A 57,671-nucleotide genomic window follows, 5' to 3' on the forward strand; every position below is an offset into this window, starting at 1 on the left:
GTTCGGCGGATTGCTCTAGTCGACGGCCACCGGTAGTCGGTCTCCGAGCCTCCGCAGCGCCCGCTCGGACGGGGAGCCCGGTTCGGCGGCGAACAGGTCGAGGCCGCAGCACGACGGCGCGTCGGGTAGTGAGACCAGTTCGCGGTGCAGCGTGAGTTCACCCGCGATCGGATGGTGCAGCACGTATATCCCCGACCGAAACCGTGCGACCTGGTGTTCGGCCCACATGCGCGCGAAATCGGTACTGAGATCACGCATTCGGTCGATGTGTGCCGCGAGTTCGCGGTCGCCGCGATGCCGTCCGAGCAGCACGCGCAGGTGAGCCACGTGCTCGCGTGCCGCCCGCGTCCACTCGGCGCGGTGCAGGTCGCGTAGATAGGGCTCGGTGAACAGCAGGTGCGACAGTGTGCGGCGGTCGTCGGGCAGTGCGGGAAAGTCTCCGAACACCGCTACGGCGAGGTCGTTCCAGCCGACGATCTGGGTGTGCTTGCCGATCAGCAGCGCCGGTGTCATCACGAACGACTTCAACAGGTAGCGCAAGCCGGCGAGCGCGTCCGGCGATGCCGTGTCCTGCGCACACGGCGTGGGACGCCGTGCGATCCGGTGCAGGTAGGCCAACTCGTCGGTGTCCAGGCGCAGTGCCGCGCCGATCGCGTTCAATGCCTCGTTCGAGACACTCTCGCTTCTGCCCTGTTCCAGTCGCGTGTAGTGCGCGATGCTGACGCCCGCGACGCGCGCCAACTCCTCACGCCGCAAACCGGCGACCCGGCGCACTCCCCCGTAGTCGCGCAGCCTGACGTCCTCCGGGCGCAGGCGCGCGCGGCGCGACTTGAGGAACTCGCTCAGCTCTGTCCGGTCGTCCACGTGACAACGCTACGCCCGAGCGCGGTGGGTGATCACGCCGTGAGTATGCAAAGTACTGGCCTGGTTCGGTGATCGCGGCGGTTCCATGCTGATGGACGCGCGTCCCTGCGCTCGCCGGTTCCGGCATCCACACGAACGAACGGAGAAATCTGTGCCGCACACACTCGGATTGATCGGCAGCGGAATGATCGGGTCTTCCGTTGCCCGCCTTGCCGTTTCGGCAGGGCTCGAAATTGTCCTGAGTAATTCGCGAGGCCCCGAGACCCTCGCCGACCTGGTCGCCGAACTCGGCGGGCGCGCCCGAGCGGCCACCCCGGCAGAAGCGGCGCGCGCCGCGGACCTGGTGGTCGCCGCGATCCCGCTCACCGCCTTCGCGCAGCTCCCCGCCGACGCACTGTCGGGCAAAACGGTGCTGGACACCGCCAACTACTACCCCGAGCGCGACGGCCACCTGACCGAACTCGACACGGGCACACTGACTTCCAGCGCCCTCCTGCAACGCCACCTCCCAGAAGCGCAGGTGGTCAAGGCATTCAACAACATCACCCCGCACCAGCTGCTCTCCCTCGCCCGCCCCGCGAACGCACCGGACCGCAGCGCCCTACCCATCGCAGGCGACCACGCCGAGTCCAAAACCGAGGCCACCCGGTTGCTGGACATGCTCGGCTACGACGCCGTGGACATCGGCCCCCTCGCCACCAGCTGGCGCAGCGAACCCAACACCCCGGTCTACATCGAGCCCTACCTCGGCGCCCGCCCCGCCATGAACCTCGACGAGTTCTTCCGCTGGACCCTGCAAACCCCCGGCGTCCCCGTCCCCGCAGCACGAATCTCCGAACTCATCGAAACCGCGGACCGCCAAAAGCCGGGCGAGGCCAGGCTTCCCAGCGCCGACTAACCCGTCGAGCGCTCGAGCGTCGGGCGGAAACCGGTCAGTCTACGTCCGGGATTCCCGCGCGACGGTTCGTCCCGTCGTCGCAGCCTGAGGTTGGTCGCTGAGGTCGGTAATGTCTGTCCGGTGACCGACGCTACCGACCTGATGAGGATGTATCTGGTCGATCCAGACCAGCCTTTCCCACCTGTCGAGTTCGCGGATCCGTCCGGACTGGTCGCTCTCGGCGGGGATCTGTCGCCAGAACGGCTGTTGGGCGCCTATTCCGCGGGCATCTTTCCCTGGTACAACCCCGGCGAAACGATCCACTGGTACTGCCCGGACCCGCGGAGCATTCTGGTGCCGACCGACCTGCGGGTGAGCAAGTCCTATCGCCGATCTGTCGCCAATGCCGATTACGGGGTGACCATGGATCGCGCCTTCGCCGAGGTGATGTCGAAATGCGCCGAACCGCGTGGCAAAGAGGACGGAACCTGGATCGGCTCGGACATGCTGGCGGCCTACCTGCGGCTGCACCACCTCGGTCATGCGCACTCGGTCGAGGTATGGCGCGACGGCGACCTTGTCGGCGGCCTCTACGGCGTCGCGTGCGGCCGCTCCTTCGCCGGTGAGTCCATGTTCTCCCGCGCCCGTGATACCTCCAAGGTCGCGCTGTATTGGCTCTGCGCCCAACTGGCCGCCTGGAATTTCGCCCTCATCGACTGCCAAGTCACCTCCAGCCACCTCACCTCCCTCGGCGCCATCGACGTCCCCCGTGCGGACTACCTGCACCTACACACCCAGGCCGCCGCCCGCCCCGGCCTCCCCGGCCCCTGGCAGTTCGAAATCCCGGTTCCCAACTCCCCCAACCACCTACCGACGTGAACGATCACCGTAGATGCCGCGAAGATTTCGTCGGGAAATTCGGGACATGTACCATCCCTATTCATGATGATGGGTGAAGGGGTGGAGTGGGGATTGCACTGTTGCATGGTGCTGGCCTGGCTCGACGACCATGCGCCGATCGCCACCTCTCGGCTCGCGGAGATGTTCGAGTTGCCGCCGGAGTATCTGAAGAAGCGGCTGCAACCGCTGGTGCGGGAAGGGATTCTCGAGTCCGCTCCTGGCGCGCGCGGCGGATACCGGCTGGCGAAGGCGCCAGGGCGCATCACGTTGATGGACGTCGTCGCCGCGGTCGAAGGCCGCACGGGCGCGTTCCGCTGCACCGAGATCCGTCGGCGCGGAGCCGGCGAGACCGCGGCCAAGTCCGAATTCGCCGAACCGTGCGGGATCGCTACCGCGATGCGCCGCGCCGAGCTGGCGTGGCGGCGCGAGCTGACGAGTCAGACCATCGCGGATCTGATCGCCGATGCCCCGCCGAACGCGCCCAGGCGGGCGCGGCGGTTCTATGAGCAGCTGACCGCCTGAAGCACACCCGAGGAACACCTGCCCGGCCACCGGCCGGGCTTCTTTCGAAAGGAATTCGGGATGTCGGATGTCCTGATTACATCTCGCGAGACCCGGTCGAATGGGTTGCGCCGCACTCTGATTCTGGCGTTGGGCACCTTCGCCGTCGGCACCGACGCGTTCGTTCTGGCCGGATTCCTTCCGGACTTGGCCGCCGATCTGGAGGTGTCCACCGCGACGGCCGGTTCGGCGGTGACGGTCTTCGCCGCCGGATACGCGCTGGGCTCGCCGGTGCTGGCCACGGTCACCGCGCGGGCGCCGCGGCGGGGGTTGTTGGTCACCGCCTTGCTGGTGCTCGCTGTCGCCAACCTCGGATCGGCTCTCGCACCGACCTTTTCGATCCTGCTGCTGACCCGGGTCCTGGCCGCTGTCGGGGCGGCGGCGTTCACCCCGAACGCGGGCGCGGTGGCCGCGGCACTGGTGCGCCCCGACGCGCGAGCGCGGGCGCTGGCGGTGGTCGTGGGCGGACTGACCGTCGCGACCGCGCTCGGCGTCCCCTTGGGCAACGCGCTCGGGCAGTGGCTGGGCTGGCGCACGGCCTTGGCCGGTGCCGCCGCGCTGTGCCTGCTGGCGGCGGCGGGGGTGGCGGCATGGGTGCCGTTCGTGCCCGGCAGTCCTGGCGTGCCGCTGACCACGCGATTGTCGGTGTTGCGCGACCGGACCGTCGCGAAGGTCCTACCGCTGACCGTACTGGGCATGGCCGCGGCCTACGTCGCCTACGCCTACGCTGTGCCCGCGCTCGGCGCACTGGGTATCGGCGCTTCGAGCATCGCGTGGATGCTGTGCCTCTACGGAATCGGCGCGGTCACGGGCAATCTGGTGTCCGGCTACGCCACCGACCGCTGGGGCTCGACGCGCGTGCTCACCATCGGTTACTCGACCATGGCCGCGGCCTTGGGCGGCATGGGCGTCCTCGCGGCCACCGGCACGCGCGCACCGATGCTGGTGGGGGCGCTCGCGATGGCGTGGGGTGCGGCCAGTTGGTGCCAGACCCCTGCCCAGCAGCATCGGCTTATCGACGCTGCCCCGCAGGAGTCCGGACTCGTGGTGGCGCTCAACGCCTCCGGCATCTACCTCGGCATCGGGGTCGGCACCCTGCTCGGTGGTCTCACCACCGGTCACGGCGCGACCACCATGTTCGCCACCGGCACCGTCCTGGCCGCGAGCGCCCTTGTCTACCTTCGGTTCACCGCGACAGCGACCCGACCTGTGTAGGTGTCGAGTTCGGCGATCGTGCCCCGGAGCACCTTCATGCCGCGAGCGCATTCGCCGACATCTCCATTCGGTTGCCGCCGAAGCGGTTTCGCATGGCGCGGTCGTGGGTCACCACCACGACCGCGCCGGGGTAGTCGGCCAGCGCGTCCTCCAGTTCCTCCACCAGGGCCGGAGCGAGGTGGTTGGTCGGCTCGTCGAGCAGCAGCAGGTCGGCGGGTTCGGCGACGAGCCGAGCCAGTTCGAGCCTGCGACGCATCCCGTAGGACAGTTCGTCGAGGCGCAGCCGCAGTTCCGCGGGACGGAACAGGCCCATGGACAGCAGTGTGTGGGCGTGTTCGTCCGGGTGTCCGAGGCGACCCAGCGCGAAGGCCTCCAGCACCGTCAGCCGCGGCGGCCACGGCAGTTCCTCCTGCCGAAGGAAACCGACGCGCCCCTCGACCCGCACCGACCCTCGGTCGGGAGCGAGCTCACCGGCGAGGACCCGAAGCAGAGTGCTCTTGCCCGCCCCGTTGGGTCCGGTGATGAGCAGCCGTTCCCCGTCGGCGATGCGCAGCCCGTCCAGCCGCAGCCTGCCCGCGACGACGATGTCGGCGAGTTCCGCTACCGCACCGGACATTTCGGGCTCGCTCGCCCTGGCGAGGTCGGCGCCGAACCGCAACGGGTCCGGCGGCGCGCAGACCGGGTTGTCGGTCAGCCGCGCCACCCGCTCCTTGGCGTTGCGGATCCGCGACATCGCCCCGTGTTCGCGCCCCCGCGCGCGAAACGGTCCCGCGGCGAACACCGCGAGCGGCAGCTTCCGCGGAATCGCCTCGAGGCGAACGACATTGGACTGCGCCAGGCGACGGTTCCTGGCCAGCTCGGCCTTCCAGTCGGCGTACTCCTGCTCGCGACGACGACGCTGCGCGGCCTTGGCGGCGAGGTAACCCGCGTAGCCGTCACCGTGCCGGGTCACCGCGCCTTCGGCCACCTCCAGGATGGTGGAGGTGATGCGCTGCAGGAACACCCGGTCGTGGGTCACCGCGACGACGGTGCCGCGATGCCCGCGCAGGTGTTGTTCGAGCCAGGCCACGGCCCGGTCGTCCAGGTCGTTGGTCGGCTCGTCGAGCAGCAGCAGTTCCGGCGCCGCCGCGAGGGTCGCGGCCAACGCCAGCCGGGATCGCTCACCGCCGGACAGGGTGTCCAGCCGTCGCGAGCGATCCAATCCGGGCAGGCCGAGGCCGGTGAGCGCGATGTCGACCCGGGTATCGGCGTGGTAGCCGCCGCGCGCCTCGAAACGAGCGAGCAACTCGCCGTAGGCGTCCAGCTGTTCCTCGACGGGCCCGGGTAGCGCGAGCGCCGCCTCCGCGGCACGCAAGCGGTTCTCGAGCTCGCGCAGGTTGGCCAGCGCCAGGTCGATCGCGTCGGCCACCGTCGCCGATCCCGGGAGCCCGAGAGTCTGTGCGAGATAACCGATTCCGCCGGGAGCGGTGACGGTCACCGTCCCGTTGTCCGGGCGTTCGCGCCCGGCGATGACCTGCAACAGTGTCGATTTGCCCGACCCGTTGTCGCCGATGATGCCGACGGTCTCGCCGGGCTTGACGGTCAGCGAGACGCGGTCGAGCACGATTCGGTCGTCGTAGCGTTTGGTGACGTCGGAGAGGGTGAGTTGAGCGGTAAGCATGGGCGATCTCCTGTTCTCGGCCGACCGGCCGGATCGATGGGGAACCCGCACACGAGAAGACGACCGCGGCAGCGGCGTGAAGGGTGCGGGGATTACCGACGCGGAGCGAGGCTCGACGCGTGCGGCGCGATCAGGAGAACAGGAAAATCAAACCCATGAGGTCTGCCAAGTTAGCCGCCCAATCCCGCTGGCGTCAACCCTCTTTCGCCGGGACGTGATCCGGATTACGCCACGCCGCTACGCGCAGGTAGGTGACCGAGCGCAACAGCCATTCCACCGGACCGTACCGGTGCTCGCGCAGCCACCACGCGCTGAGCGCGAGCTGAGCCGCGTAGGTCAGCAGCGCTAGCCCGATCACTGCGGCGGGCGGCACCTTGCCGGCGAGCGCGAGTCCGTACCCGGTGTAGAGCGCCATCAACACGATCGACTGGCCGATGTAGTTCGAGGCCGCCATCCGTCCTGCGGGCGCGAGCCGGGCGATCGCCCGCCCCGTGCGTGGTGCGCGGGCGAGCAGCACGATGCCCGCGATGTAGGCGAAGGTCATCACCGGATTCACCAACTCCTGCACCCCGATCCACCACCACGGCCCATCCCAACCGACCGAGATCGCGAACGTCACCGCAGAGATAGGCACACCGATCCCCAGCCCGATCGCCAGCACGCGCGGCGCCCATCTATCCAGTGTCTCGCCGTCCTCGAACAAACCCCGTTTGCCCGCCGCCATGCCGATCAGGAACAGCCCGAGGCTGGTCATTCCTTGCGTGAGCCAGGTGAGCAGCAGAAAGAGCGGCGCGTAGGACAGCTGGGTGTCCAGGGTGTCGGCGAAACCGCCGGTGTAGCCCTCGCGCATCGCGGGCAGGTCGATGAACTGGGCCAGCGCCTGGTACGGGTCGGCGCCGCCCCCCGGCACGAACGCCCACAGGCACCACAGCGCGTACAGCACGCCACCGGTGATCAGCGCGGTGCGCGGCCGCAGCTTGCGCAACAGGATCAGGACCAGGCACAGCATCGCGTACAGGGTCAGGATGTCGCCGATCCAGAGCAGAAAGACGTGCGCGAGCCCGATCGCCATGAGCGCCGCGCACCGCCGCAGCAGCCGCGCGTTGGCCGACGCGCCCGCCCGCTGCGCCGCCGCGATCTGCAAGGTGAACGAGTAGCCGAACAGGAACGCGAACAGCAGGTAGAACCGTCCGGCGAACAGCGCGTCCACGACGCCGGTGACCAGGTGGTCGACGGCGCCCTGGTAGTGCTCGCGCGGTCGGTCGCGGGTTCCGTCGAACGACCACAGCGCCGTGGCTACGGTGACGTTGGTGATCAGGATTCCGAACAGCGCGAAACCGCGCAGGATGTCGAGTTCCGCGATCCGCCGTCCGGTGGTCGCGGCGGGCAGCACGGATTCGGTGGCACCGGACATGTTTCGACGCTAGCGGCCGCACCGGCCCGAACGCGTCCTCCGTCGGAGCGATTCGCGAACCGGGCGAAGTCGGGGCGGTTCGCGACCTCCGGCGTATTGACCACGCGGGATCGGCGGGCGTCAGCCCAGATCCGCGACCTCCAGGTAGATCTGGCGTTCGACCGCGAGTTCGGCGAGGAAACCCTGCGCACCGCCTGCCGACGGGGTTGCGCGGAACGCCGCCACCGCGATCTCCCCGGTCCGCAGCCGCTGACCGTGGAACTCGCGCTGCCCCAGAATGATCGGCTGCGCGGTGTCGAAACCGCGCTCGTGCACGTCGTCGGACAGCGGCCTGCCGAGCATGTCGGTGACCGTGCCGGGGATCAGGCGCACGGCCACGATCTGATCGAAGCTTGGCCGCCGCGCGATCCGGTGCGCGAGATACAGCCGGCCGGGACGGCCGAAGCACAGGTGCGTCAGCAGCTCGTCATCGCCGTACGGCTGGAGTTCGGCGAAGTAGACGACATTGCGAACCGTGGCCACGACATCGCGTGCGACGATCGGCCCGCCGCGTTCCAGGTGCCCCCGGTACAGCGTGCCGCGCAGCTCGGTGCGCGGCCGATCGCCGTGCGGATCCAGCTCGGTGAGCGGGAAGAACTCGGGTTCGAAGGTGTGGAATCCCTCGTAACCGATCCTGCGGTCGGCGCCGAGCGCACGGCAACCGTGCTCGTCGAGGTCGACGGCGAGCAGCACCTGGAAATTGTGCCGCGCCTCGAACGTCGGCAGATACGAAAGGTAGCAGTCCACGCCCGTGCCGAACACCAGCATGGCGTGCGTGCCGGTGGCGCCCTCCGTGGCGCTCGATCGCTCGATCGCGTGGGTGTGTATGCCGAACATCGTTGGGGCTCCTCTCTCTCCAACCCCTATAGCTAGGGAGAGTGGCACCAAACCCGGTCACAGCCACGAGTGCCGGGCTACTCGATTCCTCGCGTTCCGGCTACTCGCCGGGGCCGATCCGTGCGCTGCGCGCTCGGGCCCTCGGTCACACTTCCGTTTACACTTGGATCATCGTCACGATACGCCCGAACGCAACACTTCAGTTATACGACTGAGTGACCCCGTCGAGCAGGTGCTCCATGGTCTCGAACGTCGGCGCGTCGACCACATCGATCAGATTCGCGGGCACCGGCACCTTGTTCTCCGCGGTGACCTGCGCGAACTGTGCCGCGTCTCCGGTGCGGAAGCCGTGTTCGGCGGCGAGCCGCTGCAACTCCGGATCGGTGGACAGCAGGCGGCCGAGCCGATCGCCGGATTCGTCCAGCGGCACCAGCGTGTGGGTGGACAGCACCGTCGGCGACGGGTAGGTCAGCACCATGTCCGGCTTCAGCTGTCCCTGCACGGCGGCCTCGACGAACTGGGCTTCGTAGATCATCACCAGCGGCGTCGGGCCCATCCCCGCGGTGAGGTACTCCTGGAACGGGCCCGCGCTCGAGTTCTCCGCGTAACCCTGGCCGGTGAACAGTCGCGAGACGATCGGCAGCACCCGCTTCTCGGCCTCCGCGCCCTGCACGACCGCGCGGTCGTTGGCCACGAACCCGGCGATGGCCAGGTACATCGCCGCGGAGTTGGAGGTCCGCGGGTCGGTGGTGGAGACCAGGATGTTCTTGCGCACCGGATAGGTGATGTTGTCGGGCAGGTGCGCCCACTCGGTGTTGCGGCCGACCAGCTCGAGGTAGCGGGCCATGTCGAAGGTCGGCACCGGACCCGGCCGGACCACGCCCGCCGCGGTGAGCAGGTCGGCGATCGGACGGAAGGTGGCGATCGCCATCGGCGAGGCGAACGGCGTGTACTTGGTGGCGACGTTGCGGGCGCGCTGGATCCGCTCGGCGGCGGGTGCGCTGGAGGGGAACGCGAAGCTGTGGTTCGCCAGGTCGATCGAGGCGATCTGGCGGGAACCGGCGGGCTCCACCTCGGCCTTCAGCCCGTGCCCGGCGAGGGCTTCGACGACGCGGGGGTCTTCGAAGAACGCCATCTTCTCCGAGCCGACGACGCCGTGCACGGTGGTCAGCGCCGGAGTCGACGCCGCGGACGGGGCGGGATCGGGCTGACGCATCACCAGCACGACGACCAGCAGTGCGACGACGGCCAGCGCGCCGCCGAGCAGCGCGAGCTTGCCGTTGCGCGGGAACTGGCGTAGCCGAGCGGTGAGATCCGGACGCTCGCTCGTCGCCGGGGCGACCGCGACGCGCTCGGTCGGGGCTTCCGCCGATTCGGGTTCGAGCTCTCTGCGCACGATCCGTTCGACGAGGATCGGCACGAACTCCCGCACGGGACGCCCGTCGAAACGTTGCCGAGCCGAGCCGATCGCGGTCTGGATCTGTTCGGCGGAGTGGGTCTCGGTGTAGTTCTCGACCAGGCTGTCGGTCAACCGGCGGATCGCTTGTTCTTCGCGGACGGTGTCGACAGCCACCAGCTCTCCTCGATGTGCTCGGTCGGATCTCGCGACAGCATTCAGGCACCTGCGCGCGCCGAAACCATACCGGCATTTCGGCGCCGCCGACACTCCGCGCAAACCCGGCGAGGCGGCAATTCGGCTGCGGGTGAAGGCATCTCGGCGGTGCGGCTCTGACCAGAAGTCCGACCGTTGCGGTGCAGGTCAACGGGTATGTCCTCGTCTCGCAAGTCTCTTGCGCACCCAATGATGTACCGCCACAGTGCATGCCATGCCGCGGTCACGGCAAACACAGAGTTCAACCCGACATCGGCTGCACGCCATCGAATGTTGTGCCGCGGTTCACCGACCGACCGCGGCGTGCACCCGGCCGTGATGCCCCTTCCCACACACCGTCTGTACGCCTCACATAGTCGGTGCCTATGCGAGGCGTACAGAACCTATGTGGGACAGGGCCGTATGCGTGGGGTCTGCGGATGGTGGGGTCACGCGCTCAGCTGCGTCGGTCGGCCGTCGCGGGTGGCTAGGGCTCGCCCACCATGGCGCGGATATCGGGCAGGTTGCCGATGCGTTGGGCGACGGTGCGGCCGGGGGCGTCGGTCTGCGGGGAGCCGGTCGCGCGCAGCAGTTCGCGCAGTCCCGCAGGGTCGCGTCGCCCGGACTCGGCGGTGATGCCCAGGTAGCAGGCGAGCGCGCCGACGACGATCGGTGACGCGCTCGAGGTGCCGCTGAATTCGTCGGTGTACCAGTAGTCTTCGTCGCCGCCGCCCTGCAGGTCGCCGTATCCGGTGGTGGTCACCTCGCGTCCCCAGCCTTGCGCGTCCACGCGGGAGCCGTAGTTGGAGAACGCCAATCGGGACCGGGCCGGGCCGTGGTCGCGGTCGTGCGTGCCTGGCGGCGGAGCGCCCGCGCCCACCAGCACCGCGCCGGAATCGGCGGCGCCGCCGCGGAAGGGGTTGCGCCACGTCTCCGGGAAACCGCTCGGGCGGGTGTCGTAGAGCGCGGCGTCGAGGTCCTCGCCGCCGTTGCCCGCCGCTTCCACCACGATGACGCCGCGTGCGGTGGCGTAGCGGATGGCGGCGAGGTCGTCGGGCCACCATTCGATGGCGATGTAGCCCAGCTGGTCGGGGCGGCCCTGGTAGTTGCGGCGCGGTCCGGGGCGGTGCAGTTCGATGAGGATGATGTCGCCGGGGTGCAACGCGTCGGCGGCGGTGCGGATCGCCGCGGCCGATCCGGGGCCGAACACCGAGACCGCCCGGATGGTGGCCTCGGGCGCGATGCCGGTGATGCCGAAAGCGTTGACGTCGCCGCTGATTTCCCCCGCGACCGCGGTGCCGTGGTTGCGCCAGCCTTCGTCGGCGGAGGGTTCGCCGCCGATGACGCCGCCCTGATTCTGGGTCAGGTCCTCGTGGGTGAACCGCCACGCGCCTTCGATGTCGATCACCCGCACGCCCGTTCCGCGCCCGCCGGGCCTGCTCCACGCCCAGCGCGCGTCGATACCGGTCGGCGCGGCATCCAGATATCCTTGCCTGCCTTGGAAATCCGGCGTCACCGCTGGGGCCGCGGCCATCGAAGCGGACACCGCGGACAGCGGCGCGATGGGCGGTTCCGCCGGTGGTTTGACGTAGGCGCCGGCCACCGCATCGTCATCCCGCAACTGTTCGGCAACCGCTTCGAGGTCGTCGGCGACGCCGAGCACGGCGAAGTAGTTCAGGTACTGCGCGCCGATCGATTCCTGGTCGGTGCCGCGCAACCGCCCCGGCAGCCGGTCGGCCGGACCGAAGATCGGGGACAGCCGGGCGCCGCCGGGCAGCGTCGCCTGCAGATGGGATCGCCCGGCGGCGCTGTCCCGCAAGGCGATCGGGCCGATGGGACGCGCCGCCCCATGGGTGACGACGATGAGTTCCGCGGGCGATCGCGTCGAACCCGGTACCGGTGGCCGTGCCGAACTACGCCGCTGATCCGTGGGTGCCATAAGAGACAGTGAACCGGTTGCGCGGGCGTCCCGCCAGTTCAGCTGCGTGGCATGGGCACTCGCGTCAGGCCGGGGACCCGCACCGTGGCGCCGCGACCGACGCCGGACAGTGCGATCTCGAGCCCGCCGAGCACCGCGAGGCACCCGCCGACGAGCACTCCGAGGGTGTCGAGTTCCTCGAGCGGCAGGACGAGCACGACGATGCCGATGATCATCGTGAACACCCCGAACAGTTCGTGCCGTCCGCTGTCGGAGAGCTGCTCGTCGTCCCAGGCCGCGACGGTGGCCTGGGTAATGCCGCGGATGGTCCAGCTCAGTCCGATCCACATGGCCAGCAGCAGCACGGAATTGCCTCCGCGCAGGCATGATACGGCCATCAGCACCGAGAGCAGTCCGCTGACGAACACCAGCGTCCGCAGCGGTAGCGCGAAGCGTGCGCCGACCGCGAGCCACAGCTGCGCGGCTCCGGAGGCCAGCAGATACAGGCCGAACAGCAGCTCCAGGGTCGGCACGGACTTCTCCGGCCAGACCGCGACAAGCACGCCGAGGGCGACGGAGCACACACCCACGACCAGAATCGCCTCCCGTCCCCCGCGGACCCGCGACTCCACACGCCCCTCACCATCGTTTCCGGGCATAGCTCCATGATATGACCGCAGAACACGGTTAGCCTGAAGTTTGCTATTTGTGGTTCAGCCTGCAACGACTTACCCGAATCAGCCGGTGAAGGACTCGGGGCCGAAACGTCCCCAGGCCACGAAGGCGGCCAGCGCGAGGTAGACGAAATTCAGTGCGACATATTTGTACTGGCCGTAGCGGGCGTGGGTGATCATCGCGCCGATCATCAGCAGGACCCAGCAGACGGCCGTCACCGGCACCAGCACCGGCGCGATGTCGAGCACAGCCGGCAAGATGAAGCCGGCCGCGGCCAGGATCTCCAGGGCTCCGAGAGTTCTGACGAAACCGGCGCTCGCGTGCTCGGTCCATCCCCCGCCGGACTTCCTGCCCAATTCGTCCAGCTTGGCTTTGGGCATGAACGCTTTGGTGGCGCCACCGAAGAGGGCCAGGGCGGCAAGCAGTCCGGTGACGATCCAGAGGGCGAGGTTCATTTGCTTCTCCTGAGGTGCACGCGACTCGGGCTCGTCCGGGATCCGGTCGAGCCGTTCGTCGTCGTCGGACTGCCGGATGCCGTTCGCGGGCATCACCGGTCGGCTTCCCGATGGTGTAACTGGTCGAGCATCAGACACCGCCGACCCTGGACGTGTGACACCCCCGCCGGCGTGACCTCCGCCACCGCATGGACCGCCCTTCCGGCCGAGCATCGACACGCCTGGCCATTGTGTGGCGATCATCGACGCACCAGACGTCTGGTCACCTGCGTCGGCGCGTCGGACGAGCTCGCGCAGCCCTTCGTCAGATCGGGCACCTGACCGACCGGCACGTCGAGGCACGTCGCCCCGAAGCCGAGTTCGAGACCCGCTGAGTCTGGGCTGAATTCCGGCGGAGTGCCAGTCACCCGGCGACAAGCTGGATCGCCACTCACGCCGCGAATTCCGTCAGGGGCTTTGGACCGGTTCCGTAGTGGCTCCGATGCGGGAGGCGGCGAGCAATTCGTCGAGTTGGCGTTCGGCGCGTTCGGCGCGGGCGAGGGTTTGGCTGCGGGCGTCGTCCAGGGCGGCGATCCGTTGGGCGGCCTCGGCGCGGGCCCGTTCCAGGGATGCGGCCGCTTCGGCGCGGTAGGCGGCGGCTTCGGCGGCGGCGGTGCGGCGCAGGTCGGCGAGTTCGGTTCGGGTGGCGTCGAGTTCGGCGCGCAGGCGGGTGAGTTCCTCGCGGGCCTCGGCGAGGGCTTGGGCGCGTTCGGCGGTGGCCTGTTCGGCGCGGTCGATGGCGCGGTCGGCGTCGGCGGCGCGTTGCACGGCGAGGTCTCGTTCGGCGCACGCCGCGGTGATCCGCTGGGCGGATTCCCTGCGCACCTGTTCGATCTCGGCGGCGGCTTTGCCTCGCGCCTTCTCCACGTCCTCGCTCGCCTGCTGACGCGCGCGTTCGACGTCGTCGACGGCTTCGCGGCGCACCGCGCGGATCTCGGCCTCGGCTTCGGTGCGCGCGGCGAAGACGTCGTCGGCGGCCTGCTTGGTGACCCGTTCGACCTCGCGGAGCGCGTCGTCGCGGGCGGCATTCGCCTCGGCGACCAGTGTTTCCGCCCGTTCGGCGGCAGCGGCGGCATCGTCGGCGGCCGACTCCGCGATCCGTCGCGCCTCCTCGGCCTCGCGCCGCGCCTGCTCGGCGGCGACCGTCGCGACCTCGGCCTCCGCGATGCGCCGGGCGGCGTCGGCTTGCACAGCCTGCACCTGTGCTTCGGCGATCGAGGGATCAGCAAGGGTGGAGAGTTCGACGACGGCCGCGTTGAGGTTGTTGCTCAGCTGTTCGGCCAGGCCACGGAACTGGGCGAGCAGCTCGTCGGCGCGCGCCCGCGCCGCGGTCACCGGACCCTGTGGCGTCACAGTGACGGAAGCGGCGGGAGCCTCCGACTCCTGTTGCAGCCGTTGCCTTTCCCGCCACGCCCGCCATCGCGTGTGGTCGGGGTGTTCGCAGTATTCCGACGGTCGCCCGGGGCCGCCGCCGCGCGTGATGGGCCGGGTGCATCCCGGATAGCTACAGGTGCTGGACACCGGAGAATCGTAGCGTTGTTTTCGTCGTGTCCAACGTATTCACACGAAACGAAATCCGTGTCGGCACAAGGGAAGACATCGGCCCAGTTCGGCTCGCTGACCGCCGATAAGTGAACATTATCGGCGGTCAGGATCTGCAACTCCCCCGGTCGACGCCAGATTCGATTCGTTTACGTTTGGTCGCAACAAACGCAACGTAACGGCTACGAAACCCTTTGAAAACTAGGACCGCTGGCACACACGTACCACTCCCGCCTGAGCGAGCTGCTGGATGGGCGAGGGTGCCCACGCACTCCCCTGTGCGGCGGCCCCGTCGATCGCAGGCGAGCCCAACAAGCCGAACCACCACTGTGATCTGCCTCATAAAGTGTCAGATTTTTCGTCGCTGCGGTGTCTTGTGATCGACCCACTCGGATCGAAGGAGACACCATGGGCAAGAACATCGAGGTAGTAGTGGTCGGCGGCGGATACGCCGGAGTGATGGCGGCCAATCGGGTGCGGCAGCGCGACGACGTGGCGGTGACCCTGATCAATCCGCGGCAGGTCTTCGTACCACGGCTGCGGCTGCACCAGCTGGTGGGTGGCACCCACGATGCGGTGGTCGACTACCAAGAGGTGCTCGCCGAGGGCGTCGAGCTGGTGGTCGACAACGCGACGCGCATCAACGCGACCGGGCGCACCGTGACCCTCGCCGAGGGCGGCAGCATCGGCTACGACTACCTGATCTACGCGGTAGGCAGCTTCACCGGCGGACCACGCGTGCCGGGTGCGGCCGAATTCGCTTATCCCGTCGCGACTTTGGAGGCCGCTCAACGGCTGCGGTCGGTGCTCTTCGACACGCCTGCGACGGCAACGGTGACGGTCGTCGGCGGCGGGCCGGTGGGTATCGAGACCGCCGCGGAACTCGCGGAACAAGGTCGCAGTGTCAGGCTGGTCTGCGGCGCTGTCGTCGGCCCGTACCTGCATCCCAGCGCGCGGCGCACAGCACGCAAATACCTCACCGAACTCGGCGTCGAGGTGATCGAAGGCCCGGATACGTCGGTCGCCGCGGTGGGATCGGGAACCGTGGAACTCCGCGACGGCCGCACCCTGGCGAGTGGGGTCACCATTTGGGCCGCGGGTTTCGATGTGCCCGATCTGGCCGAACGCAGCGGGTTGCGTACCGATGCCGCCGGGCGGCTGCTCACCGACGAAACGCTGACCAGCATCGACAGCGATCGCATCATCGCGGCGGGCGACGCGTCGGCGCCCTCGGACCTGCCGTTCCGGATGAGTGCCTACGTCGCAGGCTGCATGGGCGCCCACGCCGCCGACACGCTGCTGGCCAGGATCGCGGACGAGCAACCGGCACCGATCGACTTGGCATTCCAGGCCATGTGCTTCAGCTTCGGCCGCGGCGCCGGGATCTTCCAATTCCTCAACAAGGACGACACGGCGAAGCGGTTGTACTTCACCGGGTTCATGGGCCGCAAGCTCAAGGAATTCTCCTGCGCCGCCAGCGTCAAGCACCTGGTGACCGAAGCCAACAAGCCCGGCTCCCATCACTGGCCGAAGGACGGTGCACACCGCCCCGCCCTGCTGCGAGCCCGGAACGAGAACGTGACGACACCGAGCGCGTAGCCGCCGCTGCTCTCAGTGGCACGGTGTGCGGCAGTCGGCACCCCGACGGTTCGAGGGGTAGACATGACCGAGTGACTATCGAATCTCGAGTCCGCACGGCAGCCGGAGTCGTTCGTGGCAGGTGGGAGGACGGCGTCGCGGTATTCCGCGGAATCCCCTACGCCGCCCCACCATTCGGCCCACGACGATTCGCGGCACCCGTGGCGGCCGAGCGCTGGGATGGCGTTCATGACGCGGTAATGTTCGGTCCGGCGGTTCCCCAAGCGACGAACAGGGGTTCGGTGATGTCTTCGGTGTCCGGCCGCACCGAGGACGGTTCCGAGGACTGCCTGACCCTCAACGTCTGGTCCCCCGACCCCGGCGCCGCGCACCTACCGGTGATGGTGTGGATCCAGGGCGGCACGTACCTGGAAAACAACTGCGCCAACCCGCATTACGACGGTGCGAAGCTCGCCGCGTCCGGTGTGGTGTTGGTGAGCATGAACTATCGCGTCGGCGCAGAAGGTTTCGCCCACATCGCAGGAGCCCCGGACAACCGAGGCATTCTCGACCAAATCGCCGCGCTGCGGTGGGTCCGGGACAATATCGCCGTCTTCGGCGGCGATCCGGACAACGTCACCGTCTTCGGTCAGTCCGCCGGTGGCGCGTGTATCGCCGCGCTGCTCGTCATGCCGTCGGCGGCGGGACTGTTTCGTCGTGCGATCAGTCAGAGCATGCCGGGCACCTACTTCTCCGCACGGCTCGCCGCCGCGATCTCCACGACTATCGCCGCGCAACTCGGCGCCGAGGCCACCGTCGACGAGCTCGCCCGAATCCCGCCACGGGCACTGACCGACGCGACGGCGGCGGTGATCCGGAAGATGCCGGACTTCGTCGAATCGTGGGGCCCCATGGCGTTGACACCGACGCCGTTCTCCCCCGTCGTCGACGGCATCCTGCTCCCTGAGGCACCGTGGCGCGCACTCGCCCGCGGCGCCGCGCGTGACATCGACCTGCTCGTGGGGCACACCCGTGACGAATTCCGGCTCTACACTTCCCGTCCCGGCGGCGCGCCGACCGATGCGCGAATGACCGCAGCCTTCGACCATCTCGCGCCGACCGCGGACCGCGACTACCGCACCGCCTATCCCGACGCCACCCCGAGCCAACGGTATGAACTCCTCAACACCGACTGGCTGTTTCGCATGCCCAGCCTGCACCTCGCCGACGCCGCCCACGCCGGCGGCGGACCCGTGTGGCTCTACGAACTCCACTGGAGCTTCAACCGGGAGCAGGGCGCCTCGCACTGCCTCGACTTCCTGCTCGTGTTCGGCACACTCGGCGCCGACGAGGTGCGCGCCCACCGGTCCGCCCACCCGAACGCCGTGAAGGAGATCACCCACGTCTCCGCCGACATGCGCACCGACTGGGTGACCTTCGCGACCACCGGCGAACCCGGCTGGGCACCCTACGATCCGCACGCCCGAACCACCCGCGTCTACGACGCCACACCGACTACTCGGCCCTATCCCGAGCAACGCTCCCGACGCATCTGGTCCAGCCATGAGTTCGGCACCCTGGACCTGCGTACCGGGTAACCGCGTCAACAGACATCTCCGTATTCCGCTGCGGTGCACGCGATTTCGCACGCTTCGCCGATCGGACACACGGCCATGAGGGATGCTGCGAAGCGGCGATCGCGGGGTCGCGAGGAGCGGACCGGCGACGACTCCGCGACGGATGTACTGGTCGCGCGGTCGACCGAGGTCTGCGCACCCGCCAGTTCGGCCGCGCACGCTGCGCGCGAGTTCGCCGCGATCATCCAGGATGCAGCGCGCGAGCTGACCTCGATTCCCGAACAGCCCTGCGGCGCAGTCTGTTCGACGTAGGGTGCGCACGAATGCGATTGCGGGTTCGGCTCCGCGCGCCTCTCGGCTATTGGCTATTGGCTATTGGCTATTGGCTATTGGCGCGAGCAACGCAATGGCGGCGAGCCGTGTCGCAGGGCTACGACGGGTGGTCAGCGGTTCGCCGGCGCGACAAGGGAGCGCGTGCCCATGACCACCTCGGTCGCGGCGGCCAGGTCGAAGTGGAGTTCGAGGTCCGGCGCCTCGGCGGGGCCGTCGTGGTGGCTGATGCCCGCGCTGGTCACCACGTAGTGGAAGGTGGTCTCGCCGATGTGGACGGTGACGACTCCTTCGGCGATCAGCTCGGCGACGGCGCGTCCCAGCGGCAGGGCGAACCAGTGCGCGCGCACGGCGTCGGTGGCGCCACGTTCACCGAGCAGCGGTGCGCCCCAAGCAGAGAGCGCGGCGAGTACGGGGCGCAGGCCGCGGCCGGACTCGGTGAGTTCGTAGACGGCGGTGGCCGCGCGGGGGCCGACGCGGCGGCGGGTGAGGATGCCGTCGCGCTCGAGGTCCTTGAGCCGGGCGGCCAGCACGTCGGTGCTGATCCCGGGCAGGTCCGCGAACAGATCGCTGTAGCGGCGCGGGCCCGAGGACAGTTCGCGGACCACCAGCAGACTCCACCGGTCGCCCACGACGTCGAGTGCGCGGCTCACGGCGCAGAAGTGGTCATAGCTTCGGCGTGGCACCATCCCACTGTAACGAATCACTTGGAAAATCCAAGTGCATACTTGGAAAAACCAAGTAGAGTGTGCGGCAATCGCACTGAAAGGGATGTTCATGCAGGTCAAGCAGTCGAGCAAGCTCTCTGGCGTGTCGTACGAGATCCGCGGCCCGGTGGCCGAGCACGCCGCGCGGCTGGAAGCCGAGGGCCATCACGTCGTGAAGCTCAACACCGGCAACCCGCTGCCGTTCGGTTTCGAGGCGCCCGCCGAACTCCTGCAGGACATCGTCCGCACGCTGCCCGCCTCGAGCGGCTACTCCGCCTCCAAGGGTTTGCTTTCGGCGCGGCGCGCGGTGGTGCAGTACTACCAGACCCTCGGTGTCGACGACGTCGATGTCGAGGAGGTGTTCCTCGGCAACGGCGTCTCCGAACTGATCATGATGGCACTGACGGCGTTGCTGGAGAACGGCGACGAGGTGCTCGTTCCCGCGCCGGACTTCCCGCTGTGGACGGCGGCGACCACGCTCAACGGCGGGCGTCCGGTGCACTACGTCTGCGACGAGTCCGCCGACTGGTTCCCCGACGTGGACGACATCGCCGCCAAGGTCACCGACCGCACCCGGGCGATCGTGATCATCAACCCGAACAACCCGACCGGCGCGGTCTATTCGCCGGAGGTGCTGCGCGAGATCCTCGAGATCGCCCGCCGCCACAATCTGGTGGTCTTCTCCGACGAGATCTACGACAAGATCCACTACGACGAGTTGACCCACACCGCGACCGCCGCGCTGGCCCCCGACCTGCTGTGCCTGACGTTCTCGGGCCTGTCCAAGGCGTATCGGGCCGCCGGATTCCGGTCCGGCTGGCTGGTGGTGTCGGGTCCCACCCACCACGCGGAGAACTACCTGGAGGGTTTGACGATGCTGGCCGGGCTGCGCCTGTGCGCGAATGTGCCCGCGCAGCAAGCGATTCAGGCCGCGCTCGGCGGACACCAGAGCATCAACGATCTCGTCCTGCCCGGCGGACGGCTGCGCGAGCAACGCGACCGCGCCTGGGAAGCGCTCAACGCGATTCCCGGCGTCTCCTGCGTCAAGCCCAAGGGCGCGATCTACGCGTTCCCGCGCATCGACCTGGACATGTATCCGATCCACAACGACGAAAAATTCGTGCTGGATCTGCTACTCCAGGAGAAGTTGCACATCGTGCAGGGCACCGGGTTCAACTGGCACCGGCCCGATCACTTCCGCATCGTCACCCTGCCGCACGCCGACGACCTCGAAGCGATCATCGAACGCATCGGGCGATTCCTGGCGACTTATCGGCAGTGATCGCCGGGGGCGCCAAGGCGCCTGGGTCAGCTTCGCGCGGCGATGAATCGTTCGGCGAAGCGCGACAGTTCGTCGAGTTGTTCGGCGGGGTCCGGTGCGGTGGCGCTGATGACCACCCGGGTGACGCCCTGTGCGGCGAAGGCGGCGAGGCGTTCGTCGGTCATGTCGATGCCGCTCCACCGGGTGTATTCGAGTGCGTCGGGGTCGCGTCCGGCTTCTTCGGCGGTCGAGCGTGCGAGCTCCCATTGCGTCATGCGTTCCTGTGGGACCAGCGCGCCACCGGCGAAGTAGCCGTCGCCGCGCAGGCCCACCCGGCGGGCGGCCGCCTTGCTCGATCCGCCGACGTGGATGGGAAGGGTCGTCGCCTGGTAGGGCTTGGGGTACTGCACGAGGTTGTCGAAGGTGAAGAACTCTCCGTGGAAGCTGACGCCCTCTTCACCGCCCGCCCACAGCAGACGCAACACGTCGATCGCTTCGTCGGCGCGTCGCCCGCGGGCGCGGTAGTCGACGCCCGTCGCCGCGGCCTCCTCGGGTACGACACCCAATCCCACTGTCAGCAAACGCATTCGGCCTTTGGACAGCACGTCGATGGTCGCCAGCTGCTTGGCGAGCACCACCGGATGCCGGTAGGGCAGCAGCAGCACACCGGTGCCGAGCAGCAGCCGATCGGTCGCCGCGGCGACGTAGGCGAGGGTGTCGAGCGGGTCGAGGAACGGCAGCGTCGGCGGGACCTCGACGTCGTGCAGTCGCGCGCCGGGAAACAGCACCAGGTGTTCGGGCAGGTAGAGGCCCTCGAATCCACATGCCTCCGCGTGGCGGGCGTAGGCGACGATCCGATCCGGATCGGTCCCGAAGTGGGCGCTGCTGTAACTGACGGCGAACTTCATACCCGTTCCCTTCCGGCCCGAAATCCGTTCGGGCGGCTGCGCGGTTGTCCGCGTGGACAGAACCTCTGATCGCGCCCGACAATTCCCGGGGCCGGCGTTCGCCGAATGCTTTGCGCCACGATGCATCGGGTGTGTCACGGAGCCGGTCGCAGCGCATAGGCTGGAACGATGAATTTCGGTCGGCGGCAGTCTGTTCTGCGTGGTGGCGCGTGAACGAGGACAGTGTCGTCGCGCTGCCGGAGGTGGTGCGCAGCGAGTTGCGGCGCGGTGTGCGCAGCGTGCTCGTCGACGCGGCGGCGTTGCGGTTGGTGCGCGAACGTTTCGACGACGTCCAAGCCGGTTCGCTGCGCCGTTACCTGGAGGCGTCGCAGTCGGAGAACACCGTGCGCGCCTACCGCACCGACTGGATCTCGTGGGCCGGATGGTGTGCGACCGAGGGGCGCCAGGCACTTCCGGCCGACGCGCTCGATGTCGCGGTCTATTTGGCGGCCGCCGCCGACGCGCGACGCCCGAACGGCGAGTGGGCCTTCGGTCCGGCCACGCTGGAGCGCAAGTCGGCCGCGATCGCCGCGGTGCACGCCGCCAACGGGCTGCCCTCCCCCACCCGCTCCGACGTGGTTCGCCTGACACTGCGTGGCATTCGGCGCACCCGGCGCACCCCGCCGTCGCGCAAGCGTCCGATCCTGCTGCACACCCTCGATCAGTTGCTCGCCGGTCTGCCCGAGCCCGGCTGGCCTACCGAACCCGCCCGCCGCCGCGACGCGCTGGCCTTGCTGATCGGATTCGCGGGCGCGTTGCGCCGCAGCGAACTGGCCGGATTGTGTGTTGCCGATGTCCGGGTGAGCGTGGATCACGTGACCGGTGAACCGGTCCTGCTCGTGCACCTGCCGACCACCAAGACCGATCCGACCGGCGCCGCCGAACAGCGCGTCGCCCTGCCGCGCGGGCAACGCCCGCACACCTGCCCGGTCTGCGCCTACGCCGCCTGGGTCCGGCTCCTCGAAATCCACACGGCCGCAGGCCCACTCGCCTTGCGCGACCATTGCGCCGCACCCGCACCGGACACCGCCGTCCACCGCTGCCACAGCTTCACCGGCACTCCCCTCGCCCAGCGCCCCGATCTACCGTTGTTTCCCACCATCACCCGCCATGGCGGCATCGGCGACCGCCCGATGTCGGGTCGGGCCGTCGCCGAACTGGTGAAACGCTATGCCGCCCGCGCCGGTCTCGACCCGAACCTCTTCTCCGGACACTCCTTACGCGCGGGTTTCGCCACCCAGGCCGCCCTCGGCGGCGCCAGCGACCGCGAAATCATGCGCCAGGGACGCTGGTCCAACCCACGCACCGTGCACGGCTACATCCGCACGGCAAACCCGTTGGAAGACAACGCCGTAACCAAACTCGGTCTGTGAGTGTCGGCCCCGAACGCGCGCAATGTCGGCCGGTTGGGAGCGTCCGTATCGTACGCCTTCGGGCTACGTCGCCGGGAAGCCCCGCGTCTGGACCTGACGTCGGTGGCTGATGAACGAAAGAACTGGAAGTGGCTTAGGCGAAGGTGAGAGCGTGGTCCCATGAACACGATCAATGACGTCATCGCTCTGGCCGTCACCCACGGCCCGCGCCTGTCCGCGCAGGACGCCACCGTGAACGAGGCGGGCCTGGACTACCGCGTCGTCATGGCCTCCGACGCGACCGGCCAGAGGTGGGTGCTGCGGGTACCGCGTCGCGCCGATGTCTCCGAGGGCATGGCCGCCGAGGCGCGCGTTCTCGACCTGGTCGCCCCCGTCCTGGCCGAGGATGGCGTCGCGGTTCCCGACTGGCAGGTCCGCTCTCCCGAGCTGATCGCCTACCCGGCGCTGCCCGGCGCACCGGGCCTGACCCTGACCGACGCCGGGGAGCCCACCTGGCACATGGACCCTGCCAGCCCGGACTACGCCGATCGCCTGGGGCGCCTGCTGGCCCGTCTGCACTCCATCACCCCGGAGCAGGCCGAAGCCGCGGGCGTCGAGGTCCGTACCTCGGATCGGGTACGTCAGGCGTGGCGGGACGACATCGCCCGCGTGAGCGAGGCGTTCACTGTCTCACCCGCCCTGACCGAGGCGTGGCAGGCATGGCTCGAAGACGAAACCTGCTGGCCCGAGCGGACTGTGCTGACCCACGGCGAGATCTACCCCGCGCACGTGCTGTTCGACGAGGCGGGCGCGATCACCGGAGTCCTGGACTGGAGCACCGCTCGCGTGGACGATCCCGCCCGTGACCTGTCCGCCCAGTACGGCGCCGCGGGCGAGGAGATGTTGCAGGTCACCCTCGCCGCGTACGAGCAGGCGGGCGGGCACGTCCACCCTGGCCTGGCGGCCCAGGCGGCGCACCTGTGGGACGCCTCCCCGATCGGGTACGCCCTGTACGCGCTGACCACCGGCGCCGAGATCGACCTGGCCACCGCGGCGGCGATGCTGAATCCCGATGCTGGGGCGCGCCGCGATTAATTCCCTCGCGCCCGCTCGGTGCCTACTCGTAGACTCTCGGCCGTGTCTTTCTGTATGAAGCCCTGGTTCCGCCGCTGACGGCGGCCGAACCCGACTGATCTCGCCCGCCGTCCTGGCCTTGTGCTGGGCGGCCTCGCGTGCTGCCCGGCTCCATGACGAGCTGAGAGAACACGCATGCTTCGTACTACTTCCCCTGTTTCTGTCCTGCCTCGAGATCTTCCTGCCGGCGCTGCTGCGCATGTGCGCGCCGAGGGCGTCGTGGTCCGTCTGGGAGAGCGCATGGTCCTGTCCGGCGCCGACGTGACGGTCTCGGCCGGTTCTCGCCTGGCCATCGTCGGCGAGAACGGACGGGGCAAGACGACACTGCTGCACGTGCTGGCAGGCACTCTGACGCCCGACGCGGGCACGGTCTCGCGCACCGGGACCCGCACGCTGGTCGAGCAGACCCTGCATGTCGCGGACGAGCGCACCGTCGGTGATCTGGTCGAGGAAGCCGTCGGGGACTCCCTGACCGCCCTGGACCTGCTCGAGAGCGCCACAGAGGCCCTTGCCCAGGGCAAGCCCGGTGCAGCGGACGCGTACGCCCAGGCGTTGGAGGCCGCCACCGCGCTGGATGCCTGGGACGCCGAGCGGCGCGTCGACGTCGCCCTGGAAGGTCTGGGGGCCTGCACCGACCGCGGCCGGCGCCTGGCGACCTTGTCGGTCGGGCAGCGCTACCGGGTGCGCCTTGCGGTCGTGCTCGGCTCGAGCACCGATCTGCTCCTGCTGGACGAGCCAACCAATCACTTGGACGCCGCCGCCCTGGACTTCCTGGCACGCAGGCTGCGTGAGCACCCCGGAGGTGTGGCCGTGGTCAGCCACGACCGAGCGCTACTGCGCGAGGTCGCCACGGCTTTCCTGGACCTGGACCCGAGTCGGGACGGTCTGCCTCGCCTGTACACGGGCGGCTACGACGGCTGGGTCGAGGGCCGTCGCCGTGAGCGGGAGCGGTGGGAGCAGGAGCACGCCGCCCAGCAGGCCGAGCACGCCCAGCTGACCAGGACCGCCGAGGAGGCTCGCGGGCGCCTGCAGACGGGCTGGCGCCCGGACAAAGGCACCGGCAAGCACCAGCGCGCCACCCGCGCCGCCGGGGTCGTCCAGGCCTTCAACCGGCGCGTGGAAGACCTCGAGCGGCACCGCATCACCGTGCCCGAGCCGCCCCGGAGCCTGTCGTGGCCCGACCTGCGAACCCGGGCCGGACGTCCGGTCCTGCACGGGCAGGACCTCACTGTCTCCGGACGGCTGTGCCAGCCGGTCGAGGTGAGGATCAACGGTGGCGACCGACTGCTGCTGACCGGCCCGAACGGGGCGGGCAAGTCCACCCTCTTGGGCGTGCTGGCCGGGCAGGTGCGACTCACCGGGGGCACCCTGCGGATCCACCACGACGCGCGGGTGGTCCTGCTGTCGCAGGAGGTTCCCGCCTGGAACCCGGAGCACACCGCCTACCGGGCCTACCAGGCGCACGTGGACCGGCTCCAGTCCCGAGGCATGAAGGGGTATGCGCCCTCGCTCAGCAGGCTGGGCCTGCTGGACGCGACCGCGCTGCACACCCCGGTGACACGCATGTCCCAAGGCCAGCAGCGGCGCCTGCACCTCGCGATGTGCTTGGCCGAGCAGCCCGACCTGATCATGCTCGACGAGCTCACCAACCACCTGTCCGCCTCCTTGGTCGACGAGCTCACCCAGGCACCGAACTCCACGGCATGCGCAGTCGTCGTCGCCACCCACGACCGGCAGATGCTCACCGACCTAGCCGGCTGGCCCCGCCTGGAGCTGGCCGGGTCGGAGCAGAAGTGAACGCTCCTGCCCAGGCGCCCTTGTCATTCGATGGAGGGTCAGCAAGCTGGTGACCTCGGCGTGGGCACGTCTCCGTAATTTCCGGGCCGGCGCCGATCTCACCGCACGTCGCCATGACCGGTAGCCGGTCGAAAAGTCTGCGGCCGAAGCGGAACACGGTAGCGGTTGTGAGATCTATCCCGTTGTGCGAAACAGCATTTCATGGCCTGCGCCAATCGAGTCGACTGCCGACACCGCAACCTGGGATATGCCAAAACGAGTGCGTTGATTTGCGCTGTAGGTCACCCGTTCTAATTTCCCGTTTGCGCGAAGCGGCATTTTATGTCCGCTGCGGCGGAGCAATAGCGTCGAATTCATGGAGTGGAGTTTTCGGTCGGCCGAAGAGCTCGCGGCCGCATTGCGTGCCGGTGACGTGACCTCGGTGGAACTGACCGACGAAGCGATCGCCCGTATCGAGCGCGACGACAAGGTGATCAACGCGATCTGTGTGCGGACCTTCGACCGTGCGCGGGCCGCCGCACACCGTGCCGACCAGGCGCGCGCCCGCGGCGAGGACCGGCCGCTGCTCGGCATACCGGTGACGGTCAAAGAGTCCTACGACATCGCCGGGCTGCCCACGACCTGGGGCATGCCGATGCATCGGAACCATGTGCCTGCCGAGGACGCGCTACAGGTGTCGCGGCTCGAGGCCGCGGGCGCGGTTGTGCTCGGTAAGACGAATGTGCCGTTGATGCTGCGAGATATCCAGAGCTTCAACGAGATCTACGGCACCACCACCAATCCGTGGGATCACAGCCGCACGTCGGGTGGTTCCTCCGGCGGATCGGCGGCGGCCCTTGCGGCCGGGTTCGGCGCGCTGTCCATCGGCTCCGACCTCGCCGGTTCGCTGCGCACTCCCGCGCATTTCTGCGGTGTCTACGCGCACAAGCCGACACTCGGGCTGGCGCCGACCCGCGGCATGGTCGCGCCACCCGCGCCGGCCTTGCCGATCGATCTCGACCTCGCCGTCGTCGGCCCGATGGCGCGCACCGCCCGCGACCTCGCGCTGCTGCTCGACGTGATGGCCGGACCGGACCCGCTGACCCACGGCGTCGCCTACGACGTCGCACTGCCGCCCGCGCGCCATGAGCGGCTGTCCGATTTCCGGGTTCTGATCATCGAGGACCATCCGCTCATTCCGACCGGATCGGCGGTGCGGGCGGGTGTGAACCGGGTCGCCGAGGCGCTCGTCGACGAGGGCGCCCGCGTCGAACGGCGCAGTCCGCTGCTGCCCGATCCGGCCGAAGCGGCGACGATCTACATGCTGCTGATGCTGTCGAACGCCGCCGCAGGTCTTTCCGTCGACGTCTACGAACAGCTACGGACCCGCGCCGCCGCCCTGAGCGCGGAGGACCGGAGTCTCGACGCGGCGCGGCTGCGCGGCATGGTGCTCAGCCACCGCGACTGGGTCGAGGCGAACAGCCGCCGCGAACTCCACCGCCACCGCTGGCGGCAGCTCTTCGGCGAGTTCGATGCCGTGGTGTGCCCCATCACGCCCACTCCCGCCTTCCCGCACGATCACAACGGAGGTCTGGAGGACCGGCACATCGACATCGACGGCGTCGAGTACCCGTACTTCGACCAGCTCGTCTGGGCCGGTGTGGCGACCATGCCCGGCCTGCCCGCCACCGCCATACCGGCGGGCCGCTCACCCGAGGGCCTGCCGGTAGGAGTGCAGCTCATCGGTCCGATGTTCGAGGACCGCACCCCGCTACGACTGGCCGAACTGCTCGAACAGAAGATCGGCGGCTTCCAGGCACCGTAGCGCGCACCGAATCAGATCGGTGCGTGGGCGCCGCCGCCAGTCCTGCGCACTCGAATTCAGGAGGCCACTCTGGAAAGCGACTGCCAGGGTGGCCGATTCGACCGGACCGCTAATTGCGCATTTCGCTGCGTTGCCCGGTGAGATCGGAGAGCAGATCTTCGGCGAAATTAGCGTTGTGGTGACGACCGTAAGGTGTATTCGATTCCATCAGTTCGACAGTGAGACTGCGAGCCAAGGTCTCGAACTCCGTAGTGCTGATGGGTCCGCGAAGTTCGGCGACATCACTCACAAGATCGAATTGCCACGTCCAAACGGTCCGTCGGTACTCTGACGACGGCCCTCCGGTGACGTTCTCGCCGACAAAGGTCAGGGCCGAGGCAGGCCGGTCGGACGGCGGCGCGATATTGCAGGCGACAGCGATGCGAACCGCACCGTCGGGCCCGATCACCTCGCGAACATACAAGACCTCTTGTGGGCCACAGCTTACGGTTAGTAGCCTGCGGTTTCCCTTGGTCCGATTAGTGATAGGGAGGGCACAGACGCTCCAACGATTCTTCTGGGTGGCCCGCGGGTCGGCGATGCACTCGCGGACGTATCGGCCGACCAGGCTTCGGATCATCGGGTAGGCGGGGTGCCGGGAGAGCTCGTCGAATCGGCGTGCTGAGGGCATCGATTCGTCTCCTCGCTCCATGGCATTCCCACCTCGACGGAGAGAGACTATCACGCAGAGTTACGACCCAAGACTCAAACATGTTGCCTGCCAATCCATTCGAATCTTTCGCGCACTATCGCTCCGGGGTCGCCCGACCTGATCAGCCCCTCGCAATGTGGTAGGCGCCGCATACGCACCGGTAATGGATGGACTTCAGTTTCCGCTGGGTGAACTGCCGGGCCGCGTAGATGGCGGAGCCAGGAGCGGCGAATCCGCGTTTGCTGGGTGTCGGGCAAATGAGTACCGGTCGCCCGCGATCTCGGAGTCGCTTCCGTTCTCGCCGCCGCCGACAACGCTTGTCGCAGTAGGCGCGCTCGGAATCCGTGAGCGTGTTGCCGCACCACTGACAGTGCGGGTTCTCCGTGGACACCAGATGCCATGCGCCGCAGACGCATCGGCGTGGCACAAGTCCGGTATCAGCGCGGTCGTTGAGAGCTGCGCCGCGGTCGGGATAGGCGGTGCGCCGCCGAACCGGGCAGGGCCCGTTCTCAGCTTGTCGGCGCCATTGGCGCCGGTTCTGCGTCTTGTGGCTCGGGCGGCAGAATCGGGCACCGGGGTTGTCGAGCGGGCACCCGCACCATCGGCAGTAGGAGGCGGCTGAACAGCGGCGTTCCATCGCAGCAGCGTAACGCTGCACCGCCTGCTGGTCTGCCGCGATGGGGGATGATGGGCGCCATGGATATCGAGTCGGTCCGCGTCGATCGGCTCGGCCCTGACGATTGGCGCCGCTTCCGCCGTATCCGGCTACTGGCCCTGGCCGAGGCCCCCTACGCCTTCGGCTCCACCCTTGCCTCGGCGCAAGCCCGCACCGATCGAGATTGGCGCGAACTGCTCGCCGCCCGCACCCAATTCCTCGCCACCGCAGGCGATCACGATCTCGGCACTATTGGCGCGGTCTCGGAAAGCAATGCCGCACATCTGATCTCGATGTGGGTGGACCCGGAGGCACGCGGCACCGGCGTGGCCGATCTCCTCGTCCGCGCGGTCGTCGACTGGGCCATCGCTACCGGCCACCGCGGCATCCACCTGGAGGTCTCCGACGGCAACACCACCGCTGAACGCCTCTACTCCCGCCACGGTTTCCGCCGCACCGGCGTAGCAGGCGCTATCTCTCCCGATGACCCGCGCCTGGAATTCGAAATGCGGCTGACGCTACCGAGGAACCCGTACCGCACTACCGCGTGAACCGTGCCCTACGTGGGCGATTCCGGTCCGTGGGGTCGCCCCTCGGGGCCTGACTCGTTCAGCCGATCCTCGTAGACCGTCGCGAGGTCCCGCAGTGCTGTGGCGCAGTCCCCGCTGAAGCTCGAACCGTGCATGATCGCCAGCGTGGTCGGTCGCAGCTGCGCCAGCCTGTGCAGAGCGGTAGGCACGGCAGGTCCGAGCGAGGTCGCGTGGAAGACGTCCTCGGCGACCGTGGCCGGTTCCACCAGGTCGGTGTCGGTCAAGGCAGGACCGTTGCCCAGTTGTGTCATCAAGTCACCGCAGAACAGCACACCGGTGGTCTGCTCGTAAAGCACCCGCGCCTCCCAATTGTGCGGTGCGTGCGGTGTGTCGAGATGCTGTACCCGCCGGTTGCCCAGGTCGATCACCTCGCCCCGCATTCATCGGCCTCCACGTGACCGAAGGTGATCCAGCGCAGCTGCTCGACCGGCCGGATCCGCGCGATCGCAGCGGACACCACGGGAAAAGCGCCCGCATACCGGTGTGGAACAGCAGCGGTTCGTCGGCGTCGACGAAGAACTGATTGAAGGTGAACCCGGTCGGTCCGATCTCCGGCATGTAGGTGGAGATGCGATAGACACCGTCGGCGATTTCGTCGGTGTGGGTTTGCATGACTCGATCCCGTGCTAGTGCCGACCCCCGCGCAAAACCATCAGCAACCTCGCAGTTTACTCGGGACACCACTGCGGCACCGGCAGCTCACGGCAAGGGCATTGGGCCGGTTTCGCGATCGAGCGCGCGAGAATAGGGTTTCATCGGTATCCCGAGCATGAAATCACCAGCGCGATTCGGACGACGATTCGGTCCTGCGGCCGCGAGGTCGGTGGGCTCCTTCCGAGAGAAGTGAGGTGAGCGAGGTGGCGGATGCCGATGTGCCCGCGCGTAGCGGTGCGAGTTCGGTGGAGCTCGGGGGTTACCGGCAGGAGCTGAAACGGACGTTGGGTCCGTTTCAGGTGTTCGCTATCTCGTTCGCGTTCATCTCGGTGGCGGTCGGCATCTTCGCGACCTACGACGACGTGCTGCTGAACGCGGGGCCGGTGGGGATCTGGTTGTGGATCGCGGCCGCGGTCGGGCAGGCGCTGGTGGCGTTGGTGGTGGCGCAATTCGCCGCGCGGATACCGCTCAGCGGTTCGTCCTACCAGTGGGCCTCGCGGCTGGCCAACCCGAAGATCGGGTGGGGGTTCGGTTGGCTGACCTTCTGTTATCTGGCGGTCGCCGTGGTGGCGGTGGACAACGCGCTGGCCAGCCAGGCGTTCATGCCGCTGCTCGGTATGCGGCCGGATGAGGGCACTGCTCGACTGATCACGCTCGCGGTGCTGCTCGTCCAGGCGGTGCTGGCGATCGCTTCGACGCGCATCGTCAGCATGATCAACGCGACCGCGGTGGGCTTGGAACTGGTGCTCGTCGTTGTGGTGGCGATCGCGCTGGTCGTCGCCGTGGCGGTCACCGGCGACGGCACGACCGACAACCTGACCTCGCGCGGGGTCACCGAGAACGCCCCCGACTATTTCGCGGTCGGCGGTGGCCTGATGATCGCGATGATCATGGGTCTTGGCACCCTCGTCCGTTTCGACGCGGCGGCGAATCTGGCCGAGGAAGCCAAGGATCCCTATCGCAGCGTTCCGCGCGCGATCGTGGGGTCGGTCGTGGCGGCGGGGGTGCTTGGCCTGCTGTTCGTGATCGCACTCACCGTCGCGATCGATGACATCCCGAGAGTCAGCGCCAGCGGTTCGCCGGTCGCGGCGATCATGCGCGATCAGCTGGGGCCGGTGATGGAGCGGGTTCTGCTGGTCGCCATCACCTTCGCGTTCTTCGGCGCCGGGATGGTGGTGATGGCCGCGTGCTCGCGCCTGGTTTTCGCGATGTCGCGCGACGCCCGATTTCCCGCGCACCGGCTGATGCGACGGGTCGACCCGCGCACGCGTACGCCGGTCCCGGCGACAATCCTGATCTTCTGCCTGGGTGTCGTCCTGATGGTCGCGCTGCCTGGCGACGCGCTGCTCGAGCTGATCACCGCGTCGACGATCCTGCCCGCCCTCATCTACGGCGCGACGATCGTCCTCTATCTGACGGTGCGCAAACGATTGGACCGCAAGAAGGGCGCGTTCGACCTCGGGCGCTTCGAGCTGCCCGTCGCGATCGCCGCGCTGCTGTGGTCGGCCGTCGCGCTGATCGTGCTGGTGACGCCCGAGGACGCGGTGGTGCCGGTGTTGATCGTGGTCGGTTTGCTCGTCACCGGCGGGCTTTTCTTCCTCGCCCTGCTGATCTTCGACCGTGAAGCGCTCGAGACCGAGCCCGGCGACGTGAGCGTCTTCGAACACTGACCGAATCAGCCTGTTGCCGAGCCGATCGACTGCCGGTGGCGATCAACGGCCTTGGCCGAGAACCATCTCCGCCATTCGCCCGCCTGATTGCCTTGTGGCGCAGCGCCTTCGCGAGCGGTTCAGCGGAAGATCTGCGCGAAGTGTTTCGTCAGGTCCTCCGGGGTGGGGTCGTGTTCGGCGAAGCCGAGGTAACCGTCGGGCCGAATGACGTAGGCGGCCAATCCTTTTGCGCCGTAGGCGCGGGCGAAGCCGCCGTCACGGTCGCGGATGACCGGTAGCGTCGAGGCTTCGGGATCGGCGGTGGGGGTGGTGATCAGGTAGAGGTCGACTTTTCCGTGGGTGGCGCGGCGTGCGGCGTCGGTGAGGGCGCACACGGTGGTGGGCGACTCGGGGCCCGCGGTGTCGTCGAGGTAGAGCAGCACGGTGTGGTCGGTTCGGCCGAGCAGGGAGAACAGGCGTATCGGGTAGGCGACGGCGTCTCGGGTGAGGCCGTCCGCGTCGGGGGCGCGGTGTCCGGGGCGCGGGCCGGGCTGGTCGTCGGGAGGGTGGCTGGTCAGCGGACTGCCGGAGTAGTCGATCAGCAGTTGGGCTTCCCTGCGGAGGACGTGATCCGGGTCGGTCTCCCCCGCGCCGATGCCTTCGCGCGCGCTGCGCACGGTGCGGCCGACCACTTCCTCGCCAACCGGTCTTCGTTCGGCGTCGTAGCTGTCGAGCAGGTCCGCGGACCCGACCCCGCCGAGGGTCAGTGCCAGTTTCCAGGCGAGGTTGTGCGCGTCCTGGATGCCGGTGTTCATGCCCTGCGCACCCGTGGGCGGATGGATGTGGGCGGCGTCTCCGGCGACGAAAACCCTTCCGCGTGAATAGGAATCGACGATGCGGTGGCTGATGCGGAACACCGACGACCAGCGCAGGCTCGACGCGGTGACCGGTTCGGGCGCCAGCCGGTCGAGCACGGCTTGGATGTGGTGCAGCTCGGGTGCGTGCGCGCCTTCGAAGCCGTGCTCGACGGCCGCACCGGTCCGCGGCGCGGTCGCGAGTTCCTCGGGCACCAGCATCGACACTCGGTACCGGCGTTGGCCGGGCAGCGGGACGCACACCAGCAGATCGTCGGTGACGCCGTCGGTCCGGTGCATCGATCGGATGCCGTACCCGCGCGGCATCGACCAGTCCAGTTCGACATCGCCGAGCATGTATTCCTCGGCGAACGCCGCGCCTTCGAAGGCGAGCCCCAGCCCTTTGCGCACGACGCTGTGCGCGCCGTCGCAACCGATCAGATACTGCGCCTGCACCCGGCGCTCACCCTTCTCGTCGGTGAGCACCATGTGCACGCCGGAATCGTCCTGCTCGAAATGGGTGAGCGTGGTGCCGCGTTCGATGCGCGTTCCGGTGGTCGCCAGACGTTTGCGCAGAATCCGTTCGGTCTCGTATTGCGGCAGCCCGACGAATCGGTACGGAATGTCGGCGGGCAGCGCCAACGCGACGCGCTCGACCTCGGCGCCGTTGACGTAGACGATCTGGCCGCGCAGCAGGATCGACGAGTCGAGCACCTGGCGCAGCACACCCATGCCATCGAAGACTTCGAGCGTGCGCGGCTGGACGCCGACCGCCTTGGCGTAGCGCGGTGGTTCGACGGCCGCGTCGATGATCCGGCATCGCACCCCGCGCCGGGCCAATTCGATGGCCGCGGTCAGTCCGACCGGACCGGCGCCGACGACGAGCACCTCTGTGTCGACCATGTGACATCACCTCGCAGTGGATGTTCACGGAGCGATCCGGCGAGTCTACGCCCGGCCGTTGGCGCCCATCTCCGGTTCCCGGCAAACACCCAGCATTCGCGGGGTGCGATTCCTACGGGGCGACCAGGCGCCGCGCGGCCAGCACCACCGCGGCGCGGCGTTCGGCGACGCTGTGCGGTTGCTCGGCCCGCGCGGCGTGCACGGCGGCGGTGCGGACCAGATCGGTGAGCATGACGACGAGCGTGACGGGCTGGAAGTCGGTGGTGATCAGGCCCTCGCGTTGTCCGCGTTCGATTTCGCCGATCTTGGTGGCGATGACGCGGCGCACCGCGCCCTCGGCCTCGGGAATGCGGGTGTGTTCGATCTCGGCCCAGGTTTGCAGGCGGGCGTTGTCGGGGTGTCGCAGGTAGTGGTCGAACAGCCGGCCCGCGTATCCCGGCAGGTCCGCGGCGTCGAGCGCGGTCTCGTCGGTGGTCTGCCCCGCCCACTGTTCGGTGACCGCCGCGTAGAGCTCGTCCTTGCTCGCGAAGTACGCGTAGAGCCGGTCCTTGCTGGCGCGCGCGGCGGTCGCGATGCGGTTGATCCTGGCGCCCGCGACCCCGTGGCGGGCGAATTCCTCCTTGGCCGCGGCGAGGATTCGGTCCCTGGTGGCGTGGCCTGCTGCGCGCATGCCCGGAATCCTATCTTGCCGAACCATTTGGTTCGGGATATGGTTCGCGAACCAGATGGTTCTGCAACTTCGAAAGGCGACCGACGATGAGCACTGCGTCCTGGCAGGATCTGGCCGCGCGAGAATCCGGGGTGTCGACCCACGAGCTGGACGAGTTGTGGGCGGGTCTGCCGACGGTGCGCGCCGAGCAGATCCTCGGCGAATGGCGCGGCGCCGCGTTCCAGACCGGGCATCCGCTCTGCCGCGCACTGCTCGCGAGCCGCTGGTACGGCAAGCGATTCCGCTCGCTGACCCACGCCGAGCCGCTGATCTGCCGCGCCGAGGACAACTCGCTGTTCTCGAACAAGACACTCGGCAACGGCGAGGCGTCGCTGTGGAACGTCGAGTTCCGCGGCGAGGTGACCGCGACGATGGTCTACGACGGCAAGCCGGTGTTCGATCACTTCAAACCACTCGACGACTCGACGCTGCTCGGCATCATGAACGGCCACCCGGACCTGGTGCTCGCCGACGGCGCGCACTTCTACTTCCTGCTCGAACGGGTCGCCGCGTGCTGACCACCTCCGCGGTCCTGTCCCGCGACCCGGCCGCGCCGTTCTCCATCGAAGCCGTGCAGATCGACGCGCCGCGCGCCGGGGAGATCCTGGTGCGGGTGCAGGCGGTCGGCATCTGCCACACCGATCTCGTCACCCGCGCCGCGGGCGGACCGGCTCGGCCGCTGCTGCTCGGGCACGAGGGCGCCGGAGTGGTCGAGGTGGTCGGCGCCGAGGTCACCACTGTGCGGCCGGGCGATCGCGTCGTGTTGACCTTCCGCCATTGCGGAAGTTGCGCCAACTGCCGCGGCGGTCGACCCGCCTACTGTCATCGCTCGATCGCGTTGAACCAGTTCGGTTCTCGCGCGGACCGCTCCCCACGCGTCACCGCGGACGGTACGCCGGTGCGGGACGGGTTCTTCGGCCAGTCCAGCTTCGCGGGCTACGCGCTGACCACCCCGGACAACACCGTCGTCGTCGATCCGGCGACCGATCCGGTCGTCGCCGCGCCGCTCGGGTGCGGATTCCAGACCGGCGCGGGCGCGGTGCTCAATGCCCTGCGACCCGCGCCCGACGACCAGTTCGTCGTCTACGGCGCGGGCGCGGTCGGGATGGCGGCCCTGCTCGCCGCGCGCGCGGCCGGTGTGGAGCGCATCGTCGTCATCGAGCCGAACCCCGCCCGCCGCGCACTGGCACTCGAACTCGGCGCCGCCGCCGCGCTGGATCCGACGACCGACGACACCGTCACCGCCGTCCGCGAAACCACCGGCGGCGGCGCGACCCACGCCCTGGACACCACCGGACACCCCGGCGTGCTCGCCGAGGCGGCGGCGGCACTGACGACCGGCGGCACGGTCGTCGCGGTCGGACTCGGCGCGGGCGTCCCCGACATCGACGTGCGCGATATCGTCCTGGGCGGCAAGACGATCCGCGGCTGCCTCGAGGGCGACGCCGACCCACACACCTTCATCCCCCACCTGCTCGAACTCCATGCCGCAGGCCGGTTCCCGATCGATCGGCTCGTTGTCGACTACCCGCACACCCACATCGACACCGCACTCGAGCACCAACGCGACGGCCGCACCGTCAAACCCGTCCTCACCTGGTAGTCCACTACGGCAGAATCGTTGGGGTGAAACGCACCTGACTTAGCGCGCGGCTTCGCTGGACGCGGCGGCGGAGACGGTTGGTGGGATCGCGTGCCGGTACACGCCGAGGGTCCAGGTCGGGTCCGCGGAGACGACGGTGACCGCCAGTGGGGTGCCGAAGACGTCCTGGCACGCTTTCATGACGCCCGGCGCTTTGGGTTGCGCGACGGCGCGGTCGGGCGGGGAGGCGGGGTCGGCGTAGTCGTCGAAGACCAGAATCGCGCCCGGCGCCAGCCGCGGCAGACACGCACGCAGGCACAGCAGCGTCGACTCGTAGCGATCGCCGTCCAGGTAGGCGAAAGCGATTCGGGCGGGCAGCTGTTCGGGCACGGTGTGGGCGAACCAGCCCGCGTGCAGGTGCGGGCGGCGCAAGCCGAACTGTTCGTGCAGCGTCACCACCTCGCCGATCGAGGCCGCGAACTCGCCCTCGGCCAGATAGTCGCTGTCGTGGCGACCCGGCGCGGGCAGCCCGCGAAACGAATCGTAGGCGTGCACCGGAGGATCCGCGCCGACCGAGTCGAGCACCGCGCGCAGCCACGCGGTCATTCCGCCTCGGTAACAACCGAATTCGACCACCGCGCCGGGAACGCCTGCGCGCACGACGCGGGCGAGCTCCCGTTCCACGATCGCCATCCGCCCCCGATCGACGGTCCGGGGCTGGGTCCGCAACAAGTATTCCTGCAACGCGCCGCGACGATCGTGCACAACGCCCTCCGCTCCGTGCGGTTGCCACACCGGACCCCGCCAGAATAGCAATCGGCTATCTCCGGCGACGGCGAACGACGTGTCAGCCGCCCCGACCGGGGGAACCGAGCGCACCGCCCCGACCCGCTGATCTATCGGGCAACCAGCTCCGGCACCGCGCCCAGCGCCGCCAGCGCCCGATCCACCGATTCCGCCGCGGCGGGCAACAGCGGCAACCGCACCGCCGGGCTCGGAATGCGTCCCAGTGCGTGCAGCACGCCCTTGATCACAGTCGGATTCGGCTCGGCGAACGCCGTCGCAGCCACCCCGGCCAGCTGCCCGCCGATCGCCCGCGCCGACACGAGATCTCCAGTGCGCCAAGCATTTTCGAGAGCGACGAAACGCTCTGTCGCCAGTTGCGCGGTCGCCACGATGCCGCCCGCCGCGCCCAACGCCAGCAGCGGCGAAAGGAACGCGTCGTCTCCGGCGAGCACCGCGAAGTCGCCGGGAGGATCGGCGAGCAACTCGACCGCGTCGGCATCCACACCGCCGACCGCGTACTTCACACCGACGACGCCCTCCAGGGCAGCGAGCTCCCGCAGTGTGCTCGCGCTCAACGAACGACCGGTGCGATACGGAATGTGGTACACGATCAACGGAACCGGCGAATTCGCCGCGAGGTGAGCGTAGTGCGCGACGACCCCCGCCTCGGACGGCCGCGTGTAGTACGGCACCGGCACCAGCGCCGCGGCCACCTGCGGCCACGCCGCCAACTCCACCAACCCGGCCAGGCTGGCGCGGGTGTCGTTGCCGCCCGCCCCGACGATCAACGGCGCGCCCGCCGACGCACACACCCCGGCGCACACGTCGATCACCCCGCGCCGCTCCTCGGCGTCCAGCGTCGCCGCCTCGGCCGTCGTGCCCAACGCCACCAGACCCACCGCGCCCGCGTCGAGCACGGCGCGCGCCAGCGATTCCAGCGCGTCCCACGCCACGGCGCCGTCGTCGGTGAACGGCGTGACCAGCGGTACGAAAATTCCTCGGAATCGGTGCATACCGCCAGCGTGCCGCACCCAGAGATTAAGAACCAGTTCGCATTTGTACTGCTGAACGTAAGCTGAACTGATGCTCGACGTGCGCAGGCTTCGGCTGCTGCGGGAACTCGCCCGGCGCGGCACCATCGCCGCCGTCGCCGAGGCGCTCGCCTTCACCCCCTCCGCGGTCTCCCAGCAACTCACCGCGCTCGAACGCGAAGCGGGCGTCGCCCTGCTGGAACGCACCGGACGCCGAGTCACGCTCACCCCGGCCGGACACACCCTCGTCGCCCACGCCGACGCGGTGCTCGCCCGACTCGAAGAGGCCGAGGCCGACCTCGCCGCCGCCAGAGCCGGACTCACCGGACCGCTGCGCATCGGCGCCTTCCCCAGCGCCACCCAGGCCTTCATCCCCGACACCCTCACCAGGCTCGGCACCGCCCACCCCGGCCTGGAACCCCTTGTGACAGAACTCGATCCGGCCCGCGTCGCCGCCGCACTGCGCGCCGGAGAACTCGACGTCGCCCTCGTCCACGACTACGACCTCGTCCCGTTCCCACCCGAACCCGGCGTGCACACCGAACCGCTCTACCGCGAAGCCATGTTCCTCGCCGCCGACACCGCGACCCCCGACGCCACCCTCGACACCTGGCGCGACGCACCCTGGATCGTGGCCACAGCGGGCACCCGCTGCCACACCATGACCCTCCGCGCCTGCCAAGCCGCGGGATTCACCCCGCGCGTCCACCACCAGGTCGACGACTTCACCACCGTGCTCGCCTTCGTCGCCGCCGGACACGGCGTCGCCCTCGTCCCCGAACTCAGCGCCACCGAACCCCCGCCCGGCGTGCACCTCGTCCGACTTCCGATCGCCCGCACCACGACCATCGCCTGTCGCGCGGGCGCGGGCAGGCATCCAGCCGTCTCCGCTTTCACTACGGCCGTGCGGGCCGCACTGAGCTGAATCTCCGTCACTCCCTGCGTAATTCGAAGATCCGGAACTCACGGCCACCGGAGAGCTCGTACTCCATCTCGTAGCCGGGCCAGAACTCCACGGCCAGATCCCAGACCCGTTTGCGCTCGACCCCGGTGATCTCGGTGACCCGCACCGGGAACCGCTCGCCCCGATGCCCGACGGTCGCGGTACTGGCGGCGCGCAGGTTCGCCGACCACGCCGGATGCTTCGCACTGCCCCAGTTCGACCCGATCACCAGGAAATCCGCGCCGCGCGGCACATACAGCAGCGACGTGGTGCGCGGCATCCCCGTCCTGCGTCCGGCCACCGTGACCTCGATCGACGGCAGCCCCACCAGATCGAGCACGCCGAACCGCCCGCGAGTCACCCACCGGATGAACCGCTCCAGCGGCAGCACGAGTGGCGCCGTGCGCATCACCCACCGCTGCTGCGCGAGGCGCCTGGCAAGAGTCGGCAACGGATTCGAGACCATAACCGCATGGTGCCACGCCGCGGCGGCCGCGTCCGCCCGCGAGCGCCGAAGCGGTCCACTTCACACCGCACGCGCGCCGGTCGACGCCGAACTCCGGCATTCACCGCACAGATGTGCGAGCCACGGACCCACGGATTCAATTGTTAAACGCCCTCATTTCACCACCGTATGTATTTTTGATGACAGACATCCACGCAAACCCACGGAAAGGACACGGCCCCTTGGTCTTCCGCACAGCAGGATCGGCACACCGACCGCACCCGGCCACCCACGCCCACACCTGCCCCAGCGGAGACCGCTGATGTTCGCGCGATGGGGGGAACTCGTCCACCGCTACCGATTCGGCGTACTCGGCATCGTCATCGCCGGACTGCTCGCACTCGCGGGCTACGGCATCGGCATCGAAAACCACCTCAGCTCGAGCGGATTGGAAGACCCCACCGCCGAATCCGCCCGAGCGAGCCGCCTCGCCGACGAAGCATGGGGCCGCGACCACGAATCCGACGTCGTCCTGCTCATCACCGCCCCCGACGGCAAAACCGTCGACGACCCCGAACTCAGCCGCACCGTCGTCGACCACCTCAACGCCCTCACCCGCGACAACCCCGACGAGATCACCGGAATCAACGGCGCCTACTGGGCCACCGAAACCGGCAAAGCCAGCGGACCCCTCTTCGCCAGGGACGACCGCCGCCACGCCTTCGTCCTCATCGCCATCCGCGGCGACGACGACACCGAAATGGCGCGCAACTATCGAGAGGTCAAGGACGAGTTATCCATTCCCGGGGTCGACGTCCAAGTCGCCGGCCTGCAACCCATCGCGGGCACCCTCACCGACACCCTCACCGACGACGTGCACCGCATGGAAGTCGTCGCACTACCCGTCGTCGCCGTCCTGCTGTTCTTCGTCTTCGGCGGACTCGTCGCCGCGGCACTACCCCTCGCCATCGGCGCCCTCACCGTCGCGGGCGCCAACGGCATCATGCGGATCTTCACCGACTTCACCGACGTCCACTTCGTCGTCACCGGCGTCGTCTCGATGATCGGCGTCGGCCTCGCCATCGACTATGGCCTGTTCATCGTCAGCCGCTTCCGCGAAGAACTCGCCGCGGGCCACGACACCCGCACCGCCGTCCGGCGCTCGGTGATGACAGCAGGCCGCACCGTCGTCTTCTCCGCGACCATGATCGTCGCAAGCCTCGGCGGCCTGCTGATCTTCCCGCAGGGATTCCTCAAATCCCTCGCCTACGGCGCCATCGCCACCGTCCTGCTCGCCGCGCTCAGCGCGATCACCATCCTGCCCGCCGCCCTCGCCATCCTCGGGCCACGCGTGGACAGCCTCGGCCTCAGCCGATTCCGCCGAACCAAGACCGCCGCCCAGATCGAGAACGGATTCTGGGGCCGCACCACCGACTGGGTCATGCGCAAGCCACTGCGCGTCGCCATCCCGCTCGTCCTCGGCCTCGGCCTGCTCATCATTCCGATGAAAAACCTCGCCTTCGGCGGCATGAGCGAGACCTACCTGCCACCGGACAACCCCACCCGCCTCGCCCAGCAGCACTTCGACGAGCTGTTCCCCAAACGCCAGCCCGACCCACTCCAGCTCATAGTCGTCTCCGACGACCGCACCGCCATCGGCGCGCTCTACCGCCAGGTCAACCAAGCACCCGGGCTCGCAAGCGAATTCAGCGTGCCCGCCTCCGCACCCGGCCGCACCGACCTCTACCGCATGCGCGCCACCCTCGCCGACTCCAACAACGCCGGACCGGCGATCGACTACCTCCGCGCGCTCGACGTGCCCGACGGCCTCACCCTCCTCGTCGGCGGTCAGCCCGCCATCCAAGAGGACAGCATCGACACCCTGCTCGAACGCATGCCGTACATGATCGCCGCGGTCGTGCTCGTCACCACGCTGCTGATGTTCCTGACCTTCGGCTCACTCGTCCTCCCCATCAAGGCCGCGCTGATGAGCGCGCTCGGCCTCGGCTCCACCCTCGGCATCCTCACCTGGATCTTCATCGACGGCCACGGCGCCGGGCTGCTCAACTTCACACCGCAGCCGATCATGTCCCCGGTCCTGGTGCTCATCATCGCCATCGTCTACGGCCTGTCCACCGACTACGAGGTGTTCCTACTGTCCCGCATGGTCGAAGCGAGGGCCAAGGGCGCCGACACCACCCAGGCCATCCGCGCCGGCACCGCGCACACCGGCGGCATCATCACCGCCGCCGCCCTCATCCTGCTCGTGGTCACCGGGGCGTTCGCGTTCTCCGACCTCGTGATGATGCAGTACATCGCCTACGGCATGATCGCGGCCCTGTTCATCGACGCCACGATCCTGCGCATGCTGCTGGTCCCCGCGGTCATGAAACTCCTCGGCGACAAGTGCTGGTGGGCGCCCTCCTGGATGCGCCGGATCCAGCGCAAGATCGGCCTCGGCGAACCCGTCCTCGACGACGAACCGCAGGCCCGCCCCGCACTCGAGGCCCCTCCGATCGCCGCGACGGTGTCCGCGCGGAGCTGATCGGCGGGCCGAGTCGCCGGGAAAAGCGCGGTCGCCACCTTCTCCCGGAGTACGCTCACCGCCAGAAGGGAGCGTCACCACCGCCGACCGGACCGAAGGACGTGCACCGATGAGCAGCCGTCTCGACGCCGAATACGCCGATCCCACGCCGCTGCGGGTGCGGATCGACACCCACGAACGCTACTCGGAAAAACCCCACGATCCGGGCGGCGAAGTGCTCGCCGCACTCGCCCTCTCCGGCGCGGAGTACCTCGCCGACGTCGGCTGCGGTGACGCGCGATTCCTCGCTCGGCTCGTGGCGTACGGCCACCGCGGCCCGCTGCTCGGCATCGACACCTCCCCAGCCATGGTCGCCGCCGCCCAGGCCGTCCCCGGCGTGCGCGGCGTCCGCGCCGACGCCCGCCGTATCCCGTTCGACGACAACACCTTCGACGTGCTCACCGCACGCCACATGCTGTACCACGTCCCGGACCCGGCGGCCGCGCTCCACGAATTCCGGCGCACCACCAAACCCGGCGGCACCGTCGCGGTCGTCGTCAACCACCCCGAAACCTGTCCGTACATCGGCGAACTCGTCGACGCGCACGCCGCGAGCTACGGCATCGAACCCGACGCCGCGCCGCCGCGCACCGTGGACTCGGAGACCTTGCCCCGGCTCATGTCCGACATCTTCGGGGACGTACGCGTCCAGCGCTGTGACAACGCCCTCGTCTTCGACAGCCCCGCGCCGCTGATTCGCTTCGCGGAAGCCATCTTCGGCTGCCGCGGTATCGAACCCGACCATCCCGACCGCGACGCGATCCTCGCAGATCTCAGCGCCGACGTCGAAGACTGGTTCGTCCATCACCCCGGGCGCACCTGGCGCGATCCCAAGGGATACCTCGTCGCCACCGCACTCGTCGCGGAGTGATCGCCGAGCCGACCCTTGCCGTAAGAGCTTGGTGATTGGGCACATTCGGATGTTTTTCGTGTACGTGAGTGGTGCCTTCCTTGCGCCAAGGTGAGTTTATATAGATAGATGCGCATATCTACGTATCAGCATTTTGTTTACCGAGTTCTGCCAGCTGCTTCACGTCTGACCAGCGGAACCTTGCGCAGCCCCAGATCGTCGATTGCGACCTCGCCTCCCCTGCGGTTCGTCCAGCCCGTTCCACTTCTCCCCTACCCCGCCGAGAATCCCCACCGCACTCCGCGATCCTCCCCCGATACGGACGGGTGACCAGTTACAGTGTTCGCCGTGGTCCCACCCGACCCGGCGCCCTCCGGCGCCGGAGGTCCACGAGCGCCGACCACCCGTTCGGAACAGGAGTTCGATGCGATCCCCCAGTCGCCGCCACGTCCTGGCCGCCTTCGCAGCCACCACCGCCGCTCTGGTCGTCGGCGGTAGCGCGCCGGCCTACGCCCGTCCCGCTCCGCCCGCGCTGGTGCAGCCGTTCGGCAGCGACTTCCTGTGGGGCGTCGCCGCATCGGGTTATCAGTCGGAAGGTGATGCACCCGACAGCAATTGGTCGCGGTACGTCGCCGCGGGCAAGACCGAGGACCCGTACGAGAACGCCATCGACTTCCACAGCCGCTACCGCTCGGATATCGCGCTGGCCGCCCAGCTCGGCGTGCGGGTGTATCGGATCGGCATCGAATGGGCGCGGCTCCAGCCACGGCCCGGCGAATGGGACGAGGCGGGATTCCGCTTCTACGACAACGTGATCGCCGCGATCCGCGACGCGGGCATGCGACCGATGCTGACCATCGATCACTGGGTCTACCCCGGCTGGGAGGTCGACCGCGGCGGCTGGCGCAATCCGGCGATCGTCGAGGACTGGCTGGCCAACGCCCGGCGAGTGGTCGACAGGTACGCGGACGCGGACCCGCTCTGGGTCACCTTCAACGAGCCGATGATGTACGTGCTCAACGAGCTTCGGCACGGTGGCATCGGCCCCGCCGACGTGCCCGCGATGCACGACCGAATCGCCCGGGCGCACAACGCGATCTACGACCACATCCACGCGGCGCAGCCCGGCGCCATGGTGACGAGCAATGTCGCCTACATCCCCGCGGCCGAGGACGCGGTCAACAAGCCGCTGATCGACAAGATCGCCGGCAAGCTGGACTACATCGGCATCGACTATTACTACGGCCTCTCCCCCGACAACCTCACGGGGATGACGAACTTCACCGAGCTGTGGAAGAACCCGCTCCAGCCCGAGGGCATCTACTATGCGCTGCAACATTATTCGCGCGCGTTTCCCGGCAAGCCGCTCTACATCGTCGAGAACGGCATGCCCACCGAGAACGGTCTGCCACGCTGGGACGCCTACACCCGCGCCGACAACCTGCGCGACACCGTCTACTGGTTGCAGCGCGCCAAGGCAGACGGCATGAATCTGATCGGCTACAACTACTGGAGCCTGACCGACAACTACGAATGGGGCTCCTACACACCGCGTTTCGGCCTCTACACCGTCGACGCGCTGACCGACCCGACGCTGACCCGGCGCCCCACCGACGCCGTCGCGGCCTACCGCGCCATCACCGCCAACGGCGGCGTACCGGCCGACTACCTGCCGACGCGACTGCCGAAGGAATGCTCGTTCGTGGACGCGCTCGCCAGCTGCGCCGATCCGGTGACCGTGCCCCGCTGACCCATCCGCCCGGCGTGCGGCACGGGCCGCGCGCCGGCGTCAGGGGCGTCGTCCGCGCGGGGGCGCCGCGATGTCGTGCACCACGGCTTCCCGTTCGCCACCAGCGTTGTCCGGCTCACCGAAGCCGACGGGCGGGGGCACGTCTCCGGTGCGGTGCGCCCTGGCGACCAAGGCCGAGCGCAGATACCACAGGCCCGAGGCCTGGGTGGGATCGAAGGCGATGAGCTGGCCGATTCGCTTGAGGCGGTAGTCGACGGTGTTGGTGTGCACGTGCAGCAGCCGCGCGGTGCGCTGCCGGTTGAGGTTCGTACTGATGTGCACCTGAAGGGTTTCCAGCAGTTCGGGGTAGTCGTCCAGCGGATCGAGCAGCGAGCCGAGGAAGTCGCGCGCCGGGCCCGGCCGGGTGAGCTGGTACTCCAGCGCCAAGTCGTTGAAGCGATACAGGCCGGACACGCTGTGCATCCGGTGCACCATGTCGAGCAGCTCGTGCGCCTGATCGGCGGCCTGCGGTATGCGTTCCGGGGTCGCCTCCACCGCGCTGGCGCGCACGGGAACCTGGGCGGCCCTGGACAATTGGGCGACCAGCTCGTCGAGCTCCGCGTCGTCGAGGGTGGTGGTCGGGATGAGGATGGTGCCGCCGTCCACGCTCAACAGCGACAGCGCGCTGTCGCCGCAGCGGGTGGCCAGTTCCGCCTGCAACCTGCGTAGCTTGCGGCGGGCGACGACCTTGCTGTCCAGCGTCGGATTCCGCTCGTCGCGGTGTGGCGGCACCGCGAGCGCGAGCACGTGGTAGGAATCCGCGATCTGGATTCCGCATTCGCGGGCCATGGTGGAGGTGCTGTTGCCACCGAGCAGGGCCGAGGTCAGCGTGTGCACGGCCGTGTGGTGTTCGCTCACCACGGCGCGTAGTTCCTTCACGTACGCCACCGAGACCGTCGCGATGATGGTGTCGAGAATGTCCATGAAGCGGCGGGCCACGTTCACCAGGCTCTCGTGGTCCTGGGTGGTGGCGTTGGCCAGGATCAGATCGAAGCCGAGTTTGAAGCCCTCGTGGATGGCGTGCTGGATCGTGTCGATCGGAATGCCCTCGCGCGCCCAGCCCGCGGCGGCCGCTCCGACGCGCTCGATGTCCTCGCCGACCTCGTTGCCGTCCAGCATCCGCACGGCCAGTTCCAGACACACCCGGGTCACGGCGGTTACGTCGCCGCTGAGCGCCTCGCCGGGCAGCGTGCCGCACGGCACGACGTTCTTCACGAAGTGCCCGACCATGCGCTGGGAGAGGGTCCTGGTGTCCTTGAGATGCGTCGAGACCGGACGGCCCGAAACGATGAGATCAGGATCGGCCATGTTGGGAGCGGTCACGAGCGGGTCCTTCCGGCCGGAATTGCACAGCGATCAAACGTAACGGGATTCGCGTGCGCCGTGGGCCGGGTCGAACGTGGATTGTGACACTTGAGTCAATCGGTCCCAGATATTTGTGACTCGCCACAAAATGCGAGGGCTCAGTTTTGAAATGTCGGCTCCCCCGCCAAGTACGTGGCCCGCACCTCGATGTCGGCCAGTTCCGCGGGCGGCACCCGCAGGGGATCCCGATCCAGGACGACCAGATCCGCGTACTTGCCGGGAGTGAGGGACCCGGTGATGTCGTCGGCGAACAGCTGATACGCCGCGTCGATGGTCTGGGCGCGCAGCGCTTGGTCGACGGTGATCCTTTCCGCCGGTGCGAGTACGCGTCCGCTGCGCGAGGTCCGCGTCACCGCGGCGGCCATATTGCGCAACGGCTCCTCCTCGGTGACCGGGCAGTCGTTGTGGAACGACACGCGCATGCCCGCATCGAGTGCCGATCGGGTGCGCACCCAGTTCGCGCCGCGCTCGGGGCCGAACAGGTCGTCGACGAGCACGTCGCCCCAGTAGTAGACGTGATCGACGAACAAACTGCACGTGATGCCGAGTCGCGCGGCACGCCGGAACTGTTCGGGGGTCATCGCACCGCAGTGCTCCAAGCGCAGCCGGTGATCCGGGCGCGGGTGCCGAGCCAGCGCGTTCTCGTAGACGTCGAGGATCGTGTCCACGCCGTGATCGCCGTGCACGTGGCAGGCGATCTGCCAGCCCACCGGGTAGTAGGCGCCCACGATCTGGCGCAGTTGGTCCGCGGTGTAGTTCGCGTGGCCGCGGTGATCGTGCCCGAGTCCGAGGGCGGCCGTCGCGGGGGTGTTCAGATACGGGAACGAGGTGTCGATGTTGCCGACCCACGGTGATCCGTCGACCCAGATCTTGATGCCGATCTGGCGGAACAGGTCGTCGCCGTTCTCCAACGGGCAGTACGACTCCCCGCCCGGATCGGCCATCTCGTAGACCCGCATCCGCACCTTGGCTAGCCGCTGCCGATAGAGCGCGCTGGTCAGCGGGCGCATCTGCTGGGAGAAGGCCATGTCGCTGCACAGCGTGACACCGCGGCTCGCGAGGTCGGCGTGTTCGCGGGCCAGCAGTTCGGGGCCGGAAAGCTGCTCGGCGAGCATGGGTCCGATCACCGACAGCACGGCGGGCGCCTCGTAGACCTTGCCGGTGAGCCGGCCGTAGTCGTCCCTGACGTAGTGCCCGCCCGCCGGATCCGGCATGTCGTCGGAGAGGCCTGCGAAGCGCATGGCCGCGCCGTTCGCCCACGCGAGGTGTCCCGAGTTCTGCCAGATCACGATCGGCCGGTCGGGTCCGAGCTCGTCCAGCCACGCCCTGGTCGGCTCCGGAAAACCCGTCTGCAACAAGACATCCAAGCCGTAGAAGATCAACGGACGGCCCGCCGGAGCCGTGGCGACCGCGCGCAGAATCTCGGCGTGCGCGTCCTCGGCGCTCGGACAGGTAGTGACCGGGCGAATGTCGATCACGGTGTCGGAGTACAACATCTGATCCTGGGTCGGATGGGTGTGCGCCTCCACGAAGCCCGGCATCAGGCAGCGATCGCCCAGCTCGATCATCTCGGTCCCCGACCCGCGCATGGCCAGCACGTCGTCTCCGCCGACCGCGGCAATGCGCCCGTCGGACACCGCGACCGCGCGCGCACCCTCGTGCTCGGGATCCATCGCGAGGATCGTGCCGCCGGTGAAGATCAGATCGGCTGTGCTCAGCGAAACCTCCGTGGAACGGGTCGGGCCAGCGGGCTGGCCGCTTTGCCACTCGATTGCGAAGAGCTTGCGATCTACGACGATAACAGTTGGTAGAGGTACTTCGCGGGGACAAATGATGTTTGCTAGTGGCCCTCCACGGTGCCGAGAAGCACGGAGATTCAGCTGGAACACGTTCTAGACAAAGTGGATTGTTTGTCTTACCGTCGATATATGCAAGCAGGTTTGTCACACAACGGCGTGTTCGAGCTTCGGTCCGGCGACACCTGGCGCGATCCGTGGCCGATGTACGCCGCGTTGCGCGAACACGATCCGGTCCACCATGTGGTTCCGGCGGATCGTCCCGACGAGGACTACTACGTGCTGTCCCGTTTCGCCGACGTCTACGACGCGGTGCGCGACGCCGAGACCTTCTCCTCGGCCTCGGGCATCACGGTCGACTACCACGATCTGGAGAAGATCGGCCTCGGCGAGAACAAGCCGTTCGTGTTCACCGACGCGCCCGATCACACGATCTTCCGTCGCCGGGTGGCCAAGGGCTTCACCCCGCGCCAGGTCGAGGAGATCCGGCCCGCGGTACGGGAATTCGTCGTCGAGCGCATCGAGCGGCTGCGCGAAGCCGGTGGCGGCGACATCTCCGTCGAGCTGTTCAAGCCGCTGCCCACCATGGTGGTCGCGCATTACCTCGGGGTGCCCGCCGCGGATCGGCCGAAGTTCGACGAATGGACCGACAGCATCGTCGCCGCCTCGGCCACCGGCAACGTCTACTCCGCGCAGGCCGCCGTCGGCGAGCTCACGCAGTACTTCACCGCGATGATCGAACGCCGCCGCCTCGAACCGGCCGACGACACCATCACCCACCTGGTGGCCTCCGGCCTCGGCGAACCCGACGACATCCCCGGCATCCTGCAGATCATCGGCTTCGCCTTCACCATGATCACCGGCGGCAACGACACCACCACCGGCAATCTCGGCGGCGCGGTCCAGTTGCTGACCACCTACCCCGACCAGCGCAAGCGGCTGATCGACGATCCGAGCCTCATCCCGGATTCGGTCAACGAGTTCCTGCGGCTGACCTCGCCGGTGCAGAACATGGCCCGCACCGTGACCAGGGACGTGGAGATCGAGGGCGTCACCATTCCGGCGGGCAGGCGGGCGCTGATGCTCTACGCCTCGGCCAACCGCGACGAACGCGAATTCGGCCAGGACGCCGCGGAATTGGACGTCACCCGCAGGCCGAAGACCATCCTCACCTTCGGCCACGGCAACCACCACTGCCTCGGCGCGGCGGCCGCCCGCATGCAGGCCACCATCGCGCTGCAAGAGCTGCTCGCCCGCTGCCCGGACTTCACCGTCGACCTGGACGGCGTCCGCTACGCGGAGGGCAACTACGTGCGCTGGCCGGTGAACGTCCCGTTCGTGGCGAGCGCGTGAACACCGACTGGCTGGCCGAGCAGCGCACCGAACTGGCCGCGCAACGGATCTTGGACGCGGCGGCACGCCTGTTCGCCGAGCGGGGCGTGGCCGATACCCAGATGGCCGATATCGCCAAGGCGGCCGGATGTTCCCGCGCGACGGTCTACCGCTATTTCGAAAATCGGCACGCGGTGCGGCTCGCCTTCGTGCACCGGGAGGCGCGGCGGGTCGGTGCGGCGGTGGTCGCCGAGGTCGACGGGATCGCCGATCCCGGCGAGCGGATCGTGACCGCCATGCTCACCGCGGTGCGCGCGGTCCGCGCCGAACCGCTGCTGATCGCCTGGTTCCGGCCCGCCGACGCGGGACTCGCCGTGGAGATCGGTCAGTCCTCGCAGGTGATCGAGGCGCTCGCGGCCGCCTTCCTGCCGGATTCGATCGGCGGCAACCGGGCGCGGCTGGCGCGGTGGCTGACCCGGCTGATCGTCTCGCTGCTCACCGTCCCCGGCGTCGACGATGCCGACGAACGCGCCATGCTCGAGCATTTCGTCGCGCCGCTGTTCAGCCGCGCCTGACGCACGAAGGCCGCGGACACCCGTGCGGTGTCCGCGGCCTTCGTGGTGCGATCAGACCTCCCGGTCGGCCCCGGCCTCGGCCTCTGCGGTCTCGCCGACGGCTTGGCCGTGCCGCGGCGCACCCCAGCCCACGTGCGCCTCGGCGCGCATTCGATCGATCATGTGCGGGTAGTGCAGCTCGAACGCGGGACGCTCGGAACGGATGCGCGGCAGCTCGTAGAAGTTGTGCCGCGGCGGCGGGCAGGTGGTGGCCCATTCCAGCGAATTGCCGTAGCCCCACGGATCGTCCACCGTGACGGGTTCGCCGTACCGCGCGCTCTTGAAGACGTTCCAGACGAACGGCAGCAGCGAGGCGCCCAGGATGAACGAGCCGATGGTGGACACCGTGTTCAGGCCGGTGAATCCGTCCGACGGCAGATAGTCGGCGTAGCGGCGCGGGAAGCCCTCGTTGCCGAGCCAGTGCTGTACCAGGAAGGTCATGTGGAAGCCGATGAAGGTGGTCCAGAAGTGCCACTTGCCGAGCCGTTCGTCGAGCATGCGGCCGGTCATCTTCGGGAACCAGAAGTAGATGCCCGCGTACGTCGCGAAGGCGATGGTGCCGAAGAGCACATAGTGGAAGTGCGCGACCACGAAGTACGAGTCGGACACGTGGAAGTCCAGCGGCGGGCTGGCCAGGATCACGCCGGACAGGCCGCCGAACAGGAACGTGACGATGAAGCCGATCGAGAACAGCATCGGCGTCTCGAAGGTCAGCTGGCCGCGCCACATGGTGCCGATCCAGTTGAAGAACTTCACGCCGGTGGGCACCGCGATGAGGAAGGTCATGAACGAGAAGAACGGCAGCAGCACCGCGCCGGTGGCGAACATGTGGTGCGCCCACACCGCGACCGAGAGCGCGGCGATGCCGAGGGTCGCGTAGACCAGCGTCGTGTAGCCGAAGATCGGCTTCCGGGAGAAGACCGGGAAGATCTCCGAGACGATGCCGAAGAACGGCAGCGCGATGATGTAGACCTCGGGGTGGCCGAAGAACCAGAACAGATGCTGGTAGAGGATCACTCCGCCGGTGGCCGGATCGTAGATGTGCCCGCCGAGGTGGCGATCGTAGGCGATCGCGAACAGCGCGGCGGTGAGGATCGGGAACGCGAGCAGGATCAGCACGCTGGTGACGACGATGTTCCAGGTGAAGATCGGCAAGCGGAACATGGTCATGCCCGGTGCGCGCAGCACGACCACGGTCGTGATCATGTTGACCGCACCGAGGATGGTGCCCAGACCCGAGACAGCCAAGCCGAGGATCCACAGATCACCGCCGACGCCCGGCGAGTGCATCATGTCGCTGAGGGGCTGGTACGCGGTCCAACCGAAATCGGCCGCACCGCCCGGCGTCACGAAGCCCGCGGTCGCCATGCTCGCGCCGAACAGGTACAGCCAGTAGCTGAAGGCGTTGAGGCGCGGGAAGGCCACGTCGGGCGCGCCGATCTGCAGCGGCAAAATCAGATTGGCGAACGCGAACACCACGGCCGTCGCGTAGAACAGCAGCATGATCGTGCCGTGCATGGTGAACAGCTGGTTGAACTGCTCGGTGGACAGGAACTGCATGCCGGGCCTGGCCAGTTCGCCGCGCATCAGCAGCGCCATCAGGCCGCCGATCATGAAGAACGACATCGACGTGACGAGGTACATCTGGCCGAGCACCTTCGGGTCGGTCGTGGTGACCAACTTCAGGACGAACGCGCCCTTCGGTCCCACCCGCCTCGGGTACGGCCGGACGGCCTCGAGTTCCGACTCCGGCCTGGGAGCTACGGCAGTCACCACATCCTCCTCGCGCGTCAGATTCCGGTCCGTAGCTCGTGTCTCCGCTGCGGATCCCCACGATCGAACGACGGCGAGCATACGCCGGGCAATTACGCAAGAGTGGAGTTTCGGGCACCTTGTTGCCGTGTCGTTGTGTGCCGTCCGACCTGCGTAAATGTGAACCGCATACTTTTGTCTCGCGGCGCGGTTCCCGGTCGATTCCCGGTGACACACCGCGCCGACCGCGATTCACCAGTGAACCGCGCGCCACTCGGTTAGGGTCGGCACGTCATGACCGCCGGGCTCGGTGCCCTCGCGACACCACCCTGCGGGTCCGGCGGTCATGACCATCCCCCACCTCGCGGTGTCGAGATCCGCGACACCACCCGGGATCTCGGCCGTGTTCTAGACTCGAGCCGTGCCGATGTCCTCGTCACCCGCCCCGCAGCCCACCGGTGGCAGGCAGGCGCGCTGGCAGCCGCACAACACTCGGCGGCGCGAACGCATCGTGACGGCCCTGATCGAGTTGATCGAAGAGACGCCGATGGGCGTCGAGGTCTCGATGCAGCGGATCACCGAGCGCTCCGGATTGTCGAAATCGGTGGTGTACCGCCAATTCTCGGGCCGCGACGAACTCGACCGGCGGACCAGGACGACGATCGGCGATCGGTTCACCGACGACATCGACGCCGCGCTCGACATCTCCGACGGCTCCATCCACGTGATCCTGCGCCGCACCATCGCCGCGGTCGTGGACTGGATCGACCAGCACGCGCGCCTCTACGACTTCCTGCGCCGCGGTCCCGCGCTCGGCGACCCCGACGACGTGGACGGCGTCAGCAGCCTGAAGGACCGGATCGCGGCACGCACCCGTCAGCTGGTCTCCGGCCTTGCCGGGGTCGTCGGCGTGGTGGACGAGGCGGCCGCGGACACGATGACCTTCGCCATCGTGTCCATGACGGAGGCCACCGTGTCGCGCTGGGCGCGCGCTCCGGAACGCTCGATGAGCCGCGACGAACTCGTCGCCGAGCTGGCCGGTTACACGTGGAGCGTGCTGGACGGGGTGGCGCGGGCGCACCGTCTCACGCTGGACCCCGACGAACCGCTGCTCGCCGCACTCACCCGGTTGGCGAGCGTCGACAGTTCGTCCTGACGCGCCGCGAAAAGCCTTACGCGATACGGCGTTCGGGCTCGCTCCGGTAGCGCGCGGCGTCGCCGTCGATGTGCAGCATCGACCACACCCGCTTGGTGACCGGGTTCATCAAACCCAGCTCACCGGCGAGCTTGCGAATGTCGCCGAAGTAGCCGGACAGGATCCTGCGCGACTGCGGTCCATGCCAGAACGCCTCGCGGAACACCTCGCGCGGGATGCCGAACTCCTTGGCGAACGAGCGCGGCGGCACCATGATCTCCCCGGCCAGCCACCGCATGGCCAGCGGAAAAGCCAAGGCGCACACCGCTTTACCCGCCGGACTCATCCGTTCGATATGCGCCTCGAGGAACTCGTTGGCGAAGGAGATATGCCGCGCCTCCTCGGCGATGTGGATCTCCATGGTGCGCAGCACGGCGGGCGGGATGTTGCCGCCGTCGCGGATGATCGCCTTCTGGTAGTGGTCGATCGGTTCCTCGCCGCCGAGGATGCCGATGAACAGGATGACGTGCGCGTAGCCGCCCGCAACGCCGATCAGCGGGGACAGCGCGCGGAAGACCGGCCGCATGCCGGGCACATCCACGCCGATCCGGTTGACCAGCTCCTGGAACATCTGGATGTGGTTGCACTCTTCGGTCATCTCGTGCAGGCAGTAACGGAACTCCGGAGAGCCGTTGGGCAGCTTCATGATGTACTGCATCATTCCGCGGATCAGCACGCTCTCGAAGGCCGCGCCCACCTTGATCACGTTCGCCGTGCGCCACCGGCCGATCTCGATCTGCCGCTCCTGCGGCAGGTTTCGGTACCAGTCGGTCGCGCCGAGCGGATCGAATTCCGGGGACAGGATCCAGCGCGGATCGTCCTTGTCGATCGCGAATTCGGGCCCGTCCCAGTCGATGTCCAGGTACGGGTCGAACTTCCGGTGCACCGAACCCTCGGACAGGGTGTCCAGCGTCTCCCAGTACTCCCGATCGAACAGTCCGGTACGAACCGATTCGGACAGCGTCATCGATGCCTCCTCGCTCCGGCCGGCGCTGGGGCGCCGGCACTGCGCACGCTCCTCGCGTGTTGTGATCCAGAATATATGGGACCGTCAGTCCCACACAATGGGGCGGGAGGGGTTTGTTCGACGGTCAGGCGGGGAAACCGAGCAGGTCCAGCAGGTTGTCCAGGACGAGCTCGAACAGCTCGGTGCGGTCGGCGAAGGTGTCGCGGCCGTACATGTCGAACACGTCGAAGCTCACCGCGCCGAACAGCGCGCTCCACACCGCGACGCCGCGCACCACCAACCAGTCCGGCACGTCCAGGTCGAATTCGTCGCGGACTCCGGCGAAGCTGCCCGCCAACGCGGTCGATACGCGCACCGGGCGGGACGGCTCCCGCAAGCGGCCCGCCCCATGCGCGTCGGCGAAGATCCGCAGCAGCGTGGCGATCACTCGCACACCGGGATCGACGGTCTGGTCGGCGGGCGCCTCGTATCCCGGCACCGGCGAGCCGAAAAGCAGTCCATACCAAGCGGGTTCGGCCAGCGCCCAGGCGCGCACCGCGCGGCCCGCCACCCGCAGCCGCTCCGCGGGATCGGCGGGCGCGGCGGTGAGTGCGTCGTCCACGGCGTCGCCGAGGGCGTTGTAGCCGTCCACCACGAGCAGGGTCAGCAGTTCGTCACGGCTGCGCACGTACCGGTACACCGCCGAGGAGACCACACCGAGATCGCGGGCCACCGCGCGCAGCGACAGCGCCGCGGCGCCGTGCGTGGCGAGGTGCTCGCGGCCGATCCGTTTGATGTCCTCCATCGTCTGGGCTCGTGCCCTCGCGCGCGGCGTCGTCATGGGTGTCACTTTAGTGAACACCGCTCGCGGATCCGTCAGCCGTCCAGTTCGCGGACCGCGCGCTCGATCTCGTCGGCCAAGGTCGCGCCGCCGACCTCCCACGCGGCGGCGCGGAAACGTTCGCGGAACCGGCTCAGGTCCGTGCCGATGCCCTCGCCGCCGTAGCTCGTCGCCGCCGCGTCGCGGAACGTGCGCACCATCTCGTCGGCGAGATCGGCGATCCTGGCGCGGATGAGTTTGCGCAGCGCACCGCTGAGGGTGATGTCGGTGCCGACGTCGTAGAGGATCAGCGCGCCCTTGAGCATCGGCTGGTCGGGAATGCGCCAGCCTTCCCCGCACCGCTCGACGTATTGGGCTGCGACGAGTTCGTCGAGAATCTCGGCGCGGCGATCGCCGAGCAGGGACGACAGTTCGTCGTCGTCGATCACCACCGACTGATCCGCCGCACCCGGATACCGCGGATCGAGCACCGAGCGCCAGTCGGCGTTGGCGCCACGCTGGGCTTCGGCGTCGAACACCTCCCGGATCGCCTCCAGGCGCAACCCGCGCGCCTGCATACCGGAGATGTCGCGCAACCGATCCAGATGCTCGTCGGTGTACACCGCCTCCTTGCCCGCGCGGCCGGGTTTCGGCAGCACACCGAGCGAGTGGTAGTAGCGGATGGTGCGCGCCGGTACACCGCTGAGATCGGCCAGCTGAAGACGGCTGTATCGGGACACGCGACTCAGCATAGATACCCCGGTCGACTCCTCGTTGACAGCTCCTACTGTCCGCATTAGCGTAACGCGGGTCACTGCCGACCGTTCGAGGAGTCCCGCGCATGTCCCAGCGAACAACCGACTTCGATGTGCTCATCGTCGGTTCCGGTTTCGGCGGCAGCGTGACCGCGCTGCGCCTTGTGGAGAAGGGGTACAAGGTCTGCGTGCTCGAGGCGGGTCAGCGCTTCGCCGACGACGAACTGCCCAAGACCAGCTGGGACCTGCGCAAGTTCCTGTGGGCGCCCGCGCTCGGCTGCTACGGCATTCAGCGCATCCACCTGCTGCGCGACGTGCTGATCCTCGGCGGCGCCGGTGTCGGCGGCGGTTCGCTGAACTACGCCAACACCCTCTACGTTCCGCCGGAGCCGTTCTTCCAGGACCCGCAGTGGCGCGAGATGACGGACTGGCGCTCGGAACTCACGCCCTACTACGAGCAGGCCCAGAAGATGCTCGGCGTGGTGCGCAATCCGCACATGACACCCGCCGACGAGGTCTTCAAGAAAGTCGCCGAGGACATGGGCGTCGGTGACACCTTCGTGCAGACACCGGTCGGCGTGTTCTTCGGTGAGCCGGGCAAGACCGTGGCCGACCCCTACTTCGGCGGTGTCGGGCCCGAGCGCACCGGCTGCGTGGAATGCGGCGACTGCATGGTCGGCTGCAAGTTCGGCGCCAAGAACACGCTCGTCAAGAACTATCTGTACCTGGCAGAGCAGGCAGGCGCCGAGGTCGTCCCGATGACCACGGTCACCGCGCTGCGGCCGCTGCCCGACGGCACCTGGGACGTGGAGACCAAGCGCACCGGCAAGCTGCTCCGCAAACAGCCCAAGACGTACACGGCCGCGCACGTGGTGCTCGCCGCGGGCACCCGAGGCACCCAGAAGCTGCTGTTCGACATGCGCGACAAGGGCGTGCTGCCCGGGCTCTCCCCGCGGCTCGGCGTGCTGACCCGCACCAATTCCGAGTCGATCGTCGGCGCGGCGACCAGGAAGGTCACCCCCGGTGTCGACTTCACCAAAGGCGTGGCGATCACGTCCTCGATCCACCCGACGCCCGACACCCACATCGAACCCGTCCGCTACGGCAAGGGCTCCAATTCGATGGGCCTGCTGCAGACGCTGATGGTCGACGGCGGCGGCCGCATCCCGCGCTGGCTGCGGTTCCTGTTGCTCGTCCTGCGCCACCCGCTGCACCTGTTCCAGTTCCTGAGTACCAAGAACTGGAGCGAGCGCACCATCATCTCGCTGGTGATGCAGCACCTGGACAACTCGATCACCACCTACACCAAGCGCGGTGTGTTCGGGCGCAAGCTCACCTCGAAACAGGGCCACGGCCAACCGAATCCGACGTGGATCCCGGTCGGCAACGAGGTCACGCGCAAGGTGGCCGACGAGATCGGCGGCATCGCGGGCGGCAGCTGGGGCGAGATCTTCAACATCCCGCTCACCGCCCACTTCCTCGGCGGCGCCACCATCGGCGCCGACCCGGAGCACGGCGTCATCGACGGCTACCACCGCGTCTTCGGCTATCCGACGCTGAGCGTGGTGGACGGCGCGGCGGTCTCGGCCAACCTCGGCGTGAACCCGTCGCTGACCATCACCGCGCAGGCCGAGCGGGCCGCGGCCTATTGGCCGAACAAGGGCGAGGTGGACACCAGGCCGTCGCAAAGCGAGGGGTACCAGCGGATTTCGCCGGTCGCCCCGGTCAAGCCGGTGGTGCCTGCCGGCTCGCCCGCCGCGCTCGTGTTGCCGATCGTTCCGGTGCGCCCGGCGAACCAGGAGACCCCGGCCGCGGGCTGAGCGGCGCTACCAGTCGGTCCAAGCGACGGCGCGCACCGGGAACGAGCCGGTTCCGTGCACCGGCGCGGGCAGCGCGACCAGCTTGGCGCCGATGTCGGGCACCGCGTCGAGGTTCGTCATCTGCTCGATGATCGGGATTCCCGCGCCGAGCAGGGTGTGGTGACACGGCCGCGTCGGCAGGGACGTGTCGTCGATGTCGAGCGAGTCGATGCCGACCAGCGCCACATTGGCGGCCACCAGCGCGTCCGCGACCTCGCCGACCAGGAACGGATGCCCGGGCCCCTGATACGAGGCCGAACCCCAGCGGGACGACCATCCGGTGTGCACGAGCACCGCCTTGCCCCACAGCCGGGCGGGGTCGCCGAGCAGATCCGGCCCCACCGCACGGATCCCCGTCGCACGGATCATCACGATCGGCACATCGAACAGCCGCTCGAGTGGTAGCTCGGCGATGTCGCCGCCCTCGGCGTGGAAATGAAAGGGCGCGGCGAGGTAGGTGCCGGTGTGGCCGACCATGTCCACGCGGGCGATCTCGTAGGCCATGTCGATCAGCGGCGATTGCGTACGCGAGATGTCCGGGGTGACTCGCGGACGCGGCAGGCCCGGGTAGGTGAGCATGCCGTCCGAGATCGGATGGGACAGCTCCACGACCGACTTGCTCATGCCGGCGACGGTACCGGCCGGGAGCCAGGGCCTCGAGGCAGCGCGGTCGAAACGCGATTTTCCGGCGCGCTCCGGTCCACTGCGGCGTGTCGCTGGGAGTTTGCCGACAAGGGCATTTGAATGCTGGTTGCTCGTCGACGTATCCGTGCTCTCCCCTGGAGGTCAGAGGTCGTGACTCGTAGGTTTTCCCTGTTCCCCGGCCATGGATGCAACCGCGTGACCCACGTCCTCGGCACGCTCGGCGGTATGGCGCTGGGTGTACTGCTGGCGACGACGGCAACCGCGGGACCGCTGTATCCGGTACCCGATCCGGACCCGTTCTACGCCGCACCGGCGGACCTGGCCGCGCACCGACCCGGTGACGTGCTGGACGTGCGGGGCTTGCCGCCGCTGCCGCTCTTCCCCGGCGCCACCGTCCGGCAGGTCGAGTTCCGGTCCACCGACTCGCACGGCAACCCGATCGCCGCGACAACGACGATCCTCACCCCCCTCGGCAACCGGCCGGACGCGCCGCTGCTGTCGTATCAACACTTCATCAACTCGCTCGGCAGCCATTGCGCGGTGTCACGCAGGCTCTACGACCACGATGTGAATCTGACGCTGACCATGCCGATTCTCAACGTCGCGTTGCAGCGGGGCTGGAGTATCGCGCTGCCGGATCATCTCGGTCCGCAGTTCGCCCTCGGCGCCGCTCGCCTCGGTGGCCAGATCACCTTGGACGGCATTCGCGCGGTCAAACGACTACCCGAACTCGGTCTGGCGAACAGCCCGGTGGGAATGGTGGGCTACTCGGGCGGCGGCATCGCCACCTCGTGGGCGGCGGC

At 68.5% G+C, this 57,671-nt stretch carries 48 protein-coding genes and 1 pseudogene (1 of these 49 running past the window's edge); 24 read left to right on the forward strand and 25 right to left on the reverse strand.

What is annotated here, in order from left to right; genetic code table 11:
* Window positions 1-15 precede the first annotated feature (15 nt).
* Window positions 16-864 (reverse strand): helix-turn-helix domain-containing protein, encoded by an 849-nt coding sequence (locus NAM01S_RS01075; RefSeq protein WP_067778101.1) that lies wholly within the window; start codon window positions 862-864, stop codon window positions 16-18.
* A gap of 151 nt (window positions 865-1,015) precedes the next feature.
* Between NAM01S_RS01075 and NAM01S_RS01080 the strand changes: the two genes are divergently transcribed.
* The 4 genes from NAM01S_RS01080 (at window position 1,016) to NAM01S_RS01095 (ending at window position 4,417) form a co-directional block, all read left to right on the forward strand.
* Window positions 1,016-1,762 (forward strand): NADPH-dependent F420 reductase, encoded by a 747-nt coding sequence (locus NAM01S_RS01080; RefSeq protein WP_253798096.1) that lies wholly within the window; start codon window positions 1,016-1,018, stop codon window positions 1,760-1,762.
* A gap of 120 nt (window positions 1,763-1,882) precedes the next feature.
* Window positions 1,883-2,620, forward strand: a complete 738-nt coding sequence (gene aat / locus NAM01S_RS01085) for a leucyl/phenylalanyl-tRNA--protein transferase (protein WP_253798098.1) — start codon at window positions 1,883-1,885, stop codon at window positions 2,618-2,620.
* A gap of 63 nt (window positions 2,621-2,683) precedes the next feature.
* A complete protein-coding gene (locus tag NAM01S_RS01090) occupies window positions 2,684-3,163 on the forward strand; it encodes an RrF2 family transcriptional regulator (protein WP_067778102.1) in 480 nt (159 codons plus the stop codon).
* Window positions 3,164-3,223: 60 nt separating this feature from the next.
* On the forward strand, window positions 3,224-4,417 hold the full coding sequence (locus tag NAM01S_RS01095) for an MFS transporter (protein ID WP_067778103.1): 1,194 nt from the start codon (window positions 3,224-3,226) through the stop codon (window positions 4,415-4,417).
* A 34-nt stretch (window positions 4,418-4,451) separates the two neighbouring features.
* Here the strand turns inward: NAM01S_RS01095 and NAM01S_RS01100 are convergent, their stop codons facing one another.
* From NAM01S_RS01100 to NAM01S_RS01135, 8 genes are all read right to left on the reverse strand, one after another.
* Complete coding sequence (locus tag NAM01S_RS01100; protein ID WP_067778104.1) at window positions 4,452-6,077, reverse strand: TlrC/CarA/OleB/SrmB family ABC-F type ribosomal protection protein; 1,626 nt, start codon at window positions 6,075-6,077, stop codon at window positions 4,452-4,454.
* Between the two features lie 193 nt (window positions 6,078-6,270).
* Window positions 6,271-7,491 (reverse strand): DUF418 domain-containing protein, encoded by a 1,221-nt coding sequence (locus NAM01S_RS01105; RefSeq protein WP_067778105.1) that lies wholly within the window; start codon window positions 7,489-7,491, stop codon window positions 6,271-6,273.
* 120 nt (window positions 7,492-7,611) lie between these two features.
* A complete protein-coding gene (locus tag NAM01S_RS01110; protein ID WP_067778106.1) occupies window positions 7,612-8,367 on the reverse strand; it encodes a hypothetical protein in 756 nt (251 codons plus the stop codon).
* A gap of 199 nt (window positions 8,368-8,566) precedes the next feature.
* Window positions 8,567-9,940 (reverse strand): three-helix bundle dimerization domain-containing protein, encoded by a 1,374-nt coding sequence (locus NAM01S_RS01115; protein ID WP_253798100.1) that lies wholly within the window; start codon window positions 9,938-9,940, stop codon window positions 8,567-8,569.
* 505 nt (window positions 9,941-10,445) lie between these two features.
* The gene (locus NAM01S_RS01120; protein ID WP_067778107.1) at window positions 10,446-11,897 is read right to left on the reverse strand and encodes a S8 family serine peptidase; all 1,452 of its coding nucleotides are present in this window, start codon (window positions 11,895-11,897) and stop codon (window positions 10,446-10,448) included.
* Between the two features lie 38 nt (window positions 11,898-11,935).
* Complete coding sequence (locus NAM01S_RS01125; protein WP_067778108.1) at window positions 11,936-12,535, reverse strand: HdeD family acid-resistance protein; 600 nt, start codon at window positions 12,533-12,535, stop codon at window positions 11,936-11,938.
* Between the two features lie 78 nt (window positions 12,536-12,613).
* Entirely contained in the window at window positions 12,614-13,099 is a 486-nt protein-coding gene (locus tag NAM01S_RS01130) for a DoxX family protein (RefSeq protein ID WP_255284282.1), read from the reverse strand.
* A 354-nt stretch (window positions 13,100-13,453) separates the two neighbouring features.
* On the reverse strand, window positions 13,454-14,566 hold the full coding sequence (locus NAM01S_RS01135; RefSeq protein WP_253798102.1) for a coiled-coil domain-containing protein: 1,113 nt from the start codon (window positions 14,564-14,566) through the stop codon (window positions 13,454-13,456).
* Window positions 14,567-14,995: 429 nt separating this feature from the next.
* Here NAM01S_RS01135 and NAM01S_RS01140 point away from each other — a divergent pair, with 429 nt between their 5' ends.
* Complete coding sequence (locus NAM01S_RS01140; protein ID WP_067778110.1) at window positions 14,996-16,186, forward strand: NAD(P)/FAD-dependent oxidoreductase; 1,191 nt, start codon at window positions 14,996-14,998, stop codon at window positions 16,184-16,186.
* 71 nt (window positions 16,187-16,257) lie between these two features.
* Complete coding sequence (locus NAM01S_RS01145) at window positions 16,258-17,763, forward strand: carboxylesterase/lipase family protein (protein ID WP_067778111.1); 1,506 nt, start codon at window positions 16,258-16,260, stop codon at window positions 17,761-17,763.
* Window positions 17,764-18,185: 422 nt separating this feature from the next.
* On the opposite strand, the gene NAM01S_RS01155 is transcribed toward NAM01S_RS01145, so the two are convergent.
* Entirely contained in the window at window positions 18,186-18,761 is a 576-nt protein-coding gene (locus NAM01S_RS01155) for a winged helix-turn-helix transcriptional regulator (RefSeq protein ID WP_084482243.1), read from the reverse strand.
* 82 nt (window positions 18,762-18,843) lie between these two features.
* Here NAM01S_RS01155 and NAM01S_RS01160 point away from each other — a divergent pair, with 82 nt between their 5' ends.
* Window positions 18,844-20,061, forward strand: coding sequence for a pyridoxal phosphate-dependent aminotransferase (locus tag NAM01S_RS01160; RefSeq protein WP_372511591.1), 1,218 nt, complete (start codon window positions 18,844-18,846; stop codon window positions 20,059-20,061).
* A gap of 26 nt (window positions 20,062-20,087) precedes the next feature.
* On the opposite strand, the gene NAM01S_RS01165 is transcribed toward NAM01S_RS01160, so the two are convergent.
* Window positions 20,088-20,948: a TIGR03619 family F420-dependent LLM class oxidoreductase gene (locus NAM01S_RS01165; protein WP_067778113.1), complete on the reverse strand. Its 861-nt coding sequence runs from the start codon at window positions 20,946-20,948 to the stop codon at window positions 20,088-20,090.
* A 209-nt stretch (window positions 20,949-21,157) separates the two neighbouring features.
* Here NAM01S_RS01165 and NAM01S_RS01170 point away from each other — a divergent pair, with 209 nt between their 5' ends.
* From NAM01S_RS01170 to NAM01S_RS01185, 4 genes are all read left to right on the forward strand, one after another.
* Window positions 21,158-22,360, forward strand: a complete 1,203-nt coding sequence (locus NAM01S_RS01170; protein ID WP_067778114.1) for a site-specific integrase — start codon at window positions 21,158-21,160, stop codon at window positions 22,358-22,360.
* A gap of 159 nt (window positions 22,361-22,519) precedes the next feature.
* Complete coding sequence (locus tag NAM01S_RS01175; protein ID WP_067778115.1) at window positions 22,520-23,434, forward strand: macrolide 2'-phosphotransferase; 915 nt, start codon at window positions 22,520-22,522, stop codon at window positions 23,432-23,434.
* Between the two features lie 174 nt (window positions 23,435-23,608).
* A complete protein-coding gene (locus tag NAM01S_RS01180) occupies window positions 23,609-25,270 on the forward strand; it encodes an ABC-F family ATP-binding cassette domain-containing protein (RefSeq protein WP_067778116.1) in 1,662 nt (553 codons plus the stop codon).
* A 355-nt stretch (window positions 25,271-25,625) separates the two neighbouring features.
* Window positions 25,626-27,074 (forward strand): amidase, encoded by a 1,449-nt coding sequence (locus tag NAM01S_RS01185; RefSeq protein ID WP_067778117.1) that lies wholly within the window; start codon window positions 25,626-25,628, stop codon window positions 27,072-27,074.
* Between the two features lie 109 nt (window positions 27,075-27,183).
* On the opposite strand, the gene NAM01S_RS01190 is transcribed toward NAM01S_RS01185, so the two are convergent.
* Window positions 27,184-27,522 (reverse strand): hypothetical protein, encoded by a 339-nt coding sequence (locus tag NAM01S_RS01190; RefSeq protein ID WP_157107537.1) that lies wholly within the window; start codon window positions 27,520-27,522, stop codon window positions 27,184-27,186.
* A gap of 939 nt (window positions 27,523-28,461) precedes the next feature.
* Here NAM01S_RS01190 and NAM01S_RS01195 point away from each other — a divergent pair.
* Window positions 28,462-28,971 carry a GNAT family N-acetyltransferase gene (locus NAM01S_RS01195; RefSeq protein ID WP_067778348.1) on the forward strand — a complete coding sequence of 170 codons (510 nt, stop codon included), beginning with the start codon at window positions 28,462-28,464 and terminating at the stop codon, window positions 28,969-28,971.
* 8 nt (window positions 28,972-28,979) lie between these two features.
* Here NAM01S_RS01195 and NAM01S_RS01200 read toward each other — a convergent pair.
* Window positions 28,980-29,622 (reverse strand): annotated as a pseudogene (locus NAM01S_RS01200) (MBL fold metallo-hydrolase).
* A gap of 245 nt (window positions 29,623-29,867) precedes the next feature.
* Here NAM01S_RS01200 and NAM01S_RS01205 point away from each other — a divergent pair.
* A complete protein-coding gene (locus tag NAM01S_RS01205) occupies window positions 29,868-31,334 on the forward strand; it encodes an APC family permease (protein ID WP_253798106.1) in 1,467 nt (488 codons plus the stop codon).
* A gap of 119 nt (window positions 31,335-31,453) precedes the next feature.
* On the opposite strand, the gene NAM01S_RS01210 is transcribed toward NAM01S_RS01205, so the two are convergent.
* Window positions 31,454-33,070 (reverse strand): FAD-dependent monooxygenase, encoded by a 1,617-nt coding sequence (locus NAM01S_RS01210; protein WP_067778119.1) that lies wholly within the window; start codon window positions 33,068-33,070, stop codon window positions 31,454-31,456.
* Between the two features lie 112 nt (window positions 33,071-33,182).
* Window positions 33,183-33,740 (reverse strand): TetR family transcriptional regulator, encoded by a 558-nt coding sequence (locus tag NAM01S_RS01215; RefSeq protein WP_067778120.1) that lies wholly within the window; start codon window positions 33,738-33,740, stop codon window positions 33,183-33,185.
* 86 nt (window positions 33,741-33,826) lie between these two features.
* On the opposite strand from NAM01S_RS01215, the gene NAM01S_RS01220 reads away from it, so the two are divergent.
* Complete coding sequence (locus NAM01S_RS01220; protein ID WP_067778121.1) at window positions 33,827-34,297, forward strand: DUF4334 domain-containing protein; 471 nt, start codon at window positions 33,827-33,829, stop codon at window positions 34,295-34,297.
* Window positions 34,294-35,382, forward strand: a complete 1,089-nt coding sequence (locus tag NAM01S_RS01225) for an NAD(P)-dependent alcohol dehydrogenase (protein WP_067778351.1) — start codon at window positions 34,294-34,296, stop codon at window positions 35,380-35,382. The genes NAM01S_RS01220 and NAM01S_RS01225 overlap by 4 nt, the downstream gene beginning before the upstream one ends.
* 39 nt (window positions 35,383-35,421) lie before the next feature.
* Here NAM01S_RS01225 and NAM01S_RS01230 read toward each other — a convergent pair whose 3' ends face one another.
* Window positions 35,422-36,126 (reverse strand): TylF/MycF/NovP-related O-methyltransferase, encoded by a 705-nt coding sequence (locus NAM01S_RS01230; protein WP_067778353.1) that lies wholly within the window; start codon window positions 36,124-36,126, stop codon window positions 35,422-35,424.
* 131 nt (window positions 36,127-36,257) lie between these two features.
* Complete coding sequence (locus NAM01S_RS01235) at window positions 36,258-37,160, reverse strand: 4-hydroxy-tetrahydrodipicolinate synthase family protein (protein ID WP_067778122.1); 903 nt, start codon at window positions 37,158-37,160, stop codon at window positions 36,258-36,260.
* Between the two features lie 70 nt (window positions 37,161-37,230).
* Between NAM01S_RS01235 and NAM01S_RS01240 the strand changes: the two genes are divergently transcribed.
* On the forward strand, window positions 37,231-38,103 hold the full coding sequence (locus NAM01S_RS01240; protein WP_067778123.1) for a LysR family transcriptional regulator: 873 nt from the start codon (window positions 37,231-37,233) through the stop codon (window positions 38,101-38,103).
* 7 nt (window positions 38,104-38,110) lie between these two features.
* On the opposite strand, the gene NAM01S_RS01245 is transcribed toward NAM01S_RS01240, so the two are convergent.
* Entirely contained in the window at window positions 38,111-38,587 is a 477-nt protein-coding gene (locus NAM01S_RS01245) for a nitroreductase family deazaflavin-dependent oxidoreductase (RefSeq protein ID WP_067778124.1), read from the reverse strand.
* A gap of 301 nt (window positions 38,588-38,888) precedes the next feature.
* Here NAM01S_RS01245 and NAM01S_RS01250 point away from each other — a divergent pair, with 301 nt between their 5' ends.
* From NAM01S_RS01250 to NAM01S_RS01260, 3 genes are all read left to right on the forward strand, one after another.
* Entirely contained in the window at window positions 38,889-41,111 is a 2,223-nt protein-coding gene (locus NAM01S_RS01250) for an MMPL family transporter (RefSeq protein WP_067778125.1), read from the forward strand.
* A gap of 109 nt (window positions 41,112-41,220) precedes the next feature.
* Window positions 41,221-42,021: a class I SAM-dependent methyltransferase gene (locus tag NAM01S_RS01255; RefSeq protein ID WP_067778126.1), complete on the forward strand. Its 801-nt coding sequence runs from the start codon at window positions 41,221-41,223 to the stop codon at window positions 42,019-42,021.
* Between the two features lie 403 nt (window positions 42,022-42,424).
* Window positions 42,425-43,750 carry a glycoside hydrolase family 1 protein gene (locus tag NAM01S_RS01260; protein ID WP_067778127.1) on the forward strand — a complete coding sequence of 442 codons (1,326 nt, stop codon included), beginning with the start codon at window positions 42,425-42,427 and terminating at the stop codon, window positions 43,748-43,750.
* Window positions 43,751-43,789: 39 nt separating this feature from the next.
* On the opposite strand, the gene NAM01S_RS01265 is transcribed toward NAM01S_RS01260, so the two are convergent.
* Both NAM01S_RS01265 and NAM01S_RS01270 read right to left on the reverse strand, forming a co-directional pair.
* Entirely contained in the window at window positions 43,790-45,112 is a 1,323-nt protein-coding gene (locus NAM01S_RS01265; RefSeq protein WP_084482247.1) for a PucR family transcriptional regulator, read from the reverse strand.
* Window positions 45,113-45,252: 140 nt separating this feature from the next.
* Complete coding sequence (locus tag NAM01S_RS01270; RefSeq protein WP_157107553.1) at window positions 45,253-46,872, reverse strand: amidohydrolase; 1,620 nt, start codon at window positions 46,870-46,872, stop codon at window positions 45,253-45,255.
* 210 nt (window positions 46,873-47,082) lie between these two features.
* Between NAM01S_RS01270 and NAM01S_RS01275 the strand changes: the two genes are divergently transcribed.
* Both NAM01S_RS01275 and NAM01S_RS01280 read left to right on the forward strand, forming a co-directional pair.
* Window positions 47,083-48,303: a cytochrome P450 gene (locus NAM01S_RS01275; RefSeq protein ID WP_067778129.1), complete on the forward strand. Its 1,221-nt coding sequence runs from the start codon at window positions 47,083-47,085 to the stop codon at window positions 48,301-48,303.
* Window positions 48,300-48,857, forward strand: a complete 558-nt coding sequence (locus NAM01S_RS01280; protein WP_067778130.1) for a TetR/AcrR family transcriptional regulator — start codon at window positions 48,300-48,302, stop codon at window positions 48,855-48,857. Before NAM01S_RS01275 ends, NAM01S_RS01280 begins: the two co-directional genes overlap by 4 nt.
* Before the next feature lie 51 nt (window positions 48,858-48,908).
* On the opposite strand, the gene ctaD is transcribed toward NAM01S_RS01280, so the two are convergent.
* The gene (ctaD, locus tag NAM01S_RS01285; RefSeq protein ID WP_067778354.1) at window positions 48,909-50,669 is read right to left on the reverse strand and encodes an aa3-type cytochrome oxidase subunit I; all 1,761 of its coding nucleotides are present in this window, start codon (window positions 50,667-50,669) and stop codon (window positions 48,909-48,911) included.
* A 406-nt stretch (window positions 50,670-51,075) separates the two neighbouring features.
* Here ctaD and NAM01S_RS01290 point away from each other — a divergent pair, with 406 nt between their 5' ends.
* Window positions 51,076-51,804, forward strand: coding sequence for a TetR/AcrR family transcriptional regulator (locus NAM01S_RS01290; protein ID WP_067778131.1), 729 nt, complete (start codon window positions 51,076-51,078; stop codon window positions 51,802-51,804).
* Window positions 51,805-51,820: 16 nt separating this feature from the next.
* On the opposite strand, the gene NAM01S_RS01295 is transcribed toward NAM01S_RS01290, so the two are convergent.
* The 3 genes from NAM01S_RS01295 to NAM01S_RS01305 form a co-directional block, all read right to left on the reverse strand.
* A complete protein-coding gene (locus NAM01S_RS01295; RefSeq protein ID WP_067778132.1) occupies window positions 51,821-52,810 on the reverse strand; it encodes an AurF N-oxygenase family protein in 990 nt (329 codons plus the stop codon).
* Window positions 52,811-52,934: 124 nt separating this feature from the next.
* Complete coding sequence (locus NAM01S_RS01300) at window positions 52,935-53,630, reverse strand: TetR/AcrR family transcriptional regulator (RefSeq protein WP_067778133.1); 696 nt, start codon at window positions 53,628-53,630, stop codon at window positions 52,935-52,937.
* Window positions 53,631-53,665: 35 nt separating this feature from the next.
* Window positions 53,666-54,349 carry a MerR family transcriptional regulator gene (locus tag NAM01S_RS01305; RefSeq protein ID WP_245909841.1) on the reverse strand — a complete coding sequence of 228 codons (684 nt, stop codon included), beginning with the start codon at window positions 54,347-54,349 and terminating at the stop codon, window positions 53,666-53,668.
* A 101-nt stretch (window positions 54,350-54,450) separates the two neighbouring features.
* Here NAM01S_RS01305 and NAM01S_RS01310 point away from each other — a divergent pair, with 101 nt between their 5' ends.
* A complete protein-coding gene (locus NAM01S_RS01310) occupies window positions 54,451-56,184 on the forward strand; it encodes a GMC oxidoreductase (protein ID WP_067778135.1) in 1,734 nt (577 codons plus the stop codon).
* 6 nt (window positions 56,185-56,190) lie between these two features.
* Here NAM01S_RS01310 and NAM01S_RS01315 read toward each other — a convergent pair whose 3' ends face one another.
* Window positions 56,191-56,847, reverse strand: coding sequence for a cyclase family protein (locus NAM01S_RS01315; RefSeq protein WP_067778136.1), 657 nt, complete (start codon window positions 56,845-56,847; stop codon window positions 56,191-56,193).
* A 246-nt stretch (window positions 56,848-57,093) separates the two neighbouring features.
* Between NAM01S_RS01315 and NAM01S_RS01320 the strand changes: the two genes are divergently transcribed.
* A protein-coding gene (locus tag NAM01S_RS01320; protein ID WP_067778355.1) for a lipase family protein crosses the window boundary here: on the forward strand, window positions 57,094-57,671 show its start. It continues 583 nt past the right edge of the window; the window shows 578 of its 1,161 coding nt (coding positions 1-578); the start codon lies at window positions 57,094-57,096; its stop codon lies beyond the right edge, outside the window.

It is taken from the genome of Nocardia amikacinitolerans NBRC 108937 (assembly GCF_001612615.1).
Taxonomy (GTDB): Bacteria; Actinomycetota; Actinomycetes; order Mycobacteriales; family Mycobacteriaceae; genus Nocardia; species Nocardia amikacinitolerans.

Bases quoted from the DNA above. Each gene is read 5' to 3' on its own strand.
- NAM01S_RS01260 (WP_067778127.1), top strand. From the start codon at position 42,425: ATGCGATCCCCCAGTCGCCGCCACGTCCTGGCCGCCTTCGCAGCCACC.
- NAM01S_RS01310 (WP_067778135.1), top strand. From the start codon at position 54,451: ATGTCCCAGCGAACAACCGACTTCGATGTGCTCATCGTCGGTTCCGGT.
- NAM01S_RS01185 (WP_067778117.1), top strand. From the start codon at position 25,626: ATGGAGTGGAGTTTTCGGTCGGCCGAAGAGCTCGCGGCCGCATTGCGT.
- NAM01S_RS01090 (WP_067778102.1), top strand. From the start codon at position 2,684: ATGATGATGGGTGAAGGGGTGGAGTGGGGATTGCACTGTTGCATGGTG.
- NAM01S_RS01165 (WP_067778113.1), bottom strand. From the start codon at position 20,948: ATGAAGTTCGCCGTCAGTTACAGCAGCGCCCACTTCGGGACCGATCCG.
- NAM01S_RS01250 (WP_067778125.1), top strand. From the start codon at position 38,889: ATGTTCGCGCGATGGGGGGAACTCGTCCACCGCTACCGATTCGGCGTA.
- NAM01S_RS01240 (WP_067778123.1), top strand. From the start codon at position 37,231: ATGCTCGACGTGCGCAGGCTTCGGCTGCTGCGGGAACTCGCCCGGCGC.
- NAM01S_RS01160 (WP_372511591.1), top strand. From the start codon at position 18,844: ATGTTCATGCAGGTCAAGCAGTCGAGCAAGCTCTCTGGCGTGTCGTAC.
- NAM01S_RS01125 (WP_067778108.1), bottom strand. From the start codon at position 12,535: ATGCCCGGAAACGATGGTGAGGGGCGTGTGGAGTCGCGGGTCCGCGGG.
- NAM01S_RS01220 (WP_067778121.1), top strand. From the start codon at position 33,827: ATGAGCACTGCGTCCTGGCAGGATCTGGCCGCGCGAGAATCCGGGGTG.
- NAM01S_RS01180 (WP_067778116.1), top strand. From the start codon at position 23,609: ATGCTTCGTACTACTTCCCCTGTTTCTGTCCTGCCTCGAGATCTTCCT.
- NAM01S_RS01175 (WP_067778115.1), top strand. From the start codon at position 22,520: ATGAACACGATCAATGACGTCATCGCTCTGGCCGTCACCCACGGCCCG.
- NAM01S_RS01290 (WP_067778131.1), top strand. From the start codon at position 51,076: ATGTCCTCGTCACCCGCCCCGCAGCCCACCGGTGGCAGGCAGGCGCGC.
- NAM01S_RS01195 (WP_067778348.1), top strand. From the start codon at position 28,462: ATGGATATCGAGTCGGTCCGCGTCGATCGGCTCGGCCCTGACGATTGG.
- NAM01S_RS01315 (WP_067778136.1), bottom strand. From the start codon at position 56,847: ATGAGCAAGTCGGTCGTGGAGCTGTCCCATCCGATCTCGGACGGCATG.
- NAM01S_RS01130 (WP_255284282.1), bottom strand. From the start codon at position 13,099: ATGCCCGCGAACGGCATCCGGCAGTCCGACGACGACGAACGGCTCGAC.
- NAM01S_RS01300 (WP_067778133.1), bottom strand. From the start codon at position 53,630: ATGACGACGCCGCGCGCGAGGGCACGAGCCCAGACGATGGAGGACATC.
- NAM01S_RS01245 (WP_067778124.1), bottom strand. From the start codon at position 38,587: ATGGTCTCGAATCCGTTGCCGACTCTTGCCAGGCGCCTCGCGCAGCAG.
- NAM01S_RS01215 (WP_067778120.1), bottom strand. From the start codon at position 33,740: ATGCGCGCAGCAGGCCACGCCACCAGGGACCGAATCCTCGCCGCGGCC.
- NAM01S_RS01100 (WP_067778104.1), bottom strand. From the start codon at position 6,077: ATGCTTACCGCTCAACTCACCCTCTCCGACGTCACCAAACGCTACGAC.
- NAM01S_RS01155 (WP_084482243.1), bottom strand. From the start codon at position 18,761: ATGGTGCCACGCCGAAGCTATGACCACTTCTGCGCCGTGAGCCGCGCA.
- NAM01S_RS01120 (WP_067778107.1), bottom strand. From the start codon at position 11,897: ATGGCACCCACGGATCAGCGGCGTAGTTCGGCACGGCCACCGGTACCG.
- NAM01S_RS01140 (WP_067778110.1), top strand. From the start codon at position 14,996: ATGGGCAAGAACATCGAGGTAGTAGTGGTCGGCGGCGGATACGCCGGA.
- NAM01S_RS01295 (WP_067778132.1), bottom strand. From the start codon at position 52,810: ATGACGCTGTCCGAATCGGTTCGTACCGGACTGTTCGATCGGGAGTAC.
- NAM01S_RS01095 (WP_067778103.1), top strand. From the start codon at position 3,224: ATGTCGGATGTCCTGATTACATCTCGCGAGACCCGGTCGAATGGGTTG.
- NAM01S_RS01235 (WP_067778122.1), bottom strand. From the start codon at position 37,160: ATGCACCGATTCCGAGGAATTTTCGTACCGCTGGTCACGCCGTTCACC.
- NAM01S_RS01110 (WP_067778106.1), bottom strand. From the start codon at position 8,367: ATGTTCGGCATACACACCCACGCGATCGAGCGATCGAGCGCCACGGAG.
- NAM01S_RS01210 (WP_067778119.1), bottom strand. From the start codon at position 33,070: ATGGTCGACACAGAGGTGCTCGTCGTCGGCGCCGGTCCGGTCGGACTG.
- NAM01S_RS01105 (WP_067778105.1), bottom strand. From the start codon at position 7,491: ATGTCCGGTGCCACCGAATCCGTGCTGCCCGCCGCGACCACCGGACGG.
- NAM01S_RS01255 (WP_067778126.1), top strand. From the start codon at position 41,221: ATGAGCAGCCGTCTCGACGCCGAATACGCCGATCCCACGCCGCTGCGG.
- NAM01S_RS01275 (WP_067778129.1), top strand. From the start codon at position 47,083: ATGCAAGCAGGTTTGTCACACAACGGCGTGTTCGAGCTTCGGTCCGGC.